We start from the raw sequence: 56,294 nt of genomic DNA, 5'->3' as shown, positions 1-56,294 counted from the left end.
ATTATACGTTTATTAGAAGAGGGAATCATAACAGGCCGTGAAGCAAAACTAATGTTAAGTGTACTAGATCGTTCTGTATTATCAATGGATATTCCTTCTCGAGATGAACTTAGGGCTCGAATATTATGCGCAATGTTAAGAACACTGAAATATAAATAAATACAGCTTTTGTAAAAGAATGATAATTAAGATAGGGCAGTTAAATATTGTAGAAGTTTTGAAAAAGAGCATGTACTTTTATCTAAATGGATTAAGGAAAGAGGACAATCTAGTAATGTATGAAAAGTATCATGAGGTAGATCGTTCCTGTTGTAAAGGTGGGGATATTGATGACTTGTCAAAACTGTAATATAAGACCAGCAACTTTACATTATACAAAAGTAATCAACGAGAAGAAGGCGGAAGTTCATCTTTGTGAGCAATGTGCAGAGCAAAGTGGCTATACGTCTTTCTTTCAATCATCACAGTCTAACTTTTCATTTCATGATGTATTTGCTGGTTTATTACACGGTGAATCAACAATGTTTGGAGAAGGAAAAAACGGGTTTTCAAATACAAATACAATAAGATGTCCAGGTTGTAAGATGACATACGAACATTTTACAAAGGTGGGACGCCTTGGTTGTGCTTCTTGTTACGATACATTTAAAGGACACTTAAACCCATTGTTAAAACGACTTCATGGTGGACATACAGAACATTGTGGAAAAATTCCGGAACGAATGGAAGGAAATATCCACTTAAAGAAAGAATTAGATGAACTAAAACTTATTCTGAAACAATATGTACAGAATGAGGAGTTTGAGAAAGCTGCTGAGGTAAGAGATGAAATTCGAGGGCTTGAAACTCAGCTTAGTGAGCATAGAGAGGGGGAGTAGTTCTATGTCACTGGACAAAATTATGAATGAAGCGATTAGTCCATGGATGAAGGGGGATGGCCCTGATTCTGATATTGTTTTAAGTAGTCGAATTCGTTTGGCTCGTAATTTTAAGCAATATCAATTTTCTACTATGCAAAACGAAGAGGAAGCTCAAAAGGTTCAAGAATTATTTAAAAAGAAATTTATAAATAAAGCGGTAGAGCCCTTTGGGAAGTTTGGACTATTAAAAATGAATGAATTAACGCCTCTTCAAAGGAGAGTTTTAGTCGAAAAGCATTTAATTAGTCCAAATCTAGCAGGGACTGAATATGGAGCATGTCTGTTATCAGAAAGCGAACACATTAGTGTGATGCTTAATGAGGAAGACCACATTAGGATTCAGTGCCTATTTCCAGGACTACAGTTATCAAAGGCGCTTCAAAGCGCCAATCAAATAGATAATTGGATTGAGAAAGAGGTTGAATATGCTTTTGATGAATCACTTGGATATATTACGAGTTGTCCTACTAACGTTGGTACAGGATTAAGAGCTTCTGTAATGATTCATTTACCAGGGCTGGTTTTAACAAAAAGAATTAGCCGTATTATACAAGTAATTCAAAAATTAGGTTTAGTAGTAAGAGGAATATACGGTGAAGGTAGCGAAGCGTTAGGTAATATATTTCAAGTATCAAATCAAATGACGCTAGGGAAATCCGAAGAAGATATTATTGCAGATTTAAAGAGTGTCATGCAGCAAATTATACAACAAGAAAAATTGGCCAGAGAATTAATTGTACAAAATTCGAGTATTGAGCTTGAAGATAAGGTTTATCGTTCTTACGGTATACTAGCAAATAGTCGTTTAATTCAATCTGCAGAAGCGGCAACTTGCTTATCGGATGTACGACTTGGTATTGATCTAGGATATATAAAAGGTATATCGAGAAATATTTTGACTGAGCTAATGGTTCTTACGCAACCAGGTATTTTACAACAATACGCAGGAGGACCTTTAGGACCAGAAGAAAGAGATTATCGAAGAGCAACCTTAATCCGTGAGCGATTACGTATTGAAAAAAACTAAGCGCAAGTAGGAGGCGATTTCTATGATGTTTGGAAGATTTACAGAAAGAGCACAGAAAGTATTAGCTTTATCTCAAGAGGAAGCAATTCGCATTGGGCATAATAATATTGGAACAGAACATATTTTACTTGGGCTTGTACGCGAAGGTGAAGGAATTGCAGCAAAAGCGTTAATTGCTCTTGGATTGAGCCCGGAGAAAGTGCAAAAAGAGGTAGAAGCGTTAATTGGACGTGGAACAGAAGCTTCTCAAACTGTACATTATACACCTCGTGCTAAAAAAGTTATTGAATTGTCTATGGATGAAGCGCGTAAGCTAGGACATTCTTACGTTGGAACAGAACATATTTTACTTGGCTTAATCCGTGAAGGTGAAGGTGTAGCGGCACGTGTTTTAAATAATTTAGGCGTCAGCCTTAACAAAGCAAGACAACAAGTGTTACAACTTCTTGGAAGTAACGAGGCAAGTTCAGGTCACCAAGGTGGTTCATCGACAAATGCCAATACACCGACACTAGACAGTTTAGCGCGCGACTTAACAGTTGTTGCACGTGAGAATCGTTTGGATCCTGTTATTGGACGTAGTAAAGAAATTCAACGTGTAATTGAAGTGTTAAGCCGTAGAACAAAAAACAATCCAGTGTTAATTGGAGAGCCTGGTGTAGGTAAAACAGCAATTGCTGAAGGGTTAGCACAGCAAATCGTAAATAATGAAGTTCCTGAAACGTTAAGAGATAAGCGTGTTATGACACTAGATATGGGAACAGTGGTAGCTGGGACGAAATATCGTGGTGAGTTTGAAGATCGTTTAAAGAAAGTAATGGATGAAATACGTCAAGCAGGGAATATTATTCTATTTATTGATGAACTTCATACATTAATCGGTGCAGGTGGAGCAGAAGGTGCAATCGATGCATCAAATATTTTAAAACCATCTTTAGCACGCGGAGAATTACAATGTATTGGTGCGACAACTTTAGATGAGTATCGTAAATATATTGAAAAGGATGCAGCTTTAGAGAGACGTTTCCAGCCAATTCATGTTGATGAGCCGAGTCTAGAAGAATCAACTCAAATCTTGAAAGGTTTACGCGATCGTTATGAGGCCCATCACCGTGTGTCTATTACAGATGATGCAATTGATGCAGCTGTGAAACTTTCCGATCGTTATATTACGGATCGTTTCTTACCAGATAAAGCAATTGATTTAATTGATGAAGCTGCTTCAAAGGTTCGCTTACGTTCTTATACAACACCACCAAACTTAAAAGAGCTTGAAGTGAATCTTGAGGAAATTCGAAAAGAAAAAGATGCGGCTGTACAAAGTCAAGAGTTTGAAAAGGCTGCTTCCTTACGTGATATGGAACAACGCTTACGTGAGAAATTGGAAGATACAAAGCGTCAGTGGAAAGAACAACAAGGAAAAGAAAATTCAGAGGTTACGGTAGAAGATATTGCAAATGTCGTTTCTACATGGACACGTATCCCTGTTTCTAAACTTGCACAAACAGAGACTGATAAATTATTAAACTTAGAATCCATTCTTCATGATCGTGTCATCGGCCAGGATGAAGCGGTAGTGGCTGTAGCGAAAGCTGTTCGTCGTGCAAGAGCAGGACTGAAAGATCCGAAACGTCCAATTGGTTCATTTATTTTCTTAGGACCAACAGGTGTAGGTAAAACAGAATTAGCAAGAGCATTGGCAGAATCTATGTTCGGTGATGAGGATGCAATGATTCGCATTGATATGTCTGAGTATATGGAGAAACATTCAACTTCTCGCTTAGTTGGTTCTCCTCCAGGATATGTTGGGTATGAAGAAGGCGGACAATTAACAGAGAAGGTTCGTCGTAAGCCGTATTCAGTTGTCCTATTAGATGAAGTAGAGAAGGCGCATCCTGATGTATTTAATATTTTACTACAGGTATTGGAAGATGGTCGTTTAACTGATTCTAAAGGACGTACAGTTGACTTCCGTAATACGATTGTTATTATGACGTCTAACGTTGGTGCTGAGGCGTTAAAACGTAACAAACATCTTGGATTTAACGTACAAGATGAAAGTCGTGATTATTCGGATATGAAAGGTAAAGTAATGGATGAGCTGAAAAAGGCATTTCGTCCAGAATTCTTAAACCGTATTGATGAAATTATCGTATTCCATATGCTTGAGAAAAAACATATTCAAGAAATTGTGACTCTTATGGTAAATCAGTTAGTGAATCGCTTAAAAGAACAAGAAATTGAATTGCAATTAACAGAAGGGGCGATTGCAGCTATTGCTGATAAAGGGTTTGATCGTGAATATGGTGCTCGTCCACTACGTAGAGCAATTCAGAAGCATGTAGAAGATAGACTATCGGAAGAACTTTTAAAAGGTGCTATTGAGAAAGGACAAAAAGTTATCTTTGATGTAGAAGGGGAAACATTTGTCATTCATAGTGCTGAAAAGGTAAAATAAGTATAGACAAACTAAGAGGGCTACGAGATAGCCCTCTTTCTTGTACGAGAAGGTCAAATGTTTATAGATGAAAGCGAAGTGAAATATAAAAAGATATGGCTAAAAAGAAAACAAAATTCACATGTCAAGAGTGTGGTTATCAATCACCAAAATATATGGGTAAATGTCCAGGGTGTGGTCAATGGAATTCGCTTGTTGAAGAGATGGAACCCGTTGTATCATCCAGACGCCTAAATTATGCAAATGCAATTCAAACAGAAGTAACAAAACCAAGACGTCTTACAGAAGTAGAAACAAAGTCTGAGGCACGTATTGAAACAAAATTTCAGGAGTTTAACCGTGTACTAGGTGGCGGAATTGTAGATGGATCTTTAGTACTTATTGGTGGGGACCCTGGGATTGGAAAATCAACGTTATTATTACAGATTTCCTCGCAATTAGCAGATGCTTCATATGATGTATTGTATATATCAGGTGAGGAGTCAGCAAAGCAGATTAAACTTCGTGCAGATCGTTTACATGTAAATGGTAGTAATCTATTTGTTGTATCAGAGACAGATTTACAGCGTATTGCAGCACATATTGAAGAGATGAATCCTGCTTTTGTTGTTATTGATTCTATTCAAACGATACATTTACCTGAGGTGACATCAGCTCCTGGTAGCGTGGCGCAAGTACGTGAATGTACAGCAGAATTAATGAAACTTGCAAAAACAAAGGGAATCCCAATTTTCATCGTAGGACATGTGACAAAAGAAGGTGCAATTGCGGGGCCGCGTATGTTAGAACATATGGTCGATGCAGTTCTTTACTTTGAAGGAGATCGACACCATACATATCGTATTTTACGAGCTGTAAAGAATCGTTTTGGTTCTACGAATGAAATGGGTATCTTTGAAATGAAAGAACTTGGCCTTGCAGAAGTCTTAAATCCTTCTGAAATTTTCCTTGAGGAAAGACCAGTTGGAGTTGCAGGTTCAACAGTAGTTGCCTCAATGGAAGGAACAAGACCAGTTTTAGTAGAAATACAGGCATTAATTTCCCCTACTAGTTTTGGAAATCCTCGAAGAATGGCGACAGGAATTGATCATAATCGTGTCTCGCTTATTATGGCGGTACTAGAGAAAAGAACAGGTTTACTATTACAAAATCAAGATGCGTATTTAAAAGTAGCTGGTGGTTTGAAATTAGATGAACCGGCAATTGATTTAGCTGTTGCCTTAAGTATAGCTTCAAGTTTTAGAGATAAATCTACGGCACCAACTGATGCGGTAATAGGAGAAGTTGGATTAACTGGAGAAATAAGAAGAGTATCAAGAATCGAACAACGTGTACAAGAAGCAGCTAAATTAGGATTTCAACGTGCTATCATTCCTAGAAAAAATTTAGGGGGGTGGACAATTCCAGAGGGGATTGAGGTTGTAGGTGTTTCTAATTTAGGAGAAGCGCTTCGTTTGACATTAGGAGGCTAGGCTATGGAAGAAAATAAGCAACGTGTCAAAAGTATAATTAATATTTTACAGCTCGTGGCCCCGGGAACACCACTGCGCGAAGGGATAGATAATGTACTTCGTGCACAAACAGGGGGACTAATTGTTCTTGGGTATAATGAGCAGATTAAAAGCATTGTTGATGGTGGTTTTCATATTAATTGCGCATTCTCTCCTGCTAGTTTATATGAATTAGCAAAAATGGATGGAGCACTTATTTTAAATGAAACTGGAAGTAAAATTTTAATTGCAAACGCACAGTTAGTTCCGGATTCATCTATTGATTCTATTGAAACAGGTATGCGTCACCGAACAGCAGAGCGTGTAGCAAAGCAGACGGGCAGCCTTGTTGTGGCCATTTCACAAAGACGTAATGTAATTACGCTATATCAAGGGAACTTACGTTATACACTAAAAGATATAGGTGTCATTTTAACGAAGGCAAATCAAGCAATTCAAACGCTAGAAAAATATAAGGCTGTATGGAATGACGGCATTACGAATTTGGGTATTCTAGAATTTGAAGAGGTCGTTACAATGTCCGAGGTGGTTCACGTTTTACATAGTGTTGAAATGGTGCTGCGTATAAAAAATGAAATATTGAGCTATATTCATGAGCTAGGAACAGAAGGTAGGTTAATTCGTTTACAGCTTACAGAATTACTAGCTGATTTAGAGGCAGAGGCAGCATTGTTAATTAAAGATTATCACCAGGAGAAAACACAAGACCATCATCAAATCTTGAAAAAGTTACAAGATCTTGCAAATACACAACTTTTAGAGGATAGTGATTTAGTTAAATTACTTGGGTATCCAGGACAAACAAGTTTAGAAGAAAGTGTGACACCTAGAGGGTACCGAATCACAAGCAAGATTTCTCGTGTTCCGCCACTTATTATCGAGAATTTAATTAATCGATTTAAAACATTGCAAGGTGTTTGCCGAGCAACTATTAATGAATTGGATGATGTGGAAGGAATTGGAGAAGTGAGAGCGAAGAAAATACGAGAAGGTCTAAAAAGAATTCAAGAGCATCTCTATATGAGTAGACACAATTAAGAATATTACATTGATTCTATAATATAACGACACTAGAACATTTTTGGTATATGATATGATATATTGGTAAATAAAACTATTTACAAAAAAACACGTCCGCTTTTGCATTCGGCGTTTTGATTAGCGAAACAATGGTTAATAATGAGTAGGAGGTGGTTGGATGTTAAAACGGATTGTACAGCTCTTCTTTTTAGTGATCGGGGGAGCGTTAGGGATTTACTTAATCCCAAAAATTATTAATGTATTAGATATCGGTGCGGTTCCTTTGTTGGAAGGATCGTATGTTCGTGCAATTATTGGTGCAATTATTTTATTTTTAACAACATTTTGGCTTGTAGATTATATTGTTCAACTTATTAAGCATATTGAAGAGGCTCTTGTAAAGGCGCCTGTAGCAGATGTTTTATTTGGTACATTAGGATTAATCTCTGGTCTTATTGTTGCATATTTAATTTTGATACCAATTCGTGAATTTACAATTCCAGTTATTAGTACGGTGTTGCAAGTGTTCTTCACCCTTTTACTTGGATATTTAGGATTCCAAGTAGGATTTAAAAAGAGGAATGAATTGCTAGGATTATTTACATTACCCCAACGCGGAGGTAAGAAGAAAAACAATAGTGAGAATGAAGAGGTAGAGGTCGAAGCAGAAAAATCTACGACTCATTGGAAAATTCTCGATACGAGTGTAATTATTGACGGACGTATTGCAGATATTTGCCAAACAAAGTTTTTAGAAGGAACAATTGTCATTCCGCAATTCGTATTAGAAGAGCTTCAGCATATTGCCGATTCTTCAGATGCTTTAAAGCGTAATCGTGGCCGCAGAGGGCTAGACATTTTAAATCGTATTCAAAAGGAGATGCCAATTCCGGTAGAAATTTATGAAGGCGATTTCGATGATATCCAAGAAGTAGATAGCAAGCTTGTAAAGTTGGCAAAAATCACTGGTGGAACTGTAGTAACAAACGATTTCAATTTAAACAAAGTTTCTGAATTACAAGGGGTTACGGTGTTAAACATTAATGATTTAGCTAATGCGATTAAACCAGTCGTACTCCCTGGTGAAGAATTAAGTGTTTATGTTGTGAAAGATGGTAAAGAACAAAATCAAGGTGTTGCATACTTAGATGATGGTACGATGATTGTAGTAGAAGATGGTAGAGAGTATGTGGGTTCACAACTTGACGTACTTGTTACTAGCGTATTACAAACATCGGCTGGTCGTATGATTTTTGCAAAACGTAAATTGCTAGAAAAAGCATTATAAGTAGAGGATTATTAATATGTATACATTAATTATTCCGGCAGCGGGCCAAGGAAAACGAATGGGTGCTGGTAAAAATAAGTTATTTTTACTTATAGATGAAGTACCAATTATTGTGCACACATTGCGTGCTTTTGAAAAAGATAAAGCGTGCAAAAGTATTATTATGGCAATTAACGAAGAAGAACGCCCGTATTTTGAAGAGTTAATGCAGAAGTACCAGATTGAAAAGCACGTACAATTTATTCAGGGTGGAGCCGAAAGACAAGATAGCGTATATAACGCACTTCAGTATGCGAGTGGTGTCGAATATGTTCTTGTGCATGACGGGGCGCGCCCGTTCGTAACGAATAAAGTGATTCGCGATGTATTAATTGCAGCAGAAAAATATGGAGCTTCCATTTGTGCAGTGCCAGTAAAAGATACTGTTAAGAAAGTAGAGCAGGGTGTTGTTGTAGAAACGGTAGAGCGATCTCAACTTAACGCTGTACAAACACCACAAGGATTCTCTGTTTCTCTTTTGCTAGAAGCTCATAGAAGCGCAAAGCAAAGTTGTTTTCTTGGCACAGATGATGCAAGTCTCGTAGAACGTGTTGGGAAGCAAGTAGGTGTAGTAGAGGGGAGTTACTATAATATTAAAGTGACGACTCCGGAAGATCTATTAATTGCTGAAAGGTTCCTACGTGTTCAGAAGAAATAACGTTGATGATGTGTTAATAAAGAAAAGCTCGGCAACAGCCGGGCTTTTCTTTATAAGGATAGCGATATAATATAGAGTCATAAAGCTCAGTAGTTTAGCTTAAGGAGGAAGTAAGGATGTTTCGAATTGGACAAGGTTTTGATGTACATGAATTTGCGGAAGGGCGCCCGTTGATTATTGGTGGAATTACAATTCCACACGAGAAAGGATTAATCGGTCATTCAGATGCAGATGTATTGTTACATACGATTGCTGATGCATGTTTAGGTGCGATTGCAGCAGGAGATATCGGAAAGCACTTTCCTGATACAGACCCAGCTTTTAAAGATGCAGATTCAGCTGTATTGTTACAAAAAGTTTGGGAATTTGTGCGTGAACAAGGTTACGAGTTAGGAAATTTAGATTGTACAATTATTGCTCAACAACCAAAAATGGCACCACATATTGAGAGCATGCGTAAGCGCATTAGTGAACTGTTAGAAACGTCTATCGATAACATTAATGTAAAGGCAACAACAACAGAAAAATTAGGATTTACAGGTAGAGAAGAAGGGATTGCTTCTCAAGCGGTTGTTTTATTACAGAAAAAATAATGGTTTTTAATTCGTAAGATGGATAATCACATTTTTTTGGTGTACAATTATAGAATGTGTTGACATTAAGGATGGAAGGTGTACCAATTATGGAAAAGCAAGTGAGAGTACGCTACGCGCCAAGTCCAACAGGACACTTACATATCGGAAATGCGCGTACGGCATTATTTAATTATTTATTTGCTCGTCATTTAGATGGCAAATTTATTATTCGTATTGAAGATACTGATGTAAAACGTAACGTGGCTGGTGGAGAAGAAAGCCAATTAAAATACTTGAAATGGCTCGGTATGGACTGGGATGAAGGTGTTGATGTTGGTGGTGAATTTGGACCATATCGCCAAACAGAGCGTTTAGATATTTATAAAAAATTATATGAAGATTTATTAGAGCGTGGTCTAGCTTATAAATGTTATATGACAGAAGAAGAGCTAGAAGCAGAGCGTGAAGGACAAATCGCTCGCGGTGAAACACCTCGTTACGCAGGTAACCACCGTGAATTAACTGAAGAACAAGTGAAAGAATTTGAAGCTGAGGGACGTATTCCAAGTATTCGTTTCCGTGTACCAGCTGATCGTGACTACACATTCAAAGATATTGTAAAAGATGAAGTTGCGTTCCATTCAAATGATTTCGGTGATTTTGTTATTGTGAAAAAAGATGGAATTCCAACTTATAACTTTGCAGTAGCAGTAGATGATCATCTAATGGAAATTACACATGTACTTCGTGGTGATGATCATATTTCAAATACACCGAAACAAATGATGATTTATGAAGCTTTCGGCTGGGATATTCCACAATTCGGTCATATGACTCTAATTGTTAATGAAAGTCGTAAAAAGTTAAGTAAGCGTGATGAATCTATTATTCAATTTATTGAGCAATATAAAGAGCTTGGGTATCTTCCAGAAGCAATCTTTAACTTTATTGCACTACTAGGTTGGTCTCCGGTAGGAGAAGAAGAAATCTTCTCTAAAGATGAGTTTATCAAAATGTTCGATGCAGCTCGTTTATCAAAATCACCTGCATTATTTGATTCTCAAAAACTAAAATGGATGAACAACCAGTATATGAAAAAGCAAGATTTAGATACGGTTGTAGAGTTAAGCTTACCGCATTTAGTGAAAGCTGGACGTGTGGGAGAAACTTTAAGCGAACAAGACCAAGCTTGGATTCGTGATGTAATTGCTTTATACCATGAACAAATGAGTTTTGGAGCTGAAATTGTAGAGCTTTCTGAAATGTTCTTTAAAGATCATGTTGACTATGAAGAAGAAGGACAAGAAGTATTAAATGGTGAACAAGTACCTGAAGTACTTCGTGCATTTGCTGGTCAAATAGAAGCTCTAGAAGCAATGGAGCCAGCAGCAATTAAGGCAGCGATTAAAGCAGTTCAAAAGGAAACAGGACATAAAGGTAAAAATTTATTTATGCCAATCCGTGTTGCAACTACAGGACAAACGCATGGTCCAGAGCTTCCGAATGCTATTGCACTTCTTGGAAAAGAAAAAGTTTTAAATCGTCTTCAAAAAGTAATTGGTTAACATTTTCTAGGTTTAGAAATATAATAAGTATACCTAAAACCTAATAAGGAAAAGCGACGAGAAGGAGAAGTAGAAAATCAGGCTTTTTACAGAGAGAACCACCTTTAGGCTGGGAGTGGTTTATAAGCGGATTTTTGAAATGCCCCTTCGAGTCTTCTGCTGAACAGCGAATTGCTTCGTGGGATGTCTTAGGCCGCAAAGTAAGCAGGAGCGGTGTACACCGTTATCATGGATGAGTTTGAGGCTTTTTTAAGCCTAAACAGAGTGGAACCGCGCTTAAAAGGCGTCTCTGTCAATATGACAGAGACGCCTTTTTTTTATACCGTGTAAATAGGTATGAATATAGAATTTATCTCCTTATATAAAGAATTAGGGGAGAAGTGATGAGTTAGGGGAGTTAGTTCGTTCGACAAAAAAGCAGCCCATAAAGGGGAGGGAACACCGATGTTTAAGAGGCTTCGGGAAGATATTGAAGTCGTTTTTGAACAGGATCCAGCGGCAAGAGGTTATTTCGAAGTCATTTTAACTTACTCTGGATTACATGCAGTTTGGGCCCATCGAATTGCACATGCTTTTTATAAAAGAAATTTTTTCTTTCTTGCACGTTTTGTTTCACAAGTGAGCCGCTTTTTTACTGGCATTGAGATCCATCCAGGAGCAACTATTGGTCGACGCTTTTTTATAGATCATGGAATGGGAGTTGTAATTGGAGAAACTTGTGAAATTGGTGATAATGTAACGATTTATCAAGGGGTTACATTAGGTGGTACAGGAAAAGAAAAAGGGAAGAGGCACCCAACAATTCAGGATAATGTATTAATTGCGACGGGTGCTAAAGTTCTTGGGTCTATTACTGTGGGAGAGAATTCTAAAATCGGAGCAGGGTCTGTCGTATTAAAAGAAGTTCCTGCACATTCTACAGTTGTAGGTATACCTGGCCGTGTCGTTATTCAAAATGGAGTAAAGATTGGTCAAGAATTAAATCACTCTGACCTTCCAGATCCGATTTTTGATAAATTAAAGGCTATGGAAGTAGAACTTGATAAATTGAAGAAACAATTGGAATTAAAGGTAGAAAGGAAGGATAAAAATGACTATTCACATTTATAATACGTTAACACGTCAAAAAGAAGAGTTTGTTCCATTAGAAGAAAATAAGGTAAAGATGTATGTATGCGGACCTACAGTTTATAACTACATTCATATTGGGAATGCAAGACCTCCTATGGTATTCGATACAGTGCGTCGTTATTTAGAATACAAAGGATACGATGTGCAATATGTATCTAACTTTACGGACGTAGATGATAAATTAATTAAAGCGGCAAATGAATTAGGTGAAGATGTACCAACGATTGCTGATCGTTTTGTTGAAGCGTACTTTGAAGATGTAACAGCACTAGGTTGCAAACACGCAACAGTTCATCCTCGTGTAACAGAAAATATGGATATCATTATTGAATTTATTCAAGAACTTGTGAATAAAGGGTATGCATATGAATCAGAGGGTGATGTGTACTTTAAGACGAAGGAATTCGAAGGTTACGGTAAATTATCACATCAACCAATCGCAGATTTACGTCACGGTGCTCGTATTGAGGTAGGGGAAAAGAAACAAGACCCTCTTGATTTTGCTTTATGGAAAGCTGCGAAAGAAGGAGAAATCTTCTGGGAAAGCCCTTGGGGGCAAGGACGTCCAGGATGGCATATTGAATGCTCAGCAATGGCGCGTAAGTATTTAGGGGATACAATTGACATTCATGCTGGTGGGCAAGACTTGGCGTTCCCGCATCATGAAAATGAAATTGCGCAGTCAGAGGCATTGACTGGAAAAACGTTTGCACGTTACTGGATGCATAATGGATATATTAATATTAACAATGAGAAGATGTCTAAATCGCTGGGTAACTTTATTTTAGTTCACGATATTATTAAGCAATACGACCCGCAGTTAATTAGATTCTTTATGTTATCAGTACACTATCGTCACCCGATTAACTTTAGTGAAGAGTTATTACAAAGTACGAATAATGGACTGGAAAGAATTAAAACAGCTTATGGAAACTTAAAGCATCGTATGGAGAGTAGTACGGATTTAACGGACCATAATGAGAAATGGTTAGCTGAAATAGAGAAATTCCAGACTGCATTTGAAGAGGCAATGAATGATGACTTTAACACTGCAAATGCAATTACCGAATTATACAACGTAGCAAATCATGCAAATCAATATTTACTTGAAGAGCATACATCTAAAGTTGTGATTGAAGCATACGTAAAACAACTGGAAACGTTATTTGATATTTTAGGATTAGAATTATCAAAAGAAGAATTACTGGATGAAGAAATTGAAGAGCTTATCCAAAAGCGCATTGAAGCTCGTAAAAATCGCGATTTCGCATTGTCTGATCAAATTCGTGACGATTTAAAAGAACGTAATATTATTTTAGAAGATACCGCTCAAGGTACAAGATGGAAAAGAGGATAAGGATGATTGATGCAAAGCAATTAAACAGCTTGGCGTTAGCGTATATGGGTGATGCGGTATATGAACAATATATCCGCTATCACCTCCTTCAAAAAGGAAAAGTTCGCCCTAATCAATTACATCGCTTAGGGACGAGCTTTGTTTCAGCAAAAGCACAGGCGAAAGTTGTTTATCATTTATTAGAGACGGCATTTTTGACAGAGGAAGAAGAGGCGGTATTAAGAAGAGGGCGTAATGCAAATTCAGGTACAGTTCCGAAAAATACGGATGTACAAACATATCGACATAGTACAGCCTTTGAAGCACTAATTGGTTATCATCATTTATTAAATAATCGTGAAAGATTAGACGAAATTGTATATAAGGCAATTGCAGTTTTAGAAGAAAAGGAAGGGGGCACATCATCATGACTAGTGAATATATTATCGGACGTAACCCTGTAATTGAAGCGTTAAGATCAGGGAGAGATATTAATAAAATTTGGATCGCAGAAGGTGCTGCCAAAGGACAAGTACAAATTGTACTAGCGTTAGCGAAAGAAAATAAGATTATTTTACAACATGCACCAAAGAAAAAGTTAGATCAATTAGTTGAGGGTAATCATCAAGGTGTAATTGCTCAAGTAGCTGCATATCAGTATGCAGAGTTAGAAGATTTATTCAAAGTGGCAGAAAAACGTAATGAAGATCCGTTCTTCTTGATTTTAGATGAGATTGAAGATCCGCATAATCTAGGTTCTATTATGCGTACTGCTGATGCAACAGGAGCTCATGGAATTATTATTCCGAAGAGAAGAGCTGTGGGACTTACCGCATCAGTTGCGAAAGCATCAACAGGAGCGATTGAATACATTCCTGTTGCGCGCGTAACAAACTTATCTCGTACAATTGATGAATTAAAAGAGCGTGGACTTTGGATTGCTGGTACAGATGCCAAAGGGAAAACGGATTACCGTAATTTAGATGGTACAATGCCGATTGGATTAGTAATTGGTAGTGAAGGAAAAGGTATGAGTCGTATTATTGGTGAAAAGTGTGATTTCTTAATCACTCTACCGATGGTTGGTAAAGTTACATCCTTAAATGCTTCAGTAGCCGCAAGTTTGTTAATGTATGAGGTATATCGTAAACGTCACGAAATTGGTAAATAAAAAATGAACGATATTTTAATCGTTGACGGCTACAACATTATCGGAGCTTGGGGAGATTTGAAGAAACTGCGGGATGTAGATTTACAATCATCAAGAGATGCGCTTATTGATAAGATGGCGGATTATCAAGGTTATACAGGCACAAAAGTGATGATAGTCTTTGATGCCTATACAGTCCATGGTATTGAAAAAAAGATGAAACAATCTCGTGTAGAAGTAATATTCACACGAAAGAATCAAACTGCAGACGAAAAGATAGAGCAACTTGCGATAGAGCTTAGAAATATAAATACACAAATATATGTTGCGACTTCTGATTATACAGAACAATGGGTTATATTTGGGCAAGGTGCCCTTCGAAAATCTGCGCGTGAATTAGAGTTGGAAGTACAAGCGATGGAACAACAAGTAAGAAGGCGTACAAAAGACACGAAAGAACAGCAGCCCGCCATGCGAAAGATATTTAGTAAGGATATTACAGAAAAATTAGAAAAATTAAGAAGAGGAGAGCGTTGAAGCATTGACGCTCTTTATCTTTTTACTGTATAATATTGCTAAATAAATAGCGGTCGGAGGGATCAAGGTGGAAGCAGGCTTCGTAAGTATAGGCGACGTTACATTTCGTGATTTAGAGGATGAGGCAATCGTTGAGTTAGTTCGAAAAGGTAATACTGACGCTCTAGAATATTTAATTCACAAGTATAAGAACTTTGTTCGTGCGAAATCAAGATCTTACTTTTTAGTGGGTGCCGATCGAGAAGACATTGTTCAAGAAGGTATGATAGGGTTGTTTAAAGCAATTCGTGATTATAAAGAGGACAAGCTGTCTTCATTCAAAGCATTTGCTGAACTATGTATCACTCGACAAATTATTACCGCTATTAAAACGGCAACAAGACAAAAACATATTCCTTTAAATTCGTATGTGTCTTTAGATAAGCCGATTTACGATGAGGAATCTGATCGAACGTTATTGGATGTTATTTCTGAAGCGAAGGTGACTGATCCTGAAGAGATGATCATTAGCCAGGAAGAATATACAGACATAGAATCAAAAATATCTGAATTATTAAGCGATTTAGAAAGGAAAGTGCTTTCTTTATATTTAGATGGTCGTTCTTATCAAGAGATTTCAGAACAGTTAAACAGGCATGTGAAATCTATTGATAACGCTTTACAAAGAGTAAAGAGGAAATTGGAACGATATATGGAAATGAGAGAAAGTACAACTTTAAATTCATAAGAAGTAACAAGTGCTGCAGGTGTAAAATAAATCACCTGTTTTCTTTTGTAGAGAGTACAAAATGCATGTCATTGACATTGTCTTTTATTGTATGATACATTTTTAGGGACATAATGTTACAAGGTTGGTGTAACTAATGAGGAAAAAAGTTGTACTCTCATGTGAAGAGTGTAAAAATCGAAACTACTCTACTATGAAAGATACGAGCTCAATAGAGCGACTTGAAATAAAAAAGTTTTGTAAAACATGCAATCAGCATACAGTTCACAAGGAAACAAAATAAATAATTGAAATAATACACTGGAGGTCCCGCAGATGCGTTTAACGAACTTTTTCGGCGATGTAGGTCGCGAAATGAAAAAAGTAAGTTGGCCTAAAAAAGATGAATTACTCCGCTCAACAGCGACTGTTGTTGCTACAGTTGTGTTCTTTGCGATTTTCTTCGCAGTAGTTGATATGGGCATTTCTTCTTTAATTCGGTTAATTCTTGGTTAATTCTTGAATAAGAAGCACTTATCCATGATATAATGTTATTTATAAGAACTGTGTAAAAGCCCGGTGAACGGGTTTTTTCATTTGCGCAAAAAAATGTACGTCAGGGAGGGAAGGACGCTCGTCCTAAATGAATGGAAAAAAGTTGGTATGTTGTCCATACTTATTCTGGATATGAAAATAAAGTAAAAGCAAACCTAGAGAAACGTGTAGAATCAATGGGTATGCAAGATAAAATTTTCCGTGTTGTTGTCCCGGAAGAAGTAGAAGTAGAAATGAAAAACGGAAAAGAAAAATTAATGAAAAGAAAAGTGTTCCCAGGTTATGTATTAGTAGAATTAATCATGACTGATGACTCTTGGTATGTTGTACGTAACACGCCGGGTGTAACTGGGTTCGTTGGTTCTTCTGGTTCTGGATCTAAACCATCACCTCTATTAGAAGAGGAAGTTGTTACCATTATGAAACATATGGGAATGGACAACGAAGTGGTTGATTTCGACTTTGAACTTCATGAGACAGTACGTGTAAATGAGGGGCCATTCGCAGATTATACAGGTGCTATTGAAGAAATTGATGTGGAGAAGAAAAAGGTTAGCGTGCTTGTGGATATGTTTGGTCGCGAGACTCCAGTTGAACTTGACTTCCATCAAATTGAAAAATTATAAAATGAAACTTGAAATGAATTGTAAAAAGTGATAATATCTTTTAAGTCAGTACGTCTTCGTTATCGGAGACGTTTTTTGAAAGATTTTATCCTTACAGATAAAATATGACGTGGGAGGGCAAATCACTGTCCAATTGACCACATCACGGACTTAAGGAGGTGTGTCTCGTGGCTAAAAAGGTAATTAAAATGGTAAAGCTTCAAATTCCTGCAGGTAAAGCTAACCCAGCTCCACCAGTTGGTCCAGCATTAGGACAAGCAGGTGTTAACATCATGGGCTTCTGTAAAGAGTTTAACGCTCGTACAGCAGATCAAGCTGGTCTTATCATCCCTGTTGAAATTACGGTATTTGAGGACCGTTCATTCACTTTCATTACTAAAACTCCTCCTGCTGCTGTTCTTCTTAAGAAAGTAGCTGGTATTGAGTCTGGTTCTGGTGAACCAAACCGTAATAAAGTGGCAACTGTTAAGCGTGATAAAGTACGCGAAATCGCTGAAACTAAAATGCCTGACCTAAACGCTGCTAGCGTAGAAGCTGCAATGCGTATGGTTGAAGGTACTGCACGCAGTATGGGCATCGTTATCGAAGACTAATTCGATTTGTTTTTAAAAAAGGTTGCGGGTCTGGAATTCCAATTCGCAACCTTTATTATCGTAAATGATTATCGTTTTTAAATAAATGGATGGCGCTCATCCTCAGGTTATACCTGAAAACAGGCGTAAACGTGGGAGGTTATTCCGCTAAAACCACATTCGAGGAGGAAATAAAAATGGCTAAAAGAGGTAAAAAGTACGTAGAAGCTGCAAAGCTTGTTGATCGTGCAGCTGCTTACTCTGCAACAGAAGCAGTAGAATTAGTAAAGAAAACAAACACAGCTAAATTTGATGCAACTGTAGAAGCTGCATTCCGTTTAGGTGTTGACCCTAAGAAAGCTGACCAACAAATCCGTGGTGCAGTTGTTCTTCCACACGGTACTGGTAAAGTACAACGTGTATTAGTATTTGCTAAAGGTGAAAAAGCTAAAGAAGCTGAAGCTGCTGGAGCTGACTTCGTAGGCGATACTGATTACATCGGTAAAATCCAACAAGGTTGGTTCGATTTCGATGTAGTAGTAGCAACTCCTGACATGATGGGTGAAGTTGGTAAACTTGGTCGCGTATTAGGACCTAAAGGTTTAATGCCAAACCCTAAAACTGGAACAGTTACTTTCGATGTAACTAAAGCTGTTAACGAAATCAAAGCTGGTAAAGTTGAATACCGCGTTGATAAAGCTGGTAACATCCACGTTCCAATCGGTAAAGTATCTTTCGAAGATGCTAAATTAGTAGAAAACTTCAAAACAATTGCTGACACTTTACAAAAAGTTAAGCCAGCTGCTGCAAAAGGTACTTACATGAAGAACGTAACAGTTGCTTCTACAATGGGACCTGGCGTACGTGTAGACGTTTCTACATTAGCGTAAATTTTGGAAGTTGACTTCATAAAGAAGTTTTAATATAATCATTTATGTTGTGAATTTAATTAGTGTACCGTAGACAGTAGGTGTCAATAGACTTAATTTCCTACCTAGGTGTTAATATACGAAGCGGAATCTTTTTTCTGTGACTATATGCCTCCATGTCTACAAGTTGGGCATGGAGGTTTTTAGTGCACTTTCGGTACATCTTCTATATAATCTACAGGAGGTGTAATAACATGAGCAAAGTAATCGAAACTAAACAACAAGTTGTAACTGAAATCGCGGACAAACTTCGCGCTAGTAAATCTACAATCGTTGTTGACTACCGTGGTTTAACAGTTTCTGAAGCAACAGAATTACGTAAGCAATTACGTGAAGCTGGCGTTGAGTTCAAAGTTTACAAAAACTCTCTAACTCGTCGTGCTGCAGAATCTGCTGAAATGGCTGAGTTAAATGAATTCTTAACAGGACCAAACGCAATCGCGTTCAGTAACGAGGATGTAGTTGCTCCTGCGAAAGTATTAAACGACTTCGCTAAAGATCATGAAGCTTTAGAAATTAAAGCGGGCGTAATCGAAGGTAAACTTGTAACACTTGATGAGGTTAAAGCAATCGCTACTCTTCCATCACGTGAAGGCTTACTTTCTATGCTTCTTAGCGTTCTTCAAGCTCCAATCCGTAACCTTGCACTTGCTACTAAAGCAGTTGCAGACCAAAAGGAAGAGCAAGGCGCTTAATTTTTTAAAAGATAATTACGTATTATCGATAAAACAATACAAACCTATTTAAGGGAGGATATTTACAATGACTAAAGAACAAATCATTGAAGCAGTTAAATCTATGACTGTATTAGAACTTAACGACTTAGTAAAAGCTATCGAGGAAGAATTCGGCGTAACTGCTGCTGCTCCTGTAGCTGTTGCTGGTGGCGCTGGAGAAGCTGCTGCTGAGAAAACTGAATTTGATGTGGAACTAACTAGCGCTGGTGCACAAAAAATCAAAGTTATCAAAGTTGTTCGTGAAATCACTGGTCTTGGCTTAAAAGAAGCTAAAGAATTAGTTGACAACACTCCAAAAGTAATCAAAGAAGCTGCTGCTAAAGAAGAAGCTGAAGAAATCAAAGCTAAACTTGAAGAAGTTGGCGCTGCTGTAGAAGTTAAGTAATTAACTTTTGATGCTTTAAAAAAAGCTCGCTCTCATGCGAGCTTTTTTTTTAACTGTAAAGAAAAGAGGTGGCCATATGGCAGACCATTATTTTTCTAACGACCCTTCTAGTAAAAGTGATCGTAAGCGATGGGAGTTTGCCCTTCGTGGATCTCGATTCACTTTCTTATCTGACCATGGGGTGTTCTCGAAAAACGAAGTGGACTTTGGTTCCCGTCTTTTAATTGAAGCGTTTCAAATGCCAGATATTAAAGGTGATATATTAGACGTAGGTTGCGGATACGGTCCTATTGGTTTGTCGTTAGCGAAAGAGTTTCAAGGTCGTGAAGTTCACATGGTGGATGTGAACGAGAGGGCACTTGGGCTTGCGAAAGAAAACGCCGCTAATAACAAAATCGAGAATATACGTATTTTTCAAAGTAGCGTCTATGAAAATGTAGATGGTAAGTATGCTGCTATTCTATCTAACCCTCCAATTCGTGCGGGTAAAGATATCGTACATGAGATTTTAGAAAAAGCTGTGGAGTATTTAGTTCCAGATGGAGAGCTTTGGATTGTTATTCAAAAGAAACAAGGTGCACCGTCTGCGCTAAAAAAACTAGAAGAAGTATTTTCTGAAGTTGAGGTTGTAGAAAAGAAAAAAGGATATTATATCATAAAATCAAAAAAACGTTGACGGTTATTTTTGGCTATGTTAACATTATACAATGCCAATATATGATTTTCTGCGTTGAGAAAGATGTATATTTTTGTTTCTCTTGGAAAAGATAGTAAAATCAGCAGATTATGAAACAGAATGATGGTTTTCTTATAGAAGCCATTTTTCTTTTTTGAGCAGGTAGAAAGACTCAACGTATTTATCTTTAAGAGAAAGAGACTACGCTAATAGCAGTAGTTGTATTTATTTGTGATTTTGCACAAATTTTTTTGTGCATTTATAATACTCATGATTTGAGGGGTGAAGCAGTTGACAGGTCAACTAGTTCAATACGGACGCCACCGCCAACGAAGAAGTTATGCCCGTATTAGTGAAGTATTAGAGTTACCAAATCTTATCGAAATTCAAACCTCTTCTTATCAGTGGTTTCTTGATGAGGGTTTGCGAGAAATGTTCCAAGACATTTCTCCGATTGAAGACTTTACGGGAAATCTATCGCTTGAATTTATCGACTACAGCTTAGGTGAACCTAAATACTCTGTAGACGAATGCAAAGAGCGTGATGTGACGTATGCAGCACCACTTCGTGTAAAAGTGCGTCTAATCAACAAGGAAACTGGTGAAGTAAAAGAACAAGATGTGTTCATGGGAGATTTCCCACTCATGACAGAGACTGGAACATTCGTAATTAACGGTGCAGAACGTGTTATCGTTTCCCAGTTAGTTCGCTCTCCAAGCGTATACTATAGTGGCAAAGTGGATAAAAACGGAAAACGTGGTTTTACTGCTACTGTAATTCCAAACCGCGGAGCTTGGTTAGAGTATGAGACAGATGCTAAGGATGTTGTATATGTGCGTATTGACCGTACGCGTAAACTTCCTGTAACTGTTTTGTTACGCGCATTAGGGTTTGGCTCTGATCAAGAAATCACCGAGCTTTTAGGTGATAACGAATACTTAAGCAACACATTAGAAAAAGACAACACAGATAGCACAGAAAAAGCATTGCTTGAAATTTATGAGCGTCTACGTCCTGGTGAACCACCAACAGTAGAAAATGCTAAGAGCTTACTTGTGTCTCGTTTCTTCGATCCAAAGCGCTACGATTTAGCAAATGTAGGTCGCTATAAGATCAACAAGAAGTTACACATTAAAAACAGATTGTTTAATCAACGTTTAGCTGAAACATTAGTGGATCCAGAAACTGGTGAAATTTTAGCGGCAGAAGGAACAATCTTAGATCGTCGTACACTTGATCGCATTTTACCTTACTTAGAGAAAAACATTGGATTCAAAACAGCGAAACCAATGGGTGGAGTGGTAGAAGGCGATGTTGAGCTGCAATCTATTAAGATTTATGCTCCTGAGTCGGAAGGCGAACGCGTAATTAATGTAATTGGTAATGCAAACATTACTCGTGATGTGAAACACATCACACCAGGTGATATCCTTGCTTCTATCAGTTACTTCTTCAACCTACTATACAAAGTAGGGGATACAGATGATATTGACCATTTAGGAAACCGTCGTCTGCGTTCTGTTGGAGAACTATTACAAAATCAATTCCGTATCGGTCTTTCTCGTATGGAACGTGTTGTTCGTGAGAGAATGTCGATCCAAGATACAAATGCGATTACACCACAGGCACTAATTAATATTCGTCCTGTTATTGCATCTATTAAAGAGTTCTTCGGAAGTTCTCAGTTATCTCAGTTTATGGACCAAACAAATCCATTAGCAGAGTTAACTCACAAACGAAGACTATCTGCATTAGGACCTGGTGGTTTAACGCGTGAGCGCGCAGGCTTTGAAGTGCGTGACGTTCATTACTCTCACTACGGTCGTATGTGTCCGATTGAAACACCAGAGGGACCAAACATCGGTTTGATTAACTCATTATCTTCGTTCGCGAAAGTAAATGAGTTTGGTTTCATTGAAACACCATACCGTCGTGTTGACCCAGAAACTGGTCTTGTAACAGGGCATGTTGATTACTTAACAGCAGATGAAGAAGATAATTATGTTGTAGCCCAAGCGAATATGAAATTATCTGACGAAGGTGAATTCCTAAGTGAAGATATCGTAGCTCGTTTCCGTGGTGAAAACATTGTCACAAATAGAGAACGCATCGACTACATGGATGTATCTCCAAAACAAGTAGTGTCGGCAGCGACAGCTTGTATTCCGTTCTTAGAAAACGATGACTCTAACCGCGCACTTATGGGAGCGAACATGCAACGTCAGGCGGTTCCGTTAATGAATCCGGAATCTCCGATTGTAGGTACAGGTATGGAGTACGTATCAGCAAAAGACTCAGGTGCTGCAGTAATCTGTAAACATCCTGGTGTTGTTGAGCGCGTAGAAGCACGTGAAGTTTGGGTACGTCGCTATGTAGAAGTTGACGGTCAAACAGTAAAAGGCGACTTAGATCGCTACAAAATGCAAAAATTCATTCGTTCTAACCAAGGAACTTGTTACAACCAACGTCCAATCGTAAGTGTTGGAAATGAAGTTGTAAAAGGTGAAATCCTTGCGGATGGTCCTTCTATGGAATTAGGTGAACTAGCACTTGGACGTAACGTGCTTGTTGGCTTCATGACTTGGGACGGTTATAACTACGAGGATGCGATCATCATGAGTGAGCGCCTTGTAAAAGATGATGTGTACACTTCTATTCATATTGAAGAATATGAATCAGAAGCTCGTGATACGAAACTTGGACCAGAAGAAATTACACGTGACATTCCAAACGTTGGGGAAGACGCATTACGTAACCTTGACGAGCGCGGTATCATTCGCGTTGGTGCTGAAGTAAAAGATGGAGATTTACTTGTTGGTAAAGTAACACCTAAAGGTGTAACAGAATTAACAGCTGAAGAACGTCTATTACATGCTATCTTTGGAGAAAAAGCGCGTGAAGTACGTGATACATCACTACGTGTACCACACGGTGGTGGCGGTATTATCTTAGACGTAAAAGTATTCAACCGTGAAGATGGCGATGAATTGCCACCAGGCGTGAATCAACTTGTACGTGCATATATCGTTCAAAAACGTAAAATTTCTGAAGGTGACAAGATGGCCGGACGTCACGGTAACAAAGGTGTTATTTCTCGTATTTTACCAGAAGAAGATATGCCTTACTTACCAGACGGTACGCCAATCGATATCATGTTAAACCCATTAGGGGTACCATCTCGTATGAATATCGGTCAGGTATTAGAGCTTCATCTTGGTATGGCAGCAAGATACCTTGGCATTCACATTGCAACACCAGTATTCGATGGTGCTCGTGAGGAAGATGTTTGGGGCACAATTGAAGAAGCTGGTATGGCAAATGACGCGAAAACAATCCTGTATGACGGACGTACTGGTGAACCATTCGATAACCGCGTATCTGTTGGTGTCATGTATATGATTAAACTTGCGCACATGGTTGACGATAAACTTCATGCTCGTTCTACTGGACCATACTCACTTGTAACGCAGCAACCTCTTGGAGGTAAAGCTCAGTTCGGTGGACAGCGTTTCGGTGAGATGGAGGTTTGGGCACTTGAAGCTTACGGTGCTGCTTATACTCTTCAAGAAATCTTAACAGTGAAGTCTGATGATGTTGTTGGACGTGTTAAGACTTATGAAGCAATTGTTAAAGGCGAAAATGTTCCAGAACCAGGCGTTCCTGAATCATTCAAAGTATTGATTAAAGAGCTGCAAAGTTTAGGTATGGACGTTAAAATGATGTCTAGCGACGATACAGAAATTGAAATGCGTGATACAGAAGATGACGATGATCATCAATCAGCAGATAAATTGAATGTCGAAGTTGAGACAACTAAGGAATAATTGGGATAACCTGTAGACTAAAAGGGAGGTAGGCCCCTTGATAGATGTAAATAACTTTGAATATATGAAGATTGGACTTGCTTCACCTGACAAGATTCGTTCTTGGTCATACGGTGAAGTTAAGAAACCAGAAACTATTAACTATCGTACGTTAAAGCCTGAAAAAGATGGCTTGTTCTGTGAGCGTATTTTCGGACCACAAAAGGACTGGGAATGTCATTGCGGAAAATACAAACGTGTACGTTATAAAGGTGTAGTTTGTGATCGATGTGGCGTTGAAGTAACGCGTGCAAAAGTACGTCGTGAACGTATGGGTCATATCGAATTAGCTGCTCCTGTATCTCATATTTGGTATTTCAAAGGTATCCCGAGCCGCATGGGACTTGTCTTAGACATGTCCCCTCGCGCGCTTGAAGAAGTAATTTATTTCGCTTCTTATGTTGTAACAGAAAGTGGAGATACACCACTTGATAAGAAGCAATTACTTTCTGAAAAAGAATACCGTGCATATCGTGATCGATATGGTAGCACATTCCAAGCTGCTATGGGTGCAGAAGCAATTAAAAAGCTACTACAAGACATCGATTTAGATAAAGAAGTAGACTTCTTAAAAGAAGAATTAAAAACAGCACAAGGACAACGCCGTACTCGTGCTATTAAACGTCTAGAAGTATTAGAAGCATTCCGTAACTCTGGAAATGAACCGTCTTGGATGATCTTAGATGTTCTACCAGTAATTCCGCCAGAACTACGCCCAATGGTACAGTTAGACGGTGGACGTTTTGCTACTTCTGACTTAAACGACTTATACCGTCGTGTAATTAACCGTAACAATCGTTTAAAACGTCTATTGGACTTAGGTGCACCAAGCATCATCGTTCAAAACGAAAAACGTATGTTACAAGAAGCTGTAGACGCATTAATCGATAATGGTCGTCGTGGCCGTCCAGTTACTGGACCAGGTAACCGTCCATTAAAATCACTATCTCACATGCTTAAAGGTAAACAAGGACGTTTCCGTCAAAACTTATTAGGTAAACGTGTTGACTACTCTGGTCGTTCTGTAATCGTTGTAGGACCGAACTTAAAGATGTATCAATGTGGATTACCAAAAGAAATGGCGCTTGAACTGTTCAAACCTTTCGTAATGAAAGAGTTAGTTGAAAAAGGATTAGCACATAACATTAAGAGTGCGAAACGTAAAATCGAGCGTGTACAACCTGAAGTTTGGGACGTTTTAGAGTCTGTGATTAAAGAACATCCAGTACTTCTAAACCGCGCACCAACACTTCACCGTCTTGGTATCCAGGCGTTTGAACCTACATTAGTAGAAGGTCGCGCAATCCGTCTTCACCCACTTGTATGTACTGCATACAACGCGGACTTTGACGGTGACCAAATGGCCGTTCACGTACCTTTATCATCAGAAGCTCAAGCTGAAGCTCGTCTTCTTATGTTAGCGGCACAAAACATCTTGAACCCGAAAGACGGTAAACCAGTTGTTACTCCATCTCAGGATATGGTATTAGGTAACTATTACTTAACACTTGAGCGTGAAGGTGCAATCGGTGAAGGTATGGTCTTCAAAGATGCAAACGAAGCATTGCTTGCATATCAAAATGGATATGTTCATCTTCATACACGTGTTGCAGTAGCTGCAAGTGCAGTAAACAACGCAACATTTACTGAAGAGCAAAAGAGTATGCTTCTATTAACAACAGTTGGTAAATTAATATTTAACGAAATCTTACCAGAGTCGTTCCCTTATATTAATGAACCAACAAATTCAAACCTTGAAAAAGAAACACCAGCGAAATATTTCGTTGAAAAAGGTGCGAACATTAAAGAAATTATTGCTAGTCGCGAAGAAGTGGCGCCATTTAGCAAGAAAATCCTTGGTAACATCATTGCGGAAGTATTCAAACGTTTCCAAATTACAGAAACGTCTCGCATGCTTGACCGTATGAAAAACTTAGGATTCAAGTACTCTACAAAAGCTGGTATTACAGTTGGGGTATCTGACATTCTTGTATTAGGCGAAAAAGATGAAATTCTCCACGAAGCACAAGCAAAAGTAGATAATGTAATTAAACAATTCCGTCGCGGTTTAATCACGGAAGAAGAACGTTACGATCGCGTTATCTCTATTTGGAGTAATGCAAAAGATGTTATCCAAGGAAAACTGATGAAATCCTTGAATAAACGCAACCCAATCTTCATGATGAGTGACTCAGGTGCCCGTGGTAACGCATCTAACTTTACTCAGCTTGCTGGTATGCGTGGTCTTATGGCCAATCCATCTGGTCGTATCATCGAACTTCCAATCAAATCGAGTTTCCGTGAAGGTTTAACAGTACTTGAGTACTTCATCTCTACGCACGGTGCGCGTAAAGGTCTTGCTGATACAGCACTTAAAACTGCCGATTCTGGTTACTTAACACGTCGTCTTGTTGACGTTGCACAAGATGTAATCGTTCGTGAAGATGATTGTGGAACAGATCGCGGTTTATTAATCGGTGCGATTAAAGAGGGTAATGAAGTTATCGAGTCATTATATGATCGTCTTGTTGGACGTTTTGCAAGAAAAACTGTAAAACATCCTGAAACAGGTGAAGTATTAGTTGCTGAAAATCAATTAATTACTGAAGATATCGCTCATATCGTTGAAAATTCGGGTGTTGAAACTGTAAACATTCGTTCAGCGTTTACGTGTAACACTCGCCACGGTGTATGTAAGAAGTGTTACGGTCGTAACTTAGCAACTGGAACAGACGTAGAAGTAGGAGAAGCGGTAGGTATTATCGCAGCTCAATCTATCGGTGAGCCAGGTACACAGTTAACGATGCGTACATTCCATACAGGTGGGGTTGCCGGAGATGATATCACTCAAGGTTTACCTCGTATCCAAGAGATCTTCGAAGCTCGTAATCCGAAAGGTCAGGCAGTTATCAGTGAAATCGACGGTGTTATCGCAGCGATCAACGACGTTAAAGATCGCCAAGAAGTAGTTGTACAGGGTGAAGTTGAAGCTCGTACGTATGCTATTCCTTACGGTGCTCGTCTGAAAGTAACTCCAGGACAGCCAATTAGCCACGGTAAAGAGTTAACAGAAGGTTCTATTGATCCGAAAGAATTACTAAAAGTAACGGACATTACGGCGGTTCAAGAATACTTATTACGTGAAGTTCAAAAAGTATACCGTATGCAAGGGGTAGAAATTGGTGACAAACACGTAGAAGTAATGGTACGTCAAATGTTACGTAAAGTTCGTGTAAGTGATGCAGGTGAAACAGATGTATTACCAGGAACATTACTAGATATCCATCAGTTCACTGATGCGAATGCTAAGGTCTTACTGCAAGGTAAGCAACCAGCAACAGCTAGACCTGTTCTACTTGGTATTACAAAAGCTTCACTTGAAACAGATTCATTCTTATCTGCAGCATCGTTCCAAGAAACAACTCGTGTCTTAACTGATGCAGCAATTAAGGGTAAACGCGATGAACTTCTAGGATTAAAAGAAAATGTTATTATCGGTAAACTTGTTCCTGCTGGAACAGGTATGAATCGTTATCGCAAAGTGGATCTTGTAAAAACAACACAAGATGACATGAATGTAGAAAACGATGAGGTTTATGTGGAACAGTAAAATTTTCCGGCATAAATTTTGTATAAAAACAATTAATCTTAGTTGACATTGTATGAGTCAAAATGTTACTATAATCAAGGTTGCTCCTGAACGATGCTTTGGAGGATATTTATATGTCTTATCAAAAAGTATCAACTGCTGAAAATGTAGTCGTTGGTCATAAACGCACATTGGAGGCAATCAAAAATGGTACAGTTAAAGAAGTTGTCATCGCAGAGGATGCTGACATGCGGTTAACCCATGCTATCATTCGTGTTGCAATGCAATATAACGTGCCCATAACAAAAGTTGAATCAGTTCGTAAGCTTGGTAAAGCTTCGGGGATTCAAGTGGGAGCTTCAGCAATAGGAATAATAAGTTAAAACTGTTTTTGTGAGGAGAGAGCATTTGCTCTTCCTTGCAAAAACTTTGTTTTCAACTAATAATGAACCACCTGGATATGTGGTCATACAAACATGCGAAGGGAGGATAATCAAATGCCTACTATTAACCAATTAGTGAGAAATGGTCGTACTGATAAAGTATGGAAATCTAAATCACCTGCGTTAAACAAAGGTTTTAACTCTTTAAAGAAAAAATCAACTGATATCTCTGCACCTCAAAAACGTGGTGTATGTACTCGTGTTGGTACAATGACTCCAAAGAAACCTAACTCAGCGTTACGTAAATACGCTCGTGTACGTTTAACAAACGGTATCGAGGTTACAGCTTACATCCCAGGTATCGGTCATAACCTACAAGAGCATAGCGTAGTATTAATTCGCGGTGGTCGTGTAAAGGATTTACCGGGGGTACGTTACCACATCGTTCGTGGTGCGCTTGACACAGCTGGTGTTGACAAACGTATGCAAGGACGTTCTAAATATGGTACTAAGAGACCAAAACCTGCTAAAAAATAATAACTTTAAAATGAAAGGAGGAACTCAATATGCCTCGTAAAGGACCTGTTGCGAAACGTGACGTGTTACCAGATCCAATGTACAATTCGAAGCTAGTAACACGCCTTATCAACAAAATGATGGTTGACGGTAAAAAAGGTAAATCTCAAACAATTCTTTATAATGCGTTCGATATCGTAAACGAACGTACTGGTAAAGAGCCAATGAAAGTATTCGAGCAAGCTCTTAAGAACATCATGCCTGTTCTTGAAGTACGCGCTCGTCGTGTTGGTGGTGCTAACTACCAAGTTCCAGTTGAGGTTCGTCCAGAACGCCGTACAACTTTAGGTCTTCGTTGGTTAGTAAACTACGCTCGTCTTCGTGGTGAAAAAACTATGGAAGAGCGTCTTGCTAACGAAATCTTAGATGCAGCTAACAACGCTGGTGCATCTGTTAAGAAACGTGAAGACACTCATAAAATGGCAGAAGCTAACAAAGCATTTGCTCATTACCGTTGGTAGGATTCAACGTAAAATAAATGTAAGCATAAACCGCTTTATTTGTCGCTTATGGAAGTGTGGAGAGGGAGAATGCCTCTCCCTTTCATCGGGCGCTCGTTTTACATAATGAGAGTACTGGACATACTGACATGTGTAACAATATAAAGTGGCTTTTTTGCTACTTAAAATAAAAAAATCCAATCCATATATGGAAGGAGCAAGACACCAAATGGCAAGAGAGTTCTCTTTAGAAAACACTCGTAATATTGGTATCATGGCTCACATCGATGCTGGTAAAACAACAGCAACTGAGCGTATTCTGTACTACACAGGACGTATTCATAAAATCGGTGAAACTCACGAAGGTGCATCTCAGATGGACTGGATGGAGCAAGAGCAAGAGCGTGGTATCACAATTACTTCTGCTGCAACTACAGCACAATGGAAAGGTCATCGTGTAAACATCATTGATACTCCAGGACACGTAGATTTCACAGTAGAAGTAGAACGTTCTTTACGCGTACTTGATGGCGCTGTAGCAGTACTTGATGCGCAATCTGGTGTAGAACCACAAACAGAAACTGTTTGGCGTCAGGCTACTACTTACGGCGTACCTCGTATCGTATTCGTTAACAAAATGGATAAGATCGGTGCAGATTTCTTATACTCTGTAGGAACAATCCACGATCGTTTACAAGCAAACGCACATCCAATTCAGTTACCAATCGGTGCTGAAGATGAGTTCAATGGTATCATTGACCTTGTTGAAGAGTGTGCTTACATGTACGGTAACGATTTAGGAACAGACATTCAACGTGTTGAAATTCCTGAAGAGCACAAAGAATTAGCTGAAGAATACCGTGGAAAACTTATTGAAGCGGTAGCTGAGCTTGATGAAGAAATGATGATGAAGTACCTAGAAGGTGAAGAAATCACTGTAGAAGAGCTTAAAGCTGGTATCCGTAAGGCTACAACTTCTGTAGAATTCTTCCCAGTAATCTGTGGTTCTGCATTCAAAAACAAAGGTGTTCAAATTCTGTTAGACGCAGTTATCGACTACCTTCCATCTCCACTAGATGTACCTGCTATTAAAGGTACTCTACCGGATACAGATGAAGAAGTAGAACGTAAGTCTAGCGATGAAGAACCATTCGCAGCTTTAGCATTCAAAATCATGACTGACCCTTATGTTGGTAAGTTAACGTTCTTCCGTGTGTACTCTGGTGTGTTAAACTCTGGATCATACGTGAAAAACTCAACTAAAGGTAAGCGTGAGCGTGTAGGTCGTATCCTACAAATGCACGCTAACAGCCGTGAAGAGATTTCAACAGTTTACGCTGGTGATATCGCTGCTGCTGTAGGTTTAAAAGATACTACTACTGGTGATACTCTTTGTGACGAGAAGAGCCTTGTTATCCTTGAGTCTATGGAATTCCCAGAGCCAGTTATCTCTGTAGCTATCGAACCAAAATCTAAAGCTGACCAAGATAAAATGGGTACAGCATTATCTAAGCTTTCTGAAGAAGATCCAACATTCCGTGCTCACACTGACCAAGAAACTGGCCAAACTATCATCGCTGGTATGGGTGAACTTCACCTTGATATCATCGTTGACCGTATGCGTCGTGAATTCAAAGTGGAAGCAAACGTTGGTGCTCCTCAGGTAGCATACCGTGAGACTTTCCGCGCTGCTGCGAAAGTTGAAGGTAAGTTCGCTCGTCAATCTGGTGGTCGTGGACAATTCGGTCACGTTTGGATTGAGTTTGAACCTAACGAAGAAGGTAAAGGATTCGAATTCGAAAACAAGATCGTCGGTGGTGTAGTTCCTCGTGAATACATCCCAGCTGTTGGAGCAGGTCTTGAAGATGCACTTAAAAATGGTGTACTAGCTGGTTATCCACTAGTTGACATTAAAGCTGCATTAGTTGACGGATCTTACCATGATGTCGATTCATCTGAGATGGCGTTCAAAATCGCTGCATCTATGGCACTTAAAGCTGCGGTTTCTAAATGTAGCCCAGTAATTCTTGAGCCAATGATGAAAGTTGAAGTTGTAATTCCTGAAGAGTACATGGGTGACATTATGGGTGACGTAACATCTCGTCGTGGACGTGTAGAAGGTATGGAAGCTCGCGGTAACGCACAAGTTGTTCGCGCTATGGTTCCACTTTCTGAAATGTTCGGTTATGCAACGTCATTACGTTCTAACACTCAAGGACGCGGAACATTCTCTATGGTGTTTGACCACTATGAAGAAGTACCAAAGTCTGTTTCTGAAGAAATTATCAAAAAAAATAAAGGTGAATAATTGATTTTTATCGATTGTTCAAGTATAACTACTTATGTAAGCTTAGAAAGTGGGACGTAAGTTTCACTTTCTAGTCTAAATATAAAATAACCTATATAAACTAAGGAGGAATTTAGAATGGCTAAAGCTAAATTCGAACGTTCTAAACCCCATGTTAACATCGGTACAATCGGCCACGTTGACCATGGTAAAACTACATTAACTGCTGCGATCACTACAGTTCTTGCAAAAGCTGGTGGTGCTGAAGCACGCGGATACGATCAAATCGATGCTGCTCCAGAAGAAAGAGAGCGCGGTATCACAATCTCAACTGCACACGTTGAGTACGAAACTGAAACTCGTCACTATGCACACGTTGACTGCCCAGGTCACGCTGACTATGTTAAAAACATGATCACTGGTGCTGCTCAAATGGACGGCGGTATCTTAGTAGTATCTGCTGCTGATGGCCCAATGCCTCAAACACGTGAGCACATCCTTCTTTCTCGTCAAGTAGGTGTTCCTTACATCGTTGTATTCTTAAACAAATGCGACATGGTAGATGACGAAGAATTATTAGAATTAGTAGAAATGGAAGTTCGCGACCTATTATCTGAATACGGATTCCCAGGCGACGACATTCCTGTAATCAAAGGTTCTGCTCTTAAAGCTCTTCAAGGAGAAGCTGATTGGGAAGCAAAAATCATTGAATTAATGGCTGAAGTTGATGCTTACATCCCAACTCCAGAACGTGAAACTGACAAACCATTCTTAATGCCTGTAGAGGACGTATTCTCTATCACAGGTCGTGGTACAGTTGCTACTGGTCGTGTTGAGCGCGGTATCGTTAAAGTTGGTGACGTAGTAGAAATCATCGGTCTTGCTGAAGAAAATGCTTCTACAACTGTAACTGGTGTAGAGATGTTCCGTAAACTTCTTGACCAAGCTCAAGCTGGAGACAACATCGGTGCTTTACTTCGTGGGGTTGCTCGTGAAGACATCCAACGTGGACAAGTACTTGCAAAAAGCGGTTCTGTAAAAGCTCACGCTAAATTCAAAGCTGAAGTTTTCGTATTATCTAAAGAAGAAGGTGGACGTCACACTCCATTCTTCGCTAACTACCGTCCTCAGTTCTACTTCCGTACAACTGACGTAACTGGTATCATCCAATTACCAGAAGGTACTGAAATGGTAATGCCTGGTGACAACATCGAAATGACTATCGAACTTATCGCTCCAATCGCTATCGAAGAGGGAACTAAATTCTCTATTCGTGAAGGTGGACGTACAGTAGGTTACGGTGTAGTTGCTACTATCGTTGAGTAATCTTAACTGATATAAAAAAACCTAAGGGATTTTCCCTTAGGTTTTTTGTTTGCGTTTATATAAGGGAGAAGAGAGTGTTTTTTTGTTTTGACGAGTTTCTTCTATAGTAATATAAAAACAATAAAAGATAATCCAGAAACTGTAAAATGAATTCTGTTAGATGAAAACTTGAAATTCTTTAAAGTGCCATGTATAATAGCAAAAGTAGAGAAAAGCAGATGCAAACAAAAAGATGCTTGCATCTAGACGAATAACATTGTATAATAGACAATGTTGGTCTTTGACTGCGATGAAGTGGAAGGTTGCTGACACACCCGGCCGCTTTGCCATGGCATGGTGTGGGGAAATTTCCATGGAGAAGGTCTATTTTAGAAATAGGCGAACGAAGGAGGGAAAATAATGGCAAAAGAAAAAATTCGTATCCGTTTAAAAGCTTACGATCACCGTATTCTTGATCAGTCAGCTGAGAAAATTGTAGAAACAGCTAAGCGTTCTGGGGCAACAGTTTCTGGTCCGATCCCATTACCAACTGAAAAAACTGTTTACACAATTCTTCGTGCTGTTCATAAGTACAAAGATTCTCGTGAGCAATTCGAAATGCGCACGCACAAACGTCTAATCGACATCGTGAGTCCTACTCCACAAACAGTAGATTCATTAATGCGTTTAGACTTACCATCTGGTGTAGATATCGAAATCAAACTATAATTTATATAACTTAAAAATGTAGGAGGTGTAACTCATGACCAAAGGAATCTTAGGAAGAAAGATCGGTATGACTCAAGTATTTGCTGAGAACGGTGAGTTAATCCCAGTAACAGTTATCGCTGCTAATCCAAACGTTGTTCTTCAAAAGAAAACAACTGAAACTGATGGCTACAATGCAATTCAGTTAGGATTTGAAGATAAACGTGAAAAGTTAACTAACAAACCTGAACAAGGCCACACTGCTAAAGCATCTACAACTCCTAAGCGCTTCATTCGCGAAATCCGCGATGCAGACGTGGACGGATTAGAGGTTGGTCAAGAGGTAAAAGTTGACGTATTCGCTACAGGTGAAATCGTTGATGTAACAGGAATTTCTAAAGGTAAAGGTTTCCAAGGTGTTATCAAACGCCACGGACAATCTCGCGGACCTATGTCTCATGGTTCTCGCTATCACCGTCGTCCAGGTTCAATGGGCCCAGTTGCTCCGAACCGTGTATTCAAAGGCAAAAAACTTGCTGGACGTATGGGTGGAGACCAAGTTACTATCCAAAACTTAGAAATCGTTCAAGTTGACACTGAGCGCAACTTATTACTAGTAAAAGGTAACGTTCCAGGTGCTAAGAAATCTCTTGTAGTTGTTCAAGGCGCTGTGAAGGTTAGCAAATAATTCACAATAGGAAGGAGGAATTCCAATGCCAAAAGTTACTGTATATAACCAAACTGGTTCACAGGTTGGTGAAATCGAATTAGCTGAAGCTATTTTCGGTATCGAACCAAATGAAGCTGTACTTTTCGAAGCTGTAATGATGCAACGTGCATCTTTACGTCAAGGTACACACAAAGTAAAAACTCGCTCTGAAGTTCGCGGTGGTGGTCGTAAACCATGGCGTCAAAAAGGAACTGGACGTGCTCGTCAAGGGTCTATCCGCTCTCCTCAATGGCGTGGTGGTGGTACGGTATTCGGACCTACACCAAGAAGCTATGCGTACAAACTTCCTAAGAAAGTTCGTCGTTTAGCAATCAAATCTGCATTAGCTACTAAAGTAGTTGAGAACAACATTGTAGTTCTTGAAGACCTAGTGTTAAATGCACCAAAAACAAAAGATATGCTAGCAGTACTTAAAGGATTAACTGTTGAGAAGAAAGCTCTTATCGTAACTGCTGATGCAAACGAATCTGTAGAGTTATCTGCTCGCAATATCCCTGGAGTAACAGTAATCACTGCTGATGGCGTAAACGTTTTAGACGTGCTTCATCATGATAAGCTAATCATGACAAAAGCGGCAGTGGAAAAAGTAGAGGAGGTGCTTGCATAATGAGAGATCCTCGTGATATCATTAAGCGCCCAGTTATCACTGAACGTTCTATGGAAATGATGGCTGAAAAAAAATACACGTTCGATGTGGACGTTAAATCTAATAAAACAGAAGTTAAAGATGCTCTTGAAGCGATCTTTGGTGTTAAAGTAGAAAAAGTGAACATCATGAACTACAAGCCGAAAGCAAAACGCGTTGGTCGTCACGCTGGTTTTACTAGCCGTCGTCGTAAAGCAATCGTTAAGCTAACTGCTGACAGCAAAGAAATCGAAATCTTCCAAGGCGTTTAATTCTTACTAAAGAAGGAGGGGAATTGAGATGGGAATCAAAAAGTATAATCCAACTACTAACGGTCGTCGTAATATGACTACGAATGATTTCGCTGAAATCACGACTGATAGACCCGAAAAGTCATTACTTGCTCCTTTAAGCAAGAAGGCTGGTCGTAATAACCAAGGTAAAATCACTGTACGTCATCAAGGTGGCGGACATAAGCGTCAATACCGTATCATCGACTTTAAGCGTAACAAAGATGGAATTCCAGGACGCGTTGCTACGATCGAATACGATCCAAACCGCTCTGCGAATATCGCATTAATTAACTACGTTGACGGTGAAAAACGTTACATTCTTGCTCCTAAATCTTTAGAAGTAGGTATGGAAGTTATGTCTGGCCCAGAAGCTGACATTAAAATCGGTAACGCATTACCATTAATCAACATTCCAGTAGGTACTGTTGTTCATAACATCGAGCTTAAGCCTGGTCGTGGCGGACAATTAGTTCGTTCTGCTGGTACATCTGCTCAAGTACTTGGTAAAGAAGGTAAATACGTACTTGTACGTTTAACTTCTGGTGAAGTACGTCTTGTATTATCTGCTTGTCGCGCTTCAATCGGTCAAGTAGGTAACGAACAACACGAACTTATCAAAATCGGTAAAGCAGGTCGCTCTCGCTGGTTAGGTAAACGCCCAACAGTTCGTGGTTCTGTAATGAACCCGGTTGATCACCCACACGGTGGTGGTGAAGGACGTTCTCCAATCGGACGTAAGTCTCCAATGTCTCCATGGGGTAAACCAACTCTTGGATTCAAGACTCGTAAGAAAAACAAAGCGTCTGACAAATTCATCGTTCGTCGTCGTAAAAAATAATGGGATTGTAGTACGGTTCATTTCTAGAACCGTACGCCAATCACGAAGGGAGGCACCAAAATGGCTCGTAGCTTAAAAAAAGGACCATTTGTCGATGATCACTTAATGAGCAAAATGGAAAAATTAGTTGCATCTGAGCAAAAACAAGTTGTTAAAACTTGGTCTCGCCGTTCAACAATCTTCCCTCAGTTCATCGGACACACAATCGCTGTATATGATGGTCGTAAACACGTACCTGTGTACATCACTGAGGATATGGTTGGCCATAAGTTAGGTGAATTCGCACCAACTCGTACGTACAAAGGTCACCTTGCTGACGATAAGAAAACTAGAAGATAATGAGAGGAGGCACTTCAATGCAAGCTAAAGCAGTAGCGAGAACAGTTCGTATTGCTCCTCGTAAAGTTCGTTTAGTAGTAGACTTAATCCGAGGTAAGCAAGTGGGTGAAGCGATTGCTATCCTTAACCACACACCAAAAACTGCTTCTCCAGTTGTAGAAAAAGTTTTAAAATCTGCAATCGCAAATGCAGAGCACAATTATGAGATGGACATTAACAACCTAGTTGTTGAAAAAGTTTTCGTTGACGAAGGTCCAACGTTAAAACGTTTCCGTCCACGTGCAATGGGTCGTGCAAGCCAAATTAACAAACGCACAAGCCACATCACAGTTGTGGTATCAGAAAAGAAGGAGGGATAATCGATGGGTCAAAAGGTTAATCCAATTGGTCTTCGTGTCGGCGTTATCCGTGACTGGGAATCTCGTTGGTTCGCTGAGAAAGATTACGCTACATTATTACATGAAGACATCAAAATCCGTGAGTACATTAATGTACGCTTAAAAGATTCTGCTGTTGCTAAAGTAGAAATCGAACGTGCAGCAAATCGTGTAAATGTTACAATTCACACTGCAAAACCTGGTATGGTAATTGGTAAAGGTGGTACTGAAGTTGAAGCACTTCGTAAAGCTCTTAACCAATTAACAGGCAAGCGTGTACACATCAACATTTTAGAAGTTAAGAGAGCTGATCTTAACGCTAAATTAGTAGGCGAAAACATCGCTCGTCAATTAGAAAACCGTGTATCATTCCGTCGTGCACAAAAGCAAGTTATTCAACGTGCTATGCGTGCAGGTGCTAAAGGTATTAAAACACAGGTTTCTGGTCGTCTTGGCGGAGCTGATATCGCTCGTGCAGAATCTTACAGTGAAGGAACTGTTCCACTTCATACACTTCGCGCTGATATTGACTATGCAGCAGTTGAAGCTGATACAACATACGGTAAATTAGGCGTAAAAGTATGGATCTACCGTGGAGAAGTCCTTCCTACAAAAAAGAAAGCTTCTGAGGAAGGAGGAAAATAATATGTTAATGCCAAAACGCGTAAAATATCGTAGAGAGCATCGTGGTAAAATGCGTGGTCGTGCTAAAGGTGGAACTGAAATTGCTTTCGGTGAATTCGGTTTACAAGCACAAGCTGCTTCATGGATTACAAACCGTCAAATCGAAGCTGCTCGTCGTGCAATGACTCGTTACATGAAACGTGGCGGTAAAGTATGGATTAAAATTTTCCCTTCTAAACCTTACACTGCAAAACCTCTAGAAGTACGTATGGGTTCCGGTAAAGGGGCACCAGAAGGCTGGGTAGCAGTAGTAAAACCTGGGAAAATTATGTTTGAAATCGCGGGTGTATCTGAAGAGGTAGCACGCGAAGCATTACGTCTTGCAGCTCACAAGTTACCTGTGAAATGTAAATTCGTAAAACGTGAAGAAAATGGTGGTGAATCTAATGAAAACTAATGATATTCGTGAATTAACCACTGCCGAAATCGAAACAAAAGTTAAAGCTTTAAAGGAAGAGTTGTTTAATCTTCGCTTCCAACTTGCTACAGGACAATTAGAGAATCCAACTCGCATTCGTGAAGTGCGTAAAGCAATTGCTCGTATGAAAACTGTAGTTCGTGAAAGAGAGATCGGAATTAATCGATAAATTGAGGGGAGGTTTGCATAGTGAGCGAACGTAACCAACGCAAAGTTTATACTGGTCGTGTAGTGTCTGACAAAATGGACAAAACGATTACAGTTTTAGTTGAAACTTACAAAACTCATTCCTTGTACGGAAAACGTGTTAAGTATTCTAAGAAGTACAAAGCCCATGATGAGCAAAACCAAGCGAAACTTGGCGATATCGTTAAAATCATGGAAACTCGCCCGCTTTCTGCTACTAAGCGTTTCCGTTTAGTTGAAATCGTTGAAGAAGCGGTTATTATCTAAATAGACGAATCGGAATTTTTAGTCCGAAGGGAGGTTTCATAACATGATCCAACAAGAATCTCGTTTGAAAGTTGCTGACAACTCTGGTGCACGTGAACTTTTAACAATTAAAGTATTAGGCGGCTCTGGTCGTAAATATGCTAACATTGGTGACATTATCGTTGCTACGGTAAAACAAGCAACACCAGGTGGCGTTGTTAAAAAAGGTGACGTTGTTAAAGCAGTAGTGGTACGTACGAAGAGCGGAGCTCGTCGTCCGGACGGTTCTTACATCAAATTTGATGAAAACGCAGCGGTTATCATTAAAGACGATAAGAGCCCACGTGGTACTCGTATCTTCGGACCAGTAGCTCGTGAATTACGTGATAGCAACTTCATGAAGATCGTTTCTTTAGCTCCAGAAGTTCTATAATTTAAGGTATTGCCTTGCTAAGGAGGTGCAGAATTAAGATGCATGTAAAAAAAGGTGATAAAGTACAGGTAATCACTGGTAAAGACAAAGGAAAACAAGGCGTTATCCTTGTGGCTTTCCCAAAGCAAAACCGTGTTATCGTTGAGGGTGTCAATATCGTTAAGAAGCACTCTAAGCCATCTCAATTAAATCCACAAGGTGGAATTATTACTAAAGAAGCACCTATTCACGTTTCTAACGTTATGATTTTAGATCCGAAAACAGGTGAACCTACTCGTGTAGGCTTCAAAGTAGAAGATGGTAAAAAAGTTCGTATTGCAAAAAAATCTGGTGAATTATTAGATAAATAATTTTCTTAAGAAAGGAGGTCACTTCATTGAATCGCCTTAAAGAGAAGTTCCAAAAGGAAATTACTCCTGCTCTAGTGAGCAAGTTTAACTATAAATCTGTAATGCAGGTACCAAAAATCGAAAAGATCGTAATCAACACTGGTGTTGGTGACGCGGTATCTAACTCAAAAGCGTTAGACAACGCAGTAGAAGAATTAACACAAATCACAGGTCAAAAACCTGTTGTAACTCGTGCTAAAAAATCAATCGCTGGTTTCCGTCTTCGTGAAGGTATGCCAATCGGTGCGAAAGTAACTTTACGCGGCGAGCAAATGTATGAGTTCTTCGACAAATTAGTATCAGTTTCTTTACCACGTGTACGTGATTTCCGTGGTGTTTCTAAGAAATCATTCGATGGTCGTGGAAACTATACATTAGGTGTTAAAGAGCAACTTATTTTCCCTGAGATTGATTATGATAAAGTAAGCAAGGTCCGCGGTATGGACATCGTAATCGTTACTACAGCGAAAACTGATGAAGAAGCTCGTGAACTTTTAACACAATTCGGTATGCCATTCCAAAAATAATGGAAGCCAACGCTAAGTAGAGGAGGCGAAAACGTGGCTAAAAAATCTATGATAGCGAAACAAAAGCGTACTCCTAAGTTTAAAGTACAAGAGTATACACGTTGCGAACGCTGCGGTCGTCCGCATTCTGTATACCGCAAATTTAAACTTTGCCGTATTTGTTTCCGTGAACTTGCATATAAAGGTCAAATTCCTGGTGTTAAAAAAGCTAGTTGGTAAAACCCACAAATGGGAAGGAGGTAAAACACATGGTGATGACAGATCCAATTGCAGACATGCTTACTCGCATCCGTAATGCGAACATGGTACGTCATGAGAAATTAGAGGTTCCTGCTTCTAAAATCAAAAAAGAGATCGCTGAACTTTTAAAACGTGAAGGTTTCATTCGTGATGTAGAATACATCGAGGATAACAAACAAGGTATCCTTCGTATTTTCCTGAAATATGGTGCAAACAATGAACGTGTAATCACTGGATTAAAACGTATCAGTAAACCTGGCTTACGCGTTTACGCTAAAGCTGACGAAGTACCACGTGTACTTAACGGATTAGGTATCGCTCTTGTTTCTACATCTAAGGGAGTAATGACAGACAAAGACGCTCGTCAATTACAAACTGGTGGAGAAGTAGTAGCATACGTTTGGTAATATATATTTAAAACGAACGGAGGTGTGACCACATGTCTCGTATTGGTAAAAAGATTCTTGAAATCCCTGCAGGTGTTACTATTACAGTTGCAGAAGACAATACTGTAACTGTAAAAGGCCCTAAAGGTGAATTAACTCGTACTTTCAATGCTGATATGCTTATCAAAATTGAAGAGAATACATTAACAGTTGAGCGTCCATCTGAACAGAAGGAACACCGTGCATTACACGGTACAACTCGTGCTTTAATCGGAAACATGGTTGAAGGTGTAACTGAAGGTTTCGCACGCGGACTTGAATTAGTCGGTGTTGGTTACCGTGCTCAAAAACAAGGTGATAAACTTGTATTAAGCGTAGGTTATTCTCATCCAGTAGAAATGACTCCGGAAGCAGGTCTTGAAGTTGAAGTACCTGCACCAACTAAGATCGTAATTAAAGGTATCGACAAGCAACGTGTTGGCGAATTCGCTGCTAACATCCGTGCTGTACGTGCTCCTGAGCCTTACAAAGGTAAAGGTATTCGTTACGAAGGCGAAGTTGTTCGTCGTAAAGAAGGTAAAACTGCTAAGTAAACCCGTTAGGTGAGAGAAAGGAGTGACAAGAATGATCACTAAAGCTGATAAAAATGCGACTCGTAAGAAAAGACATGCACGTGTACGTGCTAAACTTACTGGTACTGCAGAGCGTCCACGTTTAAACGTGTTCCGTTCTAACCAACATATTTACGCTCAAGTTATTGATGATGTGAATGGTGTAACGTTAGTAAGTGCATCTACTCTTGATAAAGACCTTGCTCTTAACGGTACTAGCAATATTGAAGCTGCTACGAAAGTTGGAGAATCAGTTGCTAAGCGTGCTGTAGAGAAAGGCGTTAAAGAAGTAGTATTTGATCGCGGTGGTTACTTATACCATGGCCGTGTTAAAGCTCTAGCTGAAGCTGCTCGTGAGGCTGGATTACAATTTTAATGGTCAAAGGAGGGAAAATTGATGCATCGCATTGACCCAAGTAAATTAGAACTTGAAGAACGTGTAGTTACGATAAATCGTGTCGCGAAAGTTGTTAAGGGTGGTCGTCGTTTCCGCTTTGCTGCACTAGTTGTAGTTGGCGATAAAAACGGTCATGTTGGATTCGGTACTGGTAAAGCACAAGAGGTACCAGACGCAATCCGTAAAGCTATCGAAGACGCTAAGAAAAACTTAATCGCTGTACCATTAGTTGGTACAACAATTCCACACACAATCAACGGTCATTTTGGCGCTGGTGAAGTATTCTTAAAACCTGCTGCTGAGGGTACTGGTGTTATTGCTGGTGGACCTGTTCGTGCGGTCCTTGAATTAGCTGGTGTACAAGATATTCTTTCGAAATCTCTTGGTTCTAACACACCAATCAACATGATTCGCGCTACTGTGAACGGATTAAGCGAACTTAAGCGCGCTGAAGATGTTGCAAAATTACGCGGTAAATCTGTAGAAGAGCTACTAGGTTAAGGAGGGAAAACAAATGGCGAAAAAGTTAGAAATTACCCTCACTCGTAGTGTAATTGGTCGTCCACAAGATCAACGTGCGACGGTAGAAGCTTTAGGTCTTAAAAAGTTGAATTCAACTGTAGTTAAGGAAGAAACTCCTGCTATTCTTGGTATGATCAACAAAGTTTCTCACCTTGTAACTGTAAAAGAAGCTTAAGGATAACTCATTAATATAAGGAGGTGCCTGGGAATGAAACTTCATGAATTAAAACCTGCAGAAGGTTCTCGTAAAGTACGTAACCGTGTCGGTCGTGGTATCGGTTCTGGTAACGGTAAAACTGCTGGTAAAGGTCATAAAGGACAAAACGCACGTTCTGGCGGCGGTGTTCGTCTTGGCTTCGAAGGTGGTCAAACTCCATTATTCCGTCGTTTACCAAAACGCGGCTTCACAAACATTAACCGTAAAGAGTTTGCTATTGTAAACTTATCAACGTTAAATCGTTTTGAAGATGGTACAGAAGTAACACCTGAATTATTGCTGGAAACTGGCGTTATCAGCAAGTTAAACGACGGTGTTAAAGTTCTTGCAAGCGGAGCAGTAGAGAAAAAACTAACTGTTAAAGCGCACAAGTTCTCTTCAAGTGCTAAAGAAGCAATTGAAGCAGCTGGCGGATCAGTTGAGGTGATCTAATGTTTCGTACAATCTCCAACTTTATGCGCGTTGCTGAGATAAGACGTAAAATATTATTCACTTTAGCGATGTTAATCGTATTCAGGATTGGCACGTTTATCCCCGTGCCATTTACAAATGGAGACGTACTGAAGGCACAAGATCAATTAAATGCTTTAGGTATTCTAAATACATTTGGCGGTGGAGCCTTGAAAAACTTCTCCATCTTTGCGATGGGAATCATGCCGTATATTACAGCATCCATCATCGTGCAATTATTGCAGATGGATGTTGTTCCTAAATTTTCGGAATGGTCGAAGCAAGGTGAAATGGGCCGTCGTAAATTAACGCAATTCACGCGTTACTTTACAATTGTTCTTGCGTTTATTCAGGGGTTTGGTATGTCAATCGGTTTTAACGGTATGGTAGGTGGACAATTAATTTTGAATCCAGGTTGGAGCACTTATTTATACATTGCTACGGTACTGACTGCTGGTACTGCATTTTTAATGTGGTTAGGTGAACAGATTACAGCTAAAGGTGTAGGTAATGGTATTTCCATCCTTATCTTTGGCGGTATTGCCGCAGCGATCCCAAGTGTTATATCTCAAGTGTATCAGCAACAGTTTCAAAATATCGGAGATCAATTGTTCATGAGTATCGTTAAAGTTGCATTGATTTTACTAGCTGTGCTAGCAGTTATTGTGGGTGTTATTTTCATTCAACAGGCTGTTAGAAAGATCCCAATTCAATATGCGAAGCGTGTAACAGGAGGAAATGGTGGTTATGCTGGAGCACAAAACACACATTTACCGCTTAAGGTGAATAGTGCTGGTGTTATTCCAGTAATTTTTGCTGTTTCATTCTTAATTACGCCTCCGACTATTGCACAGTTCTTCCCGAAACATGATGTATCGCAGTGGATTATTGCAAACTTTAACTATTCTCACCCAGTGGGAATGATCATATATGTTGCGCTCATTGTAGCCTTCACATATTTCTATGCATTTGTTCAGGTTAATCCAGAGCAAATGTCAGAGAATCTAAACAAGCAAGGTGGATATGTTCCAGGTATTCGTCCGGGTAAGAATACGGAACAATATCTAACAAAAATCTTGTATCGTTTGACCTTTGTAGGATCAATTTTCCTAGCAGCGATTGCAATCTTACCAGTTATCTTTACGAAATTGGGAAATCTTCCTCCATCTGCACAGATCGGTGGAACGAGTATGTTAATCGTTGTCGGCGTTGCTTTAGAAACAATGAAGCAGCTAGAAAGCCAACTGGTAAAACGCCATTACAAAGGGTTTATCAAGCAGTGAGTAAGTGGGAAGAATTGTCTTCCCTACATGCTCATGTACTCTGAGGGGGAACAAGGATGAACTTAATTTTAATGGGGCTTCCTGGTGCTGGTAAAGGTACACAAGCCGAACAGATTGTTGCCAAGTATAACATCCCTCACATTTCAACAGGAGACATGTTCCGTGCAGCTATGAAGGCTGAAACTGAAATGGGTCTACAAGCAAAATCTTTTATTGATAAAGGTGCACTTGTTCCAGATGAAGTTACGATCGGAATCGTTCGTGAACGTTTAAGTCAAGACGACTGCGTAAGAGGTTTCTTACTAGACGGTTTCCCACGAACTGTTGCACAAGCATCAGCTCTTGAAGAAATTATGAAAGATCTTGGCAAAAAAATCGACTATGTTTTAAACATTAATGTGGATTCAGGGTTGTTATTAAAACGCCTTACAGGCCGTCGCATTTGTAAAGAGTGCGGTGCGACTTACCACTTAGAATTCAATCCACCAGCAAAAGCTGATGTGTGCGATAAATGTGGTGGCGAATTATATCAACGCTCTGATGACAATGAAGAAACTGTAGCAAATCGTTTAGATGTAAATATTAAGCAAACAAAACCTTTGCTTGATTTCTACGAAGAGCTTGGTTACTTACAAAGCATTAATGGTGAGCAAGATATCAATAAAGTATTTGCTGATATCGATGTTCTCATCGGAGGCTTAGCGTAATGATAATCTGCAAAACTCCTCGCGAGATAGAAATCATGCGAGAAGCTGGCAGGATCGTTGCTTTGACTCATCAAGAGTTGAAACAGCACATTACTCCAGGAATTACAACGAAAGAGCTCGATCAAATAGCGGAAAAGACGATTCAAAAATATGGTGCTACGCCATCTTTTAAAGGATACAACGGATTTCCGGGGAGCATATGTGCTTCTGTAAATGAAGAGCTTGTACACGGAATTCCAGGGAAGCGCAAGCTCAAAGAGGGCGATATCATCAGTATCGATATTGGTGCGAAATACAATGGGTACCATGGAGATTCTGCATGGACGTATCCAGTTGGAAACATTTCTGAATCTGTTCAAAAGCTACTTGATGTCACAGAAAAATCGTTGTATCTTGGTCTAGAACAAGTAAAACCAGGCGAGAGATTATCAAATATCTCACATGCGGTTCAAACCCATGCTGAAGAGAATGGATTCTCGATCGTTAGGGAGTATGTTGGTCACGGAATCGGGCAAGACTTACATGAGGACCCTCAAATCCCGCACTATGGTCCACCAAATAGAGGCCCTAGATTAAAGCCGGGAATGGTCATCTGTGTTGAGCCGATGGTGAATCAAGGAAGACGATATGTAAAAACACTATCTGATGACTGGACAGTGGTAACGGTAGATGGTAAATGGTGTGCCCATTTTGAGCACACGATTGCTCTTACAGAAGCAGGATACGAAATCCTTACCACTTTATAAGTAGCTGGCTCTCCGGGATTTCAGAGCAGTGTAAAATGTTACTGATTTGAAGAAGGGAGAACTATTGAATGGCTAAAGATGATGTAATTGAAGTCGAAGGTACCGTTCTTGAAACGTTGCCAAATGCTATGTTCAAAGTAGAATTAGAGAATGGGCATGTCGTATTGGCTCACGTTTCTGGTAAAATCCGTATGAACTTCATTCGTATTTTACCAGGAGACAAAGTTACGGTAGAATTATCTCCGTACGATTTAAATCGTGGTCGTATTACGTACCGTTTTAAATAATATAGCACTCCGTAATCTTTAAGGAGGTTCGAGACATGAAAGTAAGACCGTCAGTTAAACCAATCTGCGAAAAATGTAAAGTTATTCGTAGACGTGGAAAAGTAATGGTTATTTGTGAAAACCCTAAACATAAACAAAAACAAGGTTAATCAGAAGGAGGTGCATTCGTAATGGCACGTATCGCAGGTGTAGATATTCCTCGAGACAAACGCGTTGTTATTTCTTTAACTTACGTATTCGGCATTGGTCGCACAACTGCTGAAAAAATTCTTGCTGAAGCAGGTATTTCTGAAGAAACACGAGTTCGTGATTTAACGGAAGACGAATTAGGACGTATCCGTGATATCATCGATCGTATTAAAGTTGAGGGAGACCTTCGTCGTGAAGTATCTCTTAACATCAAACGTCTAATGGAGATCGGTTCTTACCGTGGTCTTCGTCACCGTCGTGGTTTACCAGTTCGTGGTCAAAACTCTAAAAACAATGCTCGTACACGTAAAGGTCCACGTCGTACAGTAGCAAATAAAAAGAAATAATAAGTAAAGGAGGTTGAACTAACAATGGCACGTAAAACAAACACTCGTAAAAAACGTGTGAAAAAGAATATTGAAGCTGGTATAGCTCATATTCGTTCTACTTTCAACAACACAATCGTAACACTTACAGATACTCACGGTAACGCACTTTCTTGGTCTAGTGCTGGTGCACTTGGTTTCCGTGGATCTCGTAAATCTACTCCATTCGCTGCGCAAATGGCTGCTGAAACTGCTGCTAAAGCTGCAATGGAACACGGTTTAAAAACTTTAGAGGTTACTGTTAAAGGTCCTGGTGCTGGTCGTGAAGCTGCAATTCGTGCTCTTCAAGCTGCAGGTCTAGAAGTAACAGCAATTAGAGATGTTACTCCAGTTCCTCATAATGGATGTCGTCCACCAAAACGTCGTCGTGTGTAATTTTTCTGTATAGAATTTTCCCTTTTGTCTATAATGGATATGATGCATTATCGAGAAATTTCGTACAGAAACATCGCTTGTTGTGCACAATCGGGAACTGCCTAAGGGGGACTTTCGGTTAGACAGGGGTTATACCTTTGTTTAACCGGGGTTTCGACGTTTTGAAGGAGGGTTTAGTTAATGATTGAAATCGAAAAGCCGAAAATCGAAACGGTTGAACTTAACGAAGATGCTAAATATGGTAAATTCGTAATTGAACCGCTTGAGCGTGGATATGGTACTACTTTGGGTAACTCCTTACGTCGTATTCTTTTATCCTCACTCCCTGGTGCCGCTGTTACTGCTATCCAAATCGATGGCGTATTACATGAATTTTCAACAGTTGAGGGCGTAGTAGAAGACGTTACGACGATCATCTTAAACTTGAAAAAGTTAGCTCTTAAAATCTACTCTGAAGAAGAGAAGACGTTGGAAATTGATGTACAGGGCGAAGGTATTGTCACAGCTGCTGATATTACTCACGATAGTGATGTAGAAATCTTAAATCCAGATTTACACATTGCAACGTTAGCAAAAGATGCGCATTTCCGCGTGCGTTTAACTGCAAAGCGTGGCCGTGGGTATACGCCAGCTGATGCAAATAAAAGCGAAGATCAACCAATAGGAGTAATTCCTATTGATTCTATTTATACTCCAGTATCACGTGTGACTTACCAAGTGGAAAAGACACGTGTCGGACAAGTGGCTAATTATGATAAGCTTACGCTTGATGTATGGACGGATGGAAGCATCGGGCCAAAAGAAGCTATCTCTTTAGGTGCCAAAATCTTAACTGAGCATTTAAATATCTTTGTTGGTTTAACTGATGAAGCACAAAATGCTGAGATTATGGTCGAGAAGGAAGAAGATCAAAAAGAGAAAGTTCTTGAGATGACTATCGAAGAACTAGACCTTTCTGTTCGTTCTTATAATTGCCTAAAACGTGCAGGAATTAATACTGTACAAGAGCTTGCGAACAAAACAGAAGAAGATATGATGAAAGTTCGTAACTTAGGACGTAAATCCTTAGAAGAAGTTAAACATAAACTTGAGGAATTAGGTTTAGGTTTACGTAAAGACGACTGAGGATTTAAACCCATCAACAAAGGAGGGAACTACGAATGGCATACAGAAAATTAGGCCGTACAAGTGCGCAACGTAAAGCTATGTTACGTGATTTAGCTACTGATTTAATTATCAACGAGCGCATCCAAACGACAGAAACTCGTGCAAAAGAACTTCGTTCTGTAGTGGAAAAAATGATCACTTTAGGTAAACGCGGAGATCTTCATGCTCGTCGTCAAGCAGCAGCTTTCATTCGCAATGAAGTAGCTAACGCTGAGACTGGTCAAGATGCACTTCAAAAACTATTCGCTGATGTAGCTCCACGCTATGCTGAGCGCCAAGGCGGATACACTCGTATTGCAAAAATTGGTCCACGTCGCGGAGACGCAGCACCAATGGTAATTATCGAGTTAGTATAATGATAATTAAAAGGGCAGGACAGTTCTTTTCAAGAAACTGGTCATGGCCCTTTTTTTTAAATATAAAAATAGGCTAACTGTGCGAAGGAAAGGGTGCCTTATATTGAAAAAAGAGAAACTTCGGATAGAAAATATATCATTTCAATATCCTGGGGCAGCCACTTATGCATTAAAAGATGTTTCATTTTCCTTATATGAGGGAGAATGGGTATCTATTATTGGACAAAACGGTTCAGGAAAGTCTACACTTGCAAAATTATTGAATGGTTTGTTTTTGCCAGAAGCAGGGACTATTACAGTAAATGATACAATGGTTTTATCAGAGGAAACGGTATGGGATGTTCGAAAACAAATTGGAATGGTATTTCAAAATCCAGATAATCAATTTGTTGGAACAACAGTGCAAGATGATGTTGTATTTGGCTTAGAGAATATCGGAATGCCAAGAGAACAAATGATTGAAAGATTAGAACAGGCCTTGCGACTTGTCCGTATGGAAGATTTTCTTAATGATGAGCCTCATTCCTTATCTGGTGGGCAAAAGCAGCGAGTGGCAATAGCAGGCGTTTTAGCACTTCAACCATCTATTTTAATATTAGATGAAGCAACGTCAATGCTAGACCCTCAAGGGAGACGTGAAGTAGTAGAAACGGTTAGACAACTTGTTACTCAAAAAGGTATTACCGTGTTATCGATTACGCACGATTTAGAAGAAGCGGCACAGTCAGATCGTGTCATTATTTTAAATAAGGGAGAAATATTAGAGGAAGGGACTCCAGAAAAAATTTTCAAATCCTCTCATATGCTCCAAGAAATTGGCTTAGATGTACCGTTTTCAGTGAAAATAGCAGAATTATTAAAAAGAAATGAAATTCTCTTGCAAAATACGCATCTTACAATGGAAAGCTTGGTGAACGAACTTTGGAGATTACATTCCAAAAAGTAGAGCATCGTTATCAATATAAAACTCCATTTGAAAGACGCGCACTTTATGATGTAGATGTGTCGTTTCCAAGTGGGGGCTATTATGCCATTATTGGTCATACTGGTTCAGGTAAGTCAACGATGATTCAACATTTAAATGGTTTATTGCAGCCGACAAATGGTACAGTTCAAATTGGTGAACATTTGATTTCGGCAGGAAAGAAAGAAAAAAAGTTAAAGCCACTACGTAAAAAAGTAGGGGTTGTCTTTCAATTCCCAGAACATCAGTTGTTTGAAGAGACTGTGGAGAAAGATATTTGTTTCGGCCCTACTAATTTTGGAGTATCTGTAGACGAAGCAAGGCAAAAGGCTAGAAAGGCAATTGAACTTGTAGGGCTAGAACCGGAACTGTTAACACGTTCTCCGTTCGAATTAAGTGGTGGACAAATGAGACGTGTTGCTATAGCGGGTGTACTGGCGATGGAACCTGAAGTGCTTGTATTAGATGAACCTACAGCAGGACTAGATCCCAAAGGGCAGAACGAACTTATGGAGATGTTTTATAAGCTGCACAAGGAAAAGGGGCTTACAGTTATCCTTGTAACGCATAATATGGAGGATGCTGCTCAGTATGCGGAGCAGATTGTAGTTATGCATAAAGGAACGGTCTTTTTGCAAGGAAGTGCAGAGGAAGTATTTTCACATGCCGATGAACTAGAGAAAATTGGTGTGGATCTTCCTATGTCATTAAAGTATAAACGTGCAATTGAAGAGAAGTTTGGTATTTCAATTCCAAAGGCTACCTTATCTTTAGAGGATCTTACTCATGAAGTTGTGCAGGTGTTACGAAAAGGTGGTCATGAATCATGCAGCAGTTGATTATTGGGAGATATATCCCGGGGAATTCACTTATTCATCAACTTGATCCACGTACGAAGCTGCTGATTGTCTTTTTATATGTATTTGTTGTTTTCTTAGCAAATAATGCGATTTCATATGGATTTTTATTTTTATATGCACTCATTGCTTTATTTTTTGCAAAAGTGCCGATTCGTTATGTACTTTCGGGCTTAAAACCAATTTTATGGATTTTTCTTTTTACATTTTTCCTGCATATTTTTACAAATAAGGAGGGGGATGTACTATTCCAGCTTGGTTGGTTTTCGATATATGAAAAAGGATTAGAGCAAGGGATATACATTTCTGTACGATTCTTCGTTATTATTTTAATGACGACATTATTAACGTTAACGACGACACCTATTGAAATTACAGATGGTTTGGAGACGTTATTAAAGCCGTTGAAGCGTATAAAGGTTCCTGTTCATGAAATCGCATTAATGATGTCAATTTCTCTTCGTTTTATCCCGACATTAATGGATGAAACGAGTAAAATAATGAAAGCACAAGCGTCACGTGGTATTGATTTTGCCGGGGGACCGATAAAAGATAGAATGAAAGCTATTATTTCACTGCTCGTTCCTCTGTTTATCAGTGCTTTTAAGCGTGCAGAGGACTTAGCCATTGCGATGGAAGCTCGTGGATATCAAAGTGGTGAAGGACGTACTAAATTTAGGCAACTACGCTGGAAAAAAAGCGATACAGTAACGATTGTCAGCTTATTTTGTTTAGCTTGTATTTTGGCATGGGTGCGATCGTAATGGAGAATAGAGAAATGGATAGAATAAAATGTACGGTTGCATATGATGGCATGCATTTTTGTGGTTATCAAATTCAGCCGAACCATCGTACTGTTCAACAGGAGATAGAAAAAGCATTGCAGAAATTGCATAAGGGAGAACTTGTTCGTGTTCAGGCATCTGGTAGAACAGATTCTACAGTTCATGCAAAAGGACAAGTAATACACTTTGATACTCCTTTGTCTCTTGAAGAGTGGCAATGGATTAATGCTTTAAACACAATGTTGCCAGATGATATTGTTATTAGGCAAGTAGAGAAAAAAACAGAAGAATTTCATGCACGTTACGGTGTTGAGAAAAAAGAATATCGTTATCGTGTATTATTATCAAAGACTGCGGATGTATTCCGTAGAAATTACGTATATCAATATCCATACCCGCTCGAAATCAACTCTATAAGAAAAGCAATTCCTTATTTTATTGGAACACATGATTTCACTTCTTTTTGTTCGGCAAAAACTGACAAAAAAGATAAAGTGCGAACAATTTATGAAATCGAGTTAATTGAACAAAATGATGAAATAATTTTTCGTTTTGTAGGTAATGGATTTTTATATAATATGGTCAGAATTATTGTTGGTACGTTACTTAGCGTAGGGCAAGGAAAGCTTGATCCTGATAGCATTCCAGAGATTTTAGCGAAACAAAATCGTCAGTTTGCTGGAAAGATGGCTCCAGGTCATGGGCTTTACTTATGGGAGGTAAACTATAACAACTAATCCTGGTGTAACATTTGCTTGACATTAGAAACTCAAAAGTATATCATAACATATGGTATTGTTTCTAAAACCACGATTAGCCCCGGAAGGAAATCGTGTTTAAGATAAACAATAGATTTTTTCTATGGAAAAGATAACGAGGAGGGAAACACATGCGTACGACTTTTATGGCAAAAGCTAACGAAGTTGAGCGTAAATGGTATGTGGTTGATGCTGAAGGTCAAACTTTAGGTCGCCTTGCTAGTGAAGTAGCATCCATTTTACGTGGTAAAAACAAACCTACATTTACACCACACGTTGACACGGGTGATCATGTAATTATTATTAACGCTGAGAAAATTCATTTAACAGGTAATAAATTAAACGATAAAATTTACTACCGTCACACTAACCACCCAGGTGGACTTAAGCAAAGAACAGCTCTTGAAATGCGTACAAACTACCCTGTACAAATGTTAGAGCTTGCAATTAAAGGCATGCTTCCAAAAGGACGCTTAGGCCGTCAAGTTTCTAAGAAACTTAACGTGTATGCTGGAGCAGAGCATCCACACCAAGCACAAAAACCAGAAGTTTACGAACTTCGCGGATAATTAATTAAAGGAGGGCTTACTTTGGCACAGGTTCAATACTATGGCACTGGACGTCGTAAGAGTTCAGTAGCGCGCGTACGCCTAGTTCCAGGCGAAGGACGCGTTATCATTAACGGTCGTGATTTTGAAAACTATATCCCATTTGCTGCATTACGTGAAGTAGTGAAACAACCTCTAGTTGCAACAGAAACTTTAGGTAACTACGATGTACTTGTAAACGTAAATGGTGGTGGATACACTGGTCAAGCTGGTGCTATTCGTCACGGTATTTCTCGCGCTTTATTAAAAGCTGATCCAGAATACCGTCTAACACTAAAACGTGCAGGTCTATTAACTCGTGACGCACGTATGAAAGAGCGTAAAAAATACGGTCTTAAAGGCGCACGTCGTGCACCTCAGTTCTCAAAACGTTAATTTTTGCGAACTACAAACCCCAACCATTTTGGTTGGGGTTTTTTTATGTTTCATTCCTCTTTTGCAATTTTTATAGCTTGGAATATTTTAGTGCTACCGCCACGCGTATGCTTCTTCTTTAGAAGTTTAGACTAATACGTATTAGGGAGGTTTATAAGTACTATGAATGTCATTGTCAGCTTACAAGAAAAACAAAAAGAAAAGCAGTTAAAATACGAGCGGAAGATGTTGCGGGAATTATCATTAAAAACATTGCGTTCAAATATTCGTGATGCCTTTCAAATGCAAGAGCTTCATCGTCAGTATGAAGATTACTGTATTGAATTAGGGATAGAATCTTATTTATTAGGAGCGAGATACAGTAAATTTGGTTATTATGGTGAATCGTTTTTTGATGTGAAATATAGAGCTTTAGAAGAAGAACAACAATTAACTGAAACGCTATTTCAATTTTTAACGAGTATGACTATGCGAGAAATAAAGTTGAAAGATGAGGAATTACTTTTTGAATCTTGTCAGCAGTTTATAGGATTGTGGTGGCAAGAAGGGTATGAAAAAGGTGAAAGAAGATATCGATTAAAGCTTCATTAAGACAAGCATAAACTTTCCTCTTGTCCCATATAAGTAATTAGAGGGACTAGCTGGAGGAGGAAAGGTATGAAGAGAATTCGAATTATCTCTTTTGCACTCGCTGCGGTTGTATTGTTTTTTTTAGTTAAACAAGAATTTCAAATTACAAAATCGTGGCGAGCTTGGAATTTACCCTTATCAGGGAAAGTAATTGTATTAGATGCTGGGCATGGTGGACCAGATGGAGGGGCTGTTGGTGGAAAGGATATTATAGAAAAGGATATTACGCTTGAAATTACAAAAAAGGTACAAGACTATTTACAAGAACAAGGTGCACTAGTTATTTTAACGCGTGAGGGAGATTATGATTTAGCTAACAAAGATACAAAGTCATATAGTAGACGTAAAGCAGAGGATTTAAAAAAACGTGTAGAAATCATCAATAAACCTGATGTAGACTTTTTTGCAAGTATTCATTTAAATGCTTTAACTAGTAGTGGATCGAAAGGCGCACAAACGTTCTATTACCGCTCTTCGATTGAAAATGAACGTGCTGCAAAATTTATACAGGCTGAATTGAGAACAAGTTTAGAAAACACGAATCGTTCTGCTAAGACAATTTCGCATGTATATTTATTAAAGTATTCTAAAACACCAGGTGCTTTAATTGAAGCTGGCTTTTTATCGAATGTGAACGAAAGGTATATGTTAAATTCGGAGAAATATCAGCAAAAGGTAGCAGCTGCAATATACCGTGGTATATTACGTTATTTCACGGAAAAAGGAAATCCTCCAGAATAAGGAGGATTTTTTTGAGCTTCTCTCGTTAACGAAGTTTTCGGAAAATATGTTATACTGGAAATGTAAACGCATTTATTTCAAGGATAAGCAGAGATAAATTCAATTAACATTACGTTATTTTTCATACAGGGGGCTGGGCTAATTATGATAACGAAAGAGCAAGTGGTTGAAGCGTTAGAAGGGATTGTAGATCCGTTTTTACATAAAACATTAAAAGAAACAAGTGCAATTAAAGAGGTAACAGTCAAGCCAGAGAAGGAACATGTGAGTGTCAAAATTGCAATCGTAAAAACCGGTACAGCGGAACAAATGCAGTTGCAGTCTGGAATTGTAAAGTTAGTAAAAGAACTTGGGGCAGCAACAGTTGGACTTCGTTTTGCAGAATTTACAGAAGAGGAATTAGCTCAGTTTGCACCGGAACAAGAAGAAGAGCAAAGTGAATCTTTATTGTCACCTAATTCAAAAACAACATTCTTAGCAGTAGCGAGTGGAAAAGGTGGCGTGGGAAAATCAACTGTTTCCGTTAACCTTGCAGTTGCTTTAGCTCGTTTAGGAAAAAAAGTTGGTATTATTGATGCGGACATTTACGGTTTTAGTGTGCCAGACATGATGGGGATAGAAAAACGTCCTATCGTAAGAGGTGACAAGATAATTCCGGTGGAACGTTTAGGTGTAAAGGTAATCTCAATGGGCTTCTTTGTAGAGGATAATGCACCAGTTATTTGGAGAGGACCTATGCTTGGGAAAATGTTAAACCACTTCTTCACAGAAGTAGAATGGGGCGATTTAGATTATTTAGTACTAGATTTGCCACCAGGCACAGGTGATGTTGCGTTAGATGTGCACTCAATGTTGCCATCTTGCAAAGAGATTATTGTAACGACGCCTCATCCAACAGCTGCGTTTGTAGCAGCGCGTGCTGGAGCGATGGCATTGCGCACTGAACATAGTATTCTTGGTGTTGTTGAGAATATGGCATATTTTGAAAGTAAGGTAACTGGTGAGAAAGAATATGTATTTGGAAAAGGCGGGGGAGATAAGTTAGCTACCGAATTACAAACGAATGTTCTTGGTCGCATTCCGCTACAACAACCCGATTGGAATAAAGAAGACTTTGCTCCTTCAGTATATGAAGATACACATACAACGGGCATTATTTATAGTAAAATAGCTGAAACAGTAATTGATAGAACAGCTGTTACACAAAAATAAAGTGAAACTTTAATCAGTGGGGTTCACCTGTTACTGACAACAATAAGGCTTTTGTTGCTAGTAAACCTTTCGCTTAACTAGAGGGTGCCATTTCGTCTGTTAATAGCAAGATAAAGTAATAACGAGTGAACAATGTATAAATTGTCCACTCGTTATTATAGTTATTATTTTTTACTATTCTTCCTTCTTCCCGCCTTGAGAACCACCGTCACCGCCTGCTTCTTTCTTACCAGATCCGCCTTTTTCAGCTTTTTGCACACCTTTACTAATGATATCAATCATCTTGGCTTGGAAGAGTGGACTTTCAGCAGTTTCTGTTAGTACTTGTTGTAGATATTGACGGTATTCTTTACTCTTCATTGTTTGTAACATCATTTTTTCTACTTCAGGATTTTTCATAATTTCTATAACGCCTGCTTGGTATTCAGGGTCTTTTAATAAGGTTTTCATTAATTGGGTTTGTTCTTTCCCCATACTTTTAGCGAACTTCGATGAGAACTCAGGATCTTTAAAGAGCTTTTCCCAGAATTGTTGCCCTTTATCGGATACCATGGCATCTTCAATCGTTTTCTTTACTACTGTTTCATCTAGTATGAGTGCTTGTTTCATTTTTTCATCAGTTAATACATCTTGAATAGCTTTCTTACCTTGATCTGTTTTTAAAATATCAACAATCATTTTCTTTGTTTGATCGTAATCTAGTTCGGATTTCGTTTCTTTTCCTTGTGCGCATGCTGCAAGTGCGATAAGTAGAAAAGAAGAAACGAAAATGAATAGCATCCGTTTCATAAGTTGGAACTCCTTTCAGCACAGTTCTCTCTTTTTAATATAAATATCTTTAAGGAATTTATACATGAACATGGCTAGCTTTTTGAAATTGTCATTGATACAATTTAATTAGAAATATAAGGATAATGGGGGATGTGTTGTGAATAGCCGCAAGTGGGTACGACTATTTTTAACGACGTTGTTTCTTGGTGGAATTAGCACAGTTATTATTGGTTTTGTTTTGGAGTGGGACAAGTACAATGAATTTTTTCAAAATTTCGACGGTAAGGAGATTTTAGCAGTATCTTTCTGGCTGATGGGTGTAGGATTTATTTTTAGTGTTATAAGTCAAATGGGATTCTTTGCATATTTAACAATCCACCGTTTTGGACTAGGGATGTTCCGCTCATCTTCTTTATGGAATGCAGTCCAGCTCTTCTTTATTGCATTCGTATTATTTGATTTTGTGTATTTAAGATCTGTACTTATTGCAAATGGGGAAGTCTCGTTAGGGAATAACATACTTGTTGCTGGAATATTATTTGTGTTTGGAGCAATTGTTGCTTATGTAAAAAGCAAAGAAACAAATAAAAAAGCATTTGTGCCAGCTCTGTTCTTTATGGTTGTTGTAACGATCCT

72 protein-coding genes and 2 other annotated features (2 of these 74 cut by a window edge) are annotated in these 56,294 nt (G+C 39.1%); of the genes, 71 read left to right on the top strand and 1 reads right to left on the bottom strand.

Translation table 11 applies throughout. The annotated features are described in order from the left end of the window. From ctsR to QCI79_RS12595, 70 genes are all read left to right on the top strand, one after another. Window positions 1-159 carry the end of a transcriptional regulator CtsR gene (gene ctsR, locus QCI79_RS12940; RefSeq protein ID WP_001244565.1) on the top strand. The gene continues 303 nt to the left of window position 1, outside the view, so 159 of the gene's 462 nt are visible here — the last part of the coding sequence; its start codon lies off the left edge, out of view; the stop codon is at window positions 157-159. Between the two features lie 170 nt (window positions 160-329). Further along, window positions 330-878: a protein-arginine kinase activator protein McsA gene (gene mcsA, locus QCI79_RS12935; protein WP_000128398.1), complete on the top strand. Its 549-nt coding sequence runs from the start codon at window positions 330-332 to the stop codon at window positions 876-878. Between the two features lie 4 nt (window positions 879-882). Next, the gene (gene mcsB, locus QCI79_RS12930; RefSeq protein ID WP_000050842.1) at window positions 883-1,947 is read left to right on the top strand and encodes a protein-arginine kinase McsB; all 1,065 of its coding nucleotides are present in this window, start codon (window positions 883-885) and stop codon (window positions 1,945-1,947) included. A gap of 22 nt (window positions 1,948-1,969) precedes the next feature. Further along, a complete protein-coding gene (gene clpC / locus QCI79_RS12925; protein WP_000971187.1) occupies window positions 1,970-4,405 on the top strand; it encodes an ATP-dependent protease ATP-binding subunit ClpC in 2,436 nt (811 codons plus the stop codon). A 95-nt stretch (window positions 4,406-4,500) separates the two neighbouring features. Further along, a complete protein-coding gene (gene radA, locus QCI79_RS12920) occupies window positions 4,501-5,877 on the top strand; it encodes a DNA repair protein RadA (protein WP_001085202.1) in 1,377 nt (458 codons plus the stop codon). 3 nt (window positions 5,878-5,880) lie between these two features. After that, window positions 5,881-6,954 carry a DNA integrity scanning diadenylate cyclase DisA gene (gene disA, locus QCI79_RS12915; RefSeq protein ID WP_000392158.1) on the top strand — a complete coding sequence of 358 codons (1,074 nt, stop codon included), beginning with the start codon at window positions 5,881-5,883 and terminating at the stop codon, window positions 6,952-6,954. Between the two features lie 160 nt (window positions 6,955-7,114). Next, the gene (locus tag QCI79_RS12910) at window positions 7,115-8,224 is read left to right on the top strand and encodes a PIN/TRAM domain-containing protein (protein ID WP_000919677.1); all 1,110 of its coding nucleotides are present in this window, start codon (window positions 7,115-7,117) and stop codon (window positions 8,222-8,224) included. 16 nt (window positions 8,225-8,240) lie between these two features. Further along, a complete protein-coding gene (gene ispD / locus QCI79_RS12905; RefSeq protein ID WP_021728590.1) occupies window positions 8,241-8,921 on the top strand; it encodes a 2-C-methyl-D-erythritol 4-phosphate cytidylyltransferase in 681 nt (226 codons plus the stop codon). 116 nt (window positions 8,922-9,037) lie between these two features. Then, a complete protein-coding gene (gene ispF, locus QCI79_RS12900) occupies window positions 9,038-9,514 on the top strand; it encodes a 2-C-methyl-D-erythritol 2,4-cyclodiphosphate synthase (protein ID WP_000488391.1) in 477 nt (158 codons plus the stop codon). 89 nt (window positions 9,515-9,603) lie between these two features. After that, window positions 9,604-11,061 carry a glutamate--tRNA ligase gene (gltX, locus tag QCI79_RS12895; protein ID WP_000415143.1) on the top strand — a complete coding sequence of 486 codons (1,458 nt, stop codon included), beginning with the start codon at window positions 9,604-9,606 and terminating at the stop codon, window positions 11,059-11,061. Between the two features lie 47 nt (window positions 11,062-11,108). After that, window positions 11,109-11,355: a binding site (T-box leader), on the top strand. A gap of 150 nt (window positions 11,356-11,505) precedes the next feature. Beyond that, window positions 11,506-12,171, top strand: a complete 666-nt coding sequence (gene cysE, locus QCI79_RS12890) for a serine O-acetyltransferase (RefSeq protein WP_000476497.1) — start codon at window positions 11,506-11,508, stop codon at window positions 12,169-12,171. Beyond that, window positions 12,152-13,549: a cysteine--tRNA ligase gene (gene cysS, locus QCI79_RS12885; RefSeq protein WP_000152276.1), complete on the top strand. Its 1,398-nt coding sequence runs from the start codon at window positions 12,152-12,154 to the stop codon at window positions 13,547-13,549. The genes cysE and cysS overlap by 20 nt, the downstream gene beginning before the upstream one ends. A gap of 2 nt (window positions 13,550-13,551) precedes the next feature. After that, window positions 13,552-13,959: a Mini-ribonuclease 3 gene (locus QCI79_RS12880; RefSeq protein ID WP_000564261.1), complete on the top strand. Its 408-nt coding sequence runs from the start codon at window positions 13,552-13,554 to the stop codon at window positions 13,957-13,959. Beyond that, a complete protein-coding gene (gene rlmB / locus QCI79_RS12875) occupies window positions 13,956-14,699 on the top strand; it encodes a 23S rRNA (guanosine(2251)-2'-O)-methyltransferase RlmB (RefSeq protein WP_000200237.1) in 744 nt (247 codons plus the stop codon). The genes QCI79_RS12880 and rlmB overlap by 4 nt, the downstream gene beginning before the upstream one ends. A 3-nt stretch (window positions 14,700-14,702) precedes the next feature. After that, a complete protein-coding gene (locus QCI79_RS12870) occupies window positions 14,703-15,215 on the top strand; it encodes an NYN domain-containing protein (RefSeq protein ID WP_000997886.1) in 513 nt (170 codons plus the stop codon). 67 nt (window positions 15,216-15,282) lie between these two features. After that, a complete protein-coding gene (locus QCI79_RS12865) occupies window positions 15,283-15,942 on the top strand; it encodes an RNA polymerase factor sigma-70 (protein WP_000387193.1) in 660 nt (219 codons plus the stop codon). A 136-nt stretch (window positions 15,943-16,078) separates the two neighbouring features. Then, window positions 16,079-16,225, top strand: a complete 147-nt coding sequence (rpmG, locus tag QCI79_RS12860; RefSeq protein WP_014481927.1) for a 50S ribosomal protein L33 — start codon at window positions 16,079-16,081, stop codon at window positions 16,223-16,225. A 32-nt stretch (window positions 16,226-16,257) separates the two neighbouring features. Continuing rightward, window positions 16,258-16,437: a preprotein translocase subunit SecE gene (gene secE, locus QCI79_RS12855; RefSeq protein WP_001241323.1), complete on the top strand. Its 180-nt coding sequence runs from the start codon at window positions 16,258-16,260 to the stop codon at window positions 16,435-16,437. Window positions 16,438-16,568: 131 nt separating this feature from the next. Continuing rightward, entirely contained in the window at window positions 16,569-17,102 is a 534-nt protein-coding gene (nusG, locus tag QCI79_RS12850; protein ID WP_000415794.1) for a transcription termination/antitermination protein NusG, read from the top strand. A 167-nt stretch (window positions 17,103-17,269) separates the two neighbouring features. Next, on the top strand, window positions 17,270-17,695 hold the full coding sequence (gene rplK, locus QCI79_RS12845; protein ID WP_001085872.1) for a 50S ribosomal protein L11: 426 nt from the start codon (window positions 17,270-17,272) through the stop codon (window positions 17,693-17,695). A 176-nt stretch (window positions 17,696-17,871) separates the two neighbouring features. Further along, complete coding sequence (gene rplA, locus QCI79_RS12840; protein ID WP_001987630.1) at window positions 17,872-18,564, top strand: 50S ribosomal protein L1; 693 nt, start codon at window positions 17,872-17,874, stop codon at window positions 18,562-18,564. 49 nt (window positions 18,565-18,613) lie between these two features. Beyond that, window positions 18,614-18,758 (top strand) — a sequence feature (ribosomal protein L10 leader region). Between the two features lie 39 nt (window positions 18,759-18,797). Beyond that, entirely contained in the window at window positions 18,798-19,298 is a 501-nt protein-coding gene (rplJ, locus tag QCI79_RS12835) for a 50S ribosomal protein L10 (protein ID WP_000048716.1), read from the top strand. Between the two features lie 67 nt (window positions 19,299-19,365). Then, the gene (rplL, locus tag QCI79_RS12830; protein WP_000159736.1) at window positions 19,366-19,725 is read left to right on the top strand and encodes a 50S ribosomal protein L7/L12; all 360 of its coding nucleotides are present in this window, start codon (window positions 19,366-19,368) and stop codon (window positions 19,723-19,725) included. A 76-nt stretch (window positions 19,726-19,801) separates the two neighbouring features. Next, on the top strand, window positions 19,802-20,401 hold the full coding sequence (locus QCI79_RS12825; RefSeq protein WP_000763262.1) for a class I SAM-dependent methyltransferase: 600 nt from the start codon (window positions 19,802-19,804) through the stop codon (window positions 20,399-20,401). Between the two features lie 291 nt (window positions 20,402-20,692). After that, a complete protein-coding gene (gene rpoB / locus QCI79_RS12820; protein WP_000147553.1) occupies window positions 20,693-24,226 on the top strand; it encodes a DNA-directed RNA polymerase subunit beta in 3,534 nt (1,177 codons plus the stop codon). A 37-nt stretch (window positions 24,227-24,263) separates the two neighbouring features. Next, the gene (gene rpoC, locus QCI79_RS12815) at window positions 24,264-27,875 is read left to right on the top strand and encodes a DNA-directed RNA polymerase subunit beta' (RefSeq protein WP_000567939.1); all 3,612 of its coding nucleotides are present in this window, start codon (window positions 24,264-24,266) and stop codon (window positions 27,873-27,875) included. A 113-nt stretch (window positions 27,876-27,988) separates the two neighbouring features. Continuing rightward, window positions 27,989-28,237, top strand: a complete 249-nt coding sequence (locus QCI79_RS12810) for a 50S ribosomal protein L7ae-like protein (protein WP_000121837.1) — start codon at window positions 27,989-27,991, stop codon at window positions 28,235-28,237. Window positions 28,238-28,351: 114 nt separating this feature from the next. Beyond that, window positions 28,352-28,774: a 30S ribosomal protein S12 gene (rpsL, locus tag QCI79_RS12805; protein ID WP_001142341.1), complete on the top strand. Its 423-nt coding sequence runs from the start codon at window positions 28,352-28,354 to the stop codon at window positions 28,772-28,774. A gap of 29 nt (window positions 28,775-28,803) precedes the next feature. Then, window positions 28,804-29,274, top strand: coding sequence for a 30S ribosomal protein S7 (rpsG, locus tag QCI79_RS12800; protein WP_021728591.1), 471 nt, complete (start codon window positions 28,804-28,806; stop codon window positions 29,272-29,274). Window positions 29,275-29,482: 208 nt separating this feature from the next. Continuing rightward, the gene (gene fusA / locus QCI79_RS12795) at window positions 29,483-31,561 is read left to right on the top strand and encodes an elongation factor G (RefSeq protein ID WP_000090370.1); all 2,079 of its coding nucleotides are present in this window, start codon (window positions 29,483-29,485) and stop codon (window positions 31,559-31,561) included. Between the two features lie 117 nt (window positions 31,562-31,678). After that, entirely contained in the window at window positions 31,679-32,866 is a 1,188-nt protein-coding gene (gene tuf, locus QCI79_RS12790; protein WP_001029614.1) for an elongation factor Tu, read from the top strand. A gap of 399 nt (window positions 32,867-33,265) precedes the next feature. Further along, window positions 33,266-33,574, top strand: a complete 309-nt coding sequence (gene rpsJ, locus QCI79_RS12785; protein WP_001040596.1) for a 30S ribosomal protein S10 — start codon at window positions 33,266-33,268, stop codon at window positions 33,572-33,574. Window positions 33,575-33,608: 34 nt separating this feature from the next. Next, the gene (gene rplC, locus QCI79_RS12780) at window positions 33,609-34,241 is read left to right on the top strand and encodes a 50S ribosomal protein L3 (RefSeq protein ID WP_000160207.1); all 633 of its coding nucleotides are present in this window, start codon (window positions 33,609-33,611) and stop codon (window positions 34,239-34,241) included. 25 nt (window positions 34,242-34,266) lie between these two features. Next, entirely contained in the window at window positions 34,267-34,890 is a 624-nt protein-coding gene (gene rplD, locus QCI79_RS12775; protein ID WP_001127258.1) for a 50S ribosomal protein L4, read from the top strand. Then, complete coding sequence (gene rplW / locus QCI79_RS12770; RefSeq protein ID WP_001205558.1) at window positions 34,890-35,180, top strand: 50S ribosomal protein L23; 291 nt, start codon at window positions 34,890-34,892, stop codon at window positions 35,178-35,180. Before rplD ends, rplW begins: the two co-directional genes overlap by 1 nt. A 28-nt stretch (window positions 35,181-35,208) precedes the next feature. After that, window positions 35,209-36,039 (top strand): 50S ribosomal protein L2, encoded by an 831-nt coding sequence (rplB, locus tag QCI79_RS12765; protein WP_000511583.1) that lies wholly within the window; start codon window positions 35,209-35,211, stop codon window positions 36,037-36,039. Window positions 36,040-36,099: 60 nt separating this feature from the next. Further along, complete coding sequence (rpsS, locus tag QCI79_RS12760; protein ID WP_000124454.1) at window positions 36,100-36,378, top strand: 30S ribosomal protein S19; 279 nt, start codon at window positions 36,100-36,102, stop codon at window positions 36,376-36,378. Between the two features lie 17 nt (window positions 36,379-36,395). Continuing rightward, complete coding sequence (gene rplV / locus QCI79_RS12755; RefSeq protein ID WP_001148024.1) at window positions 36,396-36,737, top strand: 50S ribosomal protein L22; 342 nt, start codon at window positions 36,396-36,398, stop codon at window positions 36,735-36,737. 3 nt (window positions 36,738-36,740) lie between these two features. Beyond that, the gene (gene rpsC, locus QCI79_RS12750) at window positions 36,741-37,400 is read left to right on the top strand and encodes a 30S ribosomal protein S3 (protein ID WP_000529956.1); all 660 of its coding nucleotides are present in this window, start codon (window positions 36,741-36,743) and stop codon (window positions 37,398-37,400) included. A 1-nt stretch (window position 37,401) separates the two neighbouring features. Then, the gene (rplP, locus tag QCI79_RS12745; protein ID WP_000928969.1) at window positions 37,402-37,836 is read left to right on the top strand and encodes a 50S ribosomal protein L16; all 435 of its coding nucleotides are present in this window, start codon (window positions 37,402-37,404) and stop codon (window positions 37,834-37,836) included. Next, entirely contained in the window at window positions 37,826-38,026 is a 201-nt protein-coding gene (gene rpmC / locus QCI79_RS12740) for a 50S ribosomal protein L29 (protein ID WP_000855718.1), read from the top strand. The genes rplP and rpmC overlap by 11 nt, the downstream gene beginning before the upstream one ends. Window positions 38,027-38,046: 20 nt before the next feature. Beyond that, window positions 38,047-38,310, top strand: coding sequence for a 30S ribosomal protein S17 (gene rpsQ, locus QCI79_RS12735; RefSeq protein WP_000004106.1), 264 nt, complete (start codon window positions 38,047-38,049; stop codon window positions 38,308-38,310). Between the two features lie 43 nt (window positions 38,311-38,353). Continuing rightward, window positions 38,354-38,722, top strand: coding sequence for a 50S ribosomal protein L14 (gene rplN, locus QCI79_RS12730; protein ID WP_000615912.1), 369 nt, complete (start codon window positions 38,354-38,356; stop codon window positions 38,720-38,722). A gap of 38 nt (window positions 38,723-38,760) precedes the next feature. Continuing rightward, the gene (gene rplX / locus QCI79_RS12725; protein ID WP_000558200.1) at window positions 38,761-39,072 is read left to right on the top strand and encodes a 50S ribosomal protein L24; all 312 of its coding nucleotides are present in this window, start codon (window positions 38,761-38,763) and stop codon (window positions 39,070-39,072) included. A gap of 26 nt (window positions 39,073-39,098) precedes the next feature. Beyond that, entirely contained in the window at window positions 39,099-39,638 is a 540-nt protein-coding gene (rplE, locus tag QCI79_RS12720; RefSeq protein WP_001080831.1) for a 50S ribosomal protein L5, read from the top strand. A 33-nt stretch (window positions 39,639-39,671) separates the two neighbouring features. Next, window positions 39,672-39,857, top strand: coding sequence for a 30S ribosomal protein S14 (gene rpsN / locus QCI79_RS12715; RefSeq protein ID WP_001085700.1), 186 nt, complete (start codon window positions 39,672-39,674; stop codon window positions 39,855-39,857). A gap of 29 nt (window positions 39,858-39,886) precedes the next feature. Then, the gene (gene rpsH, locus QCI79_RS12710; protein ID WP_000245511.1) at window positions 39,887-40,285 is read left to right on the top strand and encodes a 30S ribosomal protein S8; all 399 of its coding nucleotides are present in this window, start codon (window positions 39,887-39,889) and stop codon (window positions 40,283-40,285) included. Between the two features lie 32 nt (window positions 40,286-40,317). After that, a complete protein-coding gene (gene rplF, locus QCI79_RS12705; RefSeq protein WP_000086558.1) occupies window positions 40,318-40,857 on the top strand; it encodes a 50S ribosomal protein L6 in 540 nt (179 codons plus the stop codon). A gap of 31 nt (window positions 40,858-40,888) precedes the next feature. After that, window positions 40,889-41,251: a 50S ribosomal protein L18 gene (rplR, locus tag QCI79_RS12700; RefSeq protein ID WP_000628816.1), complete on the top strand. Its 363-nt coding sequence runs from the start codon at window positions 40,889-40,891 to the stop codon at window positions 41,249-41,251. 21 nt (window positions 41,252-41,272) lie between these two features. After that, complete coding sequence (gene rpsE / locus QCI79_RS12695; RefSeq protein ID WP_000554646.1) at window positions 41,273-41,773, top strand: 30S ribosomal protein S5; 501 nt, start codon at window positions 41,273-41,275, stop codon at window positions 41,771-41,773. A gap of 13 nt (window positions 41,774-41,786) precedes the next feature. Beyond that, window positions 41,787-41,969: a 50S ribosomal protein L30 gene (gene rpmD, locus QCI79_RS12690; protein ID WP_001085234.1), complete on the top strand. Its 183-nt coding sequence runs from the start codon at window positions 41,787-41,789 to the stop codon at window positions 41,967-41,969. A 33-nt stretch (window positions 41,970-42,002) separates the two neighbouring features. Further along, window positions 42,003-42,443, top strand: a complete 441-nt coding sequence (gene rplO / locus QCI79_RS12685; RefSeq protein ID WP_000766081.1) for a 50S ribosomal protein L15 — start codon at window positions 42,003-42,005, stop codon at window positions 42,441-42,443. Next, window positions 42,443-43,744 (top strand): preprotein translocase subunit SecY, encoded by a 1,302-nt coding sequence (secY, locus tag QCI79_RS12680; RefSeq protein ID WP_000490117.1) that lies wholly within the window; start codon window positions 42,443-42,445, stop codon window positions 43,742-43,744. Before rplO ends, secY begins: the two co-directional genes overlap by 1 nt. A gap of 56 nt (window positions 43,745-43,800) precedes the next feature. After that, window positions 43,801-44,451 (top strand): adenylate kinase, encoded by a 651-nt coding sequence (locus tag QCI79_RS12675; protein ID WP_001048989.1) that lies wholly within the window; start codon window positions 43,801-43,803, stop codon window positions 44,449-44,451. Next, window positions 44,451-45,197: a type I methionyl aminopeptidase gene (gene map / locus QCI79_RS12670; protein WP_000582539.1), complete on the top strand. Its 747-nt coding sequence runs from the start codon at window positions 44,451-44,453 to the stop codon at window positions 45,195-45,197. Before QCI79_RS12675 ends, map begins: the two co-directional genes overlap by 1 nt. A gap of 68 nt (window positions 45,198-45,265) precedes the next feature. Beyond that, complete coding sequence (infA, locus tag QCI79_RS12665; protein WP_001029884.1) at window positions 45,266-45,484, top strand: translation initiation factor IF-1; 219 nt, start codon at window positions 45,266-45,268, stop codon at window positions 45,482-45,484. Between the two features lie 35 nt (window positions 45,485-45,519). Beyond that, window positions 45,520-45,633: a 50S ribosomal protein L36 gene (gene rpmJ, locus QCI79_RS12660; protein WP_000868344.1), complete on the top strand. Its 114-nt coding sequence runs from the start codon at window positions 45,520-45,522 to the stop codon at window positions 45,631-45,633. A gap of 21 nt (window positions 45,634-45,654) precedes the next feature. Beyond that, complete coding sequence (gene rpsM / locus QCI79_RS12655) at window positions 45,655-46,020, top strand: 30S ribosomal protein S13 (RefSeq protein WP_000090788.1); 366 nt, start codon at window positions 45,655-45,657, stop codon at window positions 46,018-46,020. Window positions 46,021-46,044: 24 nt separating this feature from the next. Continuing rightward, complete coding sequence (rpsK, locus tag QCI79_RS12650) at window positions 46,045-46,434, top strand: 30S ribosomal protein S11 (RefSeq protein ID WP_000101798.1); 390 nt, start codon at window positions 46,045-46,047, stop codon at window positions 46,432-46,434. Window positions 46,435-46,614: 180 nt separating this feature from the next. Next, entirely contained in the window at window positions 46,615-47,559 is a 945-nt protein-coding gene (locus tag QCI79_RS12645; RefSeq protein ID WP_000569643.1) for a DNA-directed RNA polymerase subunit alpha, read from the top strand. Between the two features lie 35 nt (window positions 47,560-47,594). Further along, the gene (gene rplQ, locus QCI79_RS12640) at window positions 47,595-47,957 is read left to right on the top strand and encodes a 50S ribosomal protein L17 (RefSeq protein ID WP_000331490.1); all 363 of its coding nucleotides are present in this window, start codon (window positions 47,595-47,597) and stop codon (window positions 47,955-47,957) included. A 103-nt stretch (window positions 47,958-48,060) separates the two neighbouring features. Continuing rightward, a complete protein-coding gene (locus tag QCI79_RS12635; RefSeq protein WP_000711759.1) occupies window positions 48,061-48,903 on the top strand; it encodes an energy-coupling factor ABC transporter ATP-binding protein in 843 nt (280 codons plus the stop codon). Then, on the top strand, window positions 48,879-49,760 hold the full coding sequence (locus QCI79_RS12630) for an energy-coupling factor ABC transporter ATP-binding protein (RefSeq protein WP_000406535.1): 882 nt from the start codon (window positions 48,879-48,881) through the stop codon (window positions 49,758-49,760). The genes QCI79_RS12635 and QCI79_RS12630 overlap by 25 nt, the downstream gene beginning before the upstream one ends. Continuing rightward, window positions 49,748-50,542 (top strand): energy-coupling factor transporter transmembrane component T family protein, encoded by a 795-nt coding sequence (locus tag QCI79_RS12625; protein WP_001186525.1) that lies wholly within the window; start codon window positions 49,748-49,750, stop codon window positions 50,540-50,542. Before QCI79_RS12630 ends, QCI79_RS12625 begins: the two co-directional genes overlap by 13 nt. Before the next feature lie 14 nt (window positions 50,543-50,556). Next, the gene (truA, locus tag QCI79_RS12620; protein WP_002098927.1) at window positions 50,557-51,300 is read left to right on the top strand and encodes a tRNA pseudouridine(38-40) synthase TruA; all 744 of its coding nucleotides are present in this window, start codon (window positions 50,557-50,559) and stop codon (window positions 51,298-51,300) included. A gap of 152 nt (window positions 51,301-51,452) precedes the next feature. Then, window positions 51,453-51,890, top strand: coding sequence for a 50S ribosomal protein L13 (rplM, locus tag QCI79_RS12615; RefSeq protein WP_001260793.1), 438 nt, complete (start codon window positions 51,453-51,455; stop codon window positions 51,888-51,890). 21 nt (window positions 51,891-51,911) lie between these two features. Then, on the top strand, window positions 51,912-52,304 hold the full coding sequence (rpsI, locus tag QCI79_RS12610; RefSeq protein WP_000079986.1) for a 30S ribosomal protein S9: 393 nt from the start codon (window positions 51,912-51,914) through the stop codon (window positions 52,302-52,304). Window positions 52,305-52,466: 162 nt separating this feature from the next. Beyond that, window positions 52,467-52,895, top strand: coding sequence for a DUF2521 family protein (locus QCI79_RS12605; protein ID WP_001101005.1), 429 nt, complete (start codon window positions 52,467-52,469; stop codon window positions 52,893-52,895). Window positions 52,896-52,961: 66 nt separating this feature from the next. Continuing rightward, a complete protein-coding gene (gene cwlD, locus QCI79_RS12600) occupies window positions 52,962-53,675 on the top strand; it encodes an N-acetylmuramoyl-L-alanine amidase CwlD (protein WP_000822439.1) in 714 nt (237 codons plus the stop codon). Window positions 53,676-53,819: 144 nt separating this feature from the next. Continuing rightward, window positions 53,820-54,887: an Mrp/NBP35 family ATP-binding protein gene (locus QCI79_RS12595; protein WP_000628846.1), complete on the top strand. Its 1,068-nt coding sequence runs from the start codon at window positions 53,820-53,822 to the stop codon at window positions 54,885-54,887. Between the two features lie 174 nt (window positions 54,888-55,061). Here QCI79_RS12595 and gerD read toward each other — a convergent pair whose 3' ends face one another. Beyond that, the gene (gene gerD / locus QCI79_RS12590; RefSeq protein WP_000827296.1) at window positions 55,062-55,676 is read right to left on the bottom strand and encodes a spore germination lipoprotein GerD; all 615 of its coding nucleotides are present in this window, start codon (window positions 55,674-55,676) and stop codon (window positions 55,062-55,064) included. A gap of 139 nt (window positions 55,677-55,815) precedes the next feature. Between gerD and kbaA the strand changes: the two genes are divergently transcribed. Continuing rightward, window positions 55,816-56,294 carry the 5' portion of a KinB signaling pathway activation protein KbaA gene (gene kbaA / locus QCI79_RS12585; RefSeq protein ID WP_001088523.1) on the top strand. 133 nt of this gene lie beyond the right edge of the window, so only the first 479 of its 612 coding nucleotides appear in the window; the start codon lies at window positions 55,816-55,818; its stop codon lies off the right edge, out of view.

It is taken from the genome of Bacillus cereus group sp. MG1 (genome assembly GCF_040460035.1).
Lineage (GTDB): Bacteria > Bacillota > Bacilli > Bacillales > Bacillaceae_G > Bacillus_A > Bacillus_A cereus.
The sequence above is the reverse complement of the archived record's forward strand: the minus strand, read 5'-3'. Positions and strand labels throughout refer to the sequence as shown.

Coding starts and splice junctions, on each gene's coding strand:
- mcsA (WP_000128398.1), top strand. CDS start 330: ATGACTTGTCAAAACTGTAATATAAGACCAGCAACTTTACATTATACA.
- mcsB (WP_000050842.1), top strand. CDS start 883: ATGTCACTGGACAAAATTATGAATGAAGCGATTAGTCCATGGATGAAG.
- clpC (WP_000971187.1), top strand. CDS start 1,970: ATGATGTTTGGAAGATTTACAGAAAGAGCACAGAAAGTATTAGCTTTA.
- radA (WP_001085202.1), top strand. CDS start 4,501: ATGGCTAAAAAGAAAACAAAATTCACATGTCAAGAGTGTGGTTATCAA.
- disA (WP_000392158.1), top strand. CDS start 5,881: ATGGAAGAAAATAAGCAACGTGTCAAAAGTATAATTAATATTTTACAG.
- QCI79_RS12910 (WP_000919677.1), top strand. CDS start 7,115: ATGTTAAAACGGATTGTACAGCTCTTCTTTTTAGTGATCGGGGGAGCG.
- ispD (WP_021728590.1), top strand. CDS start 8,241: ATGTATACATTAATTATTCCGGCAGCGGGCCAAGGAAAACGAATGGGT.
- ispF (WP_000488391.1), top strand. CDS start 9,038: ATGTTTCGAATTGGACAAGGTTTTGATGTACATGAATTTGCGGAAGGG.
- gltX (WP_000415143.1), top strand. CDS start 9,604: ATGGAAAAGCAAGTGAGAGTACGCTACGCGCCAAGTCCAACAGGACAC.
- cysE (WP_000476497.1), top strand. CDS start 11,506: ATGTTTAAGAGGCTTCGGGAAGATATTGAAGTCGTTTTTGAACAGGAT.
- cysS (WP_000152276.1), top strand. CDS start 12,152: ATGACTATTCACATTTATAATACGTTAACACGTCAAAAAGAAGAGTTT.
- QCI79_RS12880 (WP_000564261.1), top strand. CDS start 13,552: ATGATTGATGCAAAGCAATTAAACAGCTTGGCGTTAGCGTATATGGGT.
- rlmB (WP_000200237.1), top strand. CDS start 13,956: ATGACTAGTGAATATATTATCGGACGTAACCCTGTAATTGAAGCGTTA.
- QCI79_RS12870 (WP_000997886.1), top strand. CDS start 14,703: ATGAACGATATTTTAATCGTTGACGGCTACAACATTATCGGAGCTTGG.
- rpmG (WP_014481927.1), top strand. CDS start 16,079: ATGAGGAAAAAAGTTGTACTCTCATGTGAAGAGTGTAAAAATCGAAAC.
- secE (WP_001241323.1), top strand. CDS start 16,258: ATGCGTTTAACGAACTTTTTCGGCGATGTAGGTCGCGAAATGAAAAAA.
- nusG (WP_000415794.1), top strand. CDS start 16,569: ATGGAAAAAAGTTGGTATGTTGTCCATACTTATTCTGGATATGAAAAT.
- rplA (WP_001987630.1), top strand. CDS start 17,872: ATGGCTAAAAGAGGTAAAAAGTACGTAGAAGCTGCAAAGCTTGTTGAT.
- rplJ (WP_000048716.1), top strand. CDS start 18,798: ATGAGCAAAGTAATCGAAACTAAACAACAAGTTGTAACTGAAATCGCG.
- rplL (WP_000159736.1), top strand. CDS start 19,366: ATGACTAAAGAACAAATCATTGAAGCAGTTAAATCTATGACTGTATTA.
- QCI79_RS12825 (WP_000763262.1), top strand. CDS start 19,802: ATGGCAGACCATTATTTTTCTAACGACCCTTCTAGTAAAAGTGATCGT.
- QCI79_RS12810 (WP_000121837.1), top strand. CDS start 27,989: ATGTCTTATCAAAAAGTATCAACTGCTGAAAATGTAGTCGTTGGTCAT.
- rpsL (WP_001142341.1), top strand. CDS start 28,352: ATGCCTACTATTAACCAATTAGTGAGAAATGGTCGTACTGATAAAGTA.
- rpsG (WP_021728591.1), top strand. CDS start 28,804: ATGCCTCGTAAAGGACCTGTTGCGAAACGTGACGTGTTACCAGATCCA.
- fusA (WP_000090370.1), top strand. CDS start 29,483: ATGGCAAGAGAGTTCTCTTTAGAAAACACTCGTAATATTGGTATCATG.
- tuf (WP_001029614.1), top strand. CDS start 31,679: ATGGCTAAAGCTAAATTCGAACGTTCTAAACCCCATGTTAACATCGGT.
- rpsJ (WP_001040596.1), top strand. CDS start 33,266: ATGGCAAAAGAAAAAATTCGTATCCGTTTAAAAGCTTACGATCACCGT.
- rplC (WP_000160207.1), top strand. CDS start 33,609: ATGACCAAAGGAATCTTAGGAAGAAAGATCGGTATGACTCAAGTATTT.
- rplD (WP_001127258.1), top strand. CDS start 34,267: ATGCCAAAAGTTACTGTATATAACCAAACTGGTTCACAGGTTGGTGAA.
- rplW (WP_001205558.1), top strand. CDS start 34,890: ATGAGAGATCCTCGTGATATCATTAAGCGCCCAGTTATCACTGAACGT.
- rplB (WP_000511583.1), top strand. CDS start 35,209: ATGGGAATCAAAAAGTATAATCCAACTACTAACGGTCGTCGTAATATG.
- rpsS (WP_000124454.1), top strand. CDS start 36,100: ATGGCTCGTAGCTTAAAAAAAGGACCATTTGTCGATGATCACTTAATG.
- rplV (WP_001148024.1), top strand. CDS start 36,396: ATGCAAGCTAAAGCAGTAGCGAGAACAGTTCGTATTGCTCCTCGTAAA.
- rpsC (WP_000529956.1), top strand. CDS start 36,741: ATGGGTCAAAAGGTTAATCCAATTGGTCTTCGTGTCGGCGTTATCCGT.
- rplP (WP_000928969.1), top strand. CDS start 37,402: ATGTTAATGCCAAAACGCGTAAAATATCGTAGAGAGCATCGTGGTAAA.
- rpmC (WP_000855718.1), top strand. CDS start 37,826: ATGAAAACTAATGATATTCGTGAATTAACCACTGCCGAAATCGAAACA.
- rplN (WP_000615912.1), top strand. CDS start 38,354: ATGATCCAACAAGAATCTCGTTTGAAAGTTGCTGACAACTCTGGTGCA.
- rplX (WP_000558200.1), top strand. CDS start 38,761: ATGCATGTAAAAAAAGGTGATAAAGTACAGGTAATCACTGGTAAAGAC.
- rpsH (WP_000245511.1), top strand. CDS start 39,887: ATGGTGATGACAGATCCAATTGCAGACATGCTTACTCGCATCCGTAAT.
- rplF (WP_000086558.1), top strand. CDS start 40,318: ATGTCTCGTATTGGTAAAAAGATTCTTGAAATCCCTGCAGGTGTTACT.
- rplR (WP_000628816.1), top strand. CDS start 40,889: ATGATCACTAAAGCTGATAAAAATGCGACTCGTAAGAAAAGACATGCA.
- rpsE (WP_000554646.1), top strand. CDS start 41,273: ATGCATCGCATTGACCCAAGTAAATTAGAACTTGAAGAACGTGTAGTT.
- rpmD (WP_001085234.1), top strand. CDS start 41,787: ATGGCGAAAAAGTTAGAAATTACCCTCACTCGTAGTGTAATTGGTCGT.
- rplO (WP_000766081.1), top strand. CDS start 42,003: ATGAAACTTCATGAATTAAAACCTGCAGAAGGTTCTCGTAAAGTACGT.
- secY (WP_000490117.1), top strand. CDS start 42,443: ATGTTTCGTACAATCTCCAACTTTATGCGCGTTGCTGAGATAAGACGT.
- QCI79_RS12675 (WP_001048989.1), top strand. CDS start 43,801: ATGAACTTAATTTTAATGGGGCTTCCTGGTGCTGGTAAAGGTACACAA.
- map (WP_000582539.1), top strand. CDS start 44,451: ATGATAATCTGCAAAACTCCTCGCGAGATAGAAATCATGCGAGAAGCT.
- infA (WP_001029884.1), top strand. CDS start 45,266: ATGGCTAAAGATGATGTAATTGAAGTCGAAGGTACCGTTCTTGAAACG.
- rpmJ (WP_000868344.1), top strand. CDS start 45,520: ATGAAAGTAAGACCGTCAGTTAAACCAATCTGCGAAAAATGTAAAGTT.
- rpsM (WP_000090788.1), top strand. CDS start 45,655: ATGGCACGTATCGCAGGTGTAGATATTCCTCGAGACAAACGCGTTGTT.
- rpsK (WP_000101798.1), top strand. CDS start 46,045: ATGGCACGTAAAACAAACACTCGTAAAAAACGTGTGAAAAAGAATATT.
- QCI79_RS12645 (WP_000569643.1), top strand. CDS start 46,615: ATGATTGAAATCGAAAAGCCGAAAATCGAAACGGTTGAACTTAACGAA.
- rplQ (WP_000331490.1), top strand. CDS start 47,595: ATGGCATACAGAAAATTAGGCCGTACAAGTGCGCAACGTAAAGCTATG.
- QCI79_RS12625 (WP_001186525.1), top strand. CDS start 49,748: ATGCAGCAGTTGATTATTGGGAGATATATCCCGGGGAATTCACTTATT.
- truA (WP_002098927.1), top strand. CDS start 50,557: ATGGATAGAATAAAATGTACGGTTGCATATGATGGCATGCATTTTTGT.
- rplM (WP_001260793.1), top strand. CDS start 51,453: ATGCGTACGACTTTTATGGCAAAAGCTAACGAAGTTGAGCGTAAATGG.
- QCI79_RS12605 (WP_001101005.1), top strand. CDS start 52,467: ATGAATGTCATTGTCAGCTTACAAGAAAAACAAAAAGAAAAGCAGTTA.
- cwlD (WP_000822439.1), top strand. CDS start 52,962: ATGAAGAGAATTCGAATTATCTCTTTTGCACTCGCTGCGGTTGTATTG.
- QCI79_RS12595 (WP_000628846.1), top strand. CDS start 53,820: ATGATAACGAAAGAGCAAGTGGTTGAAGCGTTAGAAGGGATTGTAGAT.
- gerD (WP_000827296.1), bottom strand. CDS start 55,676: ATGAAACGGATGCTATTCATTTTCGTTTCTTCTTTTCTACTTATCGCA.